Annotated in this window: 49 protein-coding genes (1 of these 49 only partly in view); 25 read left to right on the top strand and 24 right to left on the bottom strand. The window is 74.0% G+C overall.

The genetic code is table 11. From position 1 onward, the window contains the following. The 4 genes in view from AB0O19_RS22380 to AB0O19_RS22365 are tightly spaced (at most 18 nt apart) and all read left to right on the top strand, a layout consistent with a single transcriptional unit that may run on beyond the window. On the top strand, positions 1-1,891 hold the 3' portion of the coding sequence (locus AB0O19_RS22380) for an AMP-binding protein (protein ID WP_363621711.1). It extends 500 nt beyond the left edge of the window; the window shows 1,891 of its 2,391 coding nt (coding positions 501-2,391); its start codon lies off the left edge, out of view; its stop codon occupies positions 1,889-1,891. Beyond that, positions 1,888-3,222 carry an MFS transporter gene (locus AB0O19_RS22375; RefSeq protein WP_363621709.1) on the top strand — a complete coding sequence of 445 codons (1,335 nt, stop codon included), beginning with the start codon at positions 1,888-1,890 and terminating at the stop codon, positions 3,220-3,222. The genes AB0O19_RS22380 and AB0O19_RS22375 overlap by 4 nt, the downstream gene beginning before the upstream one ends. Continuing rightward, a complete protein-coding gene (locus AB0O19_RS22370) occupies positions 3,219-4,208 on the top strand; it encodes an SDR family NAD(P)-dependent oxidoreductase (protein ID WP_363621707.1) in 990 nt (329 codons plus the stop codon). Before AB0O19_RS22375 ends, AB0O19_RS22370 begins: the two co-directional genes overlap by 4 nt. An 18-nt stretch (positions 4,209-4,226) precedes the next feature. Further along, a complete protein-coding gene (locus AB0O19_RS22365; protein WP_363584719.1) occupies positions 4,227-5,486 on the top strand; it encodes a phenylacetate--CoA ligase family protein in 1,260 nt (419 codons plus the stop codon). A 64-nt stretch (positions 5,487-5,550) separates the two neighbouring features. On the opposite strand, the gene paaI is transcribed toward AB0O19_RS22365, so the two are convergent. Then, positions 5,551-5,961 carry a hydroxyphenylacetyl-CoA thioesterase PaaI gene (gene paaI / locus AB0O19_RS22360; protein WP_363621705.1) on the bottom strand — a complete coding sequence of 137 codons (411 nt, stop codon included), beginning with the start codon at positions 5,959-5,961 and terminating at the stop codon, positions 5,551-5,553. A gap of 159 nt (positions 5,962-6,120) precedes the next feature. On the opposite strand from paaI, the gene AB0O19_RS22355 reads away from it, so the two are divergent. Then, positions 6,121-7,392, top strand: a complete 1,272-nt coding sequence (locus AB0O19_RS22355) for a hypothetical protein (protein WP_363621703.1) — start codon at positions 6,121-6,123, stop codon at positions 7,390-7,392. Here AB0O19_RS22355 and AB0O19_RS22350 read toward each other — a convergent pair. The 4 genes from AB0O19_RS22350 to ctaD form a co-directional block, all read right to left on the bottom strand. Further along, positions 7,389-7,769 carry a pyridoxamine 5'-phosphate oxidase family protein gene (locus tag AB0O19_RS22350; RefSeq protein WP_363621701.1) on the bottom strand — a complete coding sequence of 127 codons (381 nt, stop codon included), beginning with the start codon at positions 7,767-7,769 and terminating at the stop codon, positions 7,389-7,391. The genes AB0O19_RS22355 and AB0O19_RS22350 overlap by 4 nt on opposite strands. A gap of 79 nt (positions 7,770-7,848) precedes the next feature. Then, positions 7,849-8,568 (bottom strand): response regulator transcription factor, encoded by a 720-nt coding sequence (locus tag AB0O19_RS22345; RefSeq protein WP_363584711.1) that lies wholly within the window; start codon positions 8,566-8,568, stop codon positions 7,849-7,851. Positions 8,569-8,729: 161 nt separating this feature from the next. Further along, entirely contained in the window at positions 8,730-9,257 is a 528-nt protein-coding gene (locus AB0O19_RS22340; RefSeq protein WP_363621700.1) for a hypothetical protein, read from the bottom strand. 117 nt (positions 9,258-9,374) lie between these two features. Then, the gene (gene ctaD / locus AB0O19_RS22335) at positions 9,375-11,066 is read right to left on the bottom strand and encodes a cytochrome c oxidase subunit I (RefSeq protein WP_363584707.1); all 1,692 of its coding nucleotides are present in this window, start codon (positions 11,064-11,066) and stop codon (positions 9,375-9,377) included. 649 nt (positions 11,067-11,715) lie between these two features. Here ctaD and AB0O19_RS22330 point away from each other — a divergent pair. Then, the gene (locus tag AB0O19_RS22330; protein ID WP_363621698.1) at positions 11,716-13,542 is read left to right on the top strand and encodes a BTAD domain-containing putative transcriptional regulator; all 1,827 of its coding nucleotides are present in this window, start codon (positions 11,716-11,718) and stop codon (positions 13,540-13,542) included. Here AB0O19_RS22330 and lanKC read toward each other — a convergent pair. The 3 genes from lanKC to AB0O19_RS22315 all read right to left on the bottom strand — a co-directional run bounded on the left by lanKC (position 13,535) and on the right by AB0O19_RS22315 (position 17,884). Further along, the gene (lanKC, locus tag AB0O19_RS22325; protein ID WP_363621697.1) at positions 13,535-16,150 is read right to left on the bottom strand and encodes a class III lanthionine synthetase LanKC; all 2,616 of its coding nucleotides are present in this window, start codon (positions 16,148-16,150) and stop codon (positions 13,535-13,537) included. The two genes, AB0O19_RS22330 and lanKC, sit on opposite strands and share 8 nt — an antisense overlap. A 105-nt stretch (positions 16,151-16,255) precedes the next feature. Beyond that, a complete protein-coding gene (locus tag AB0O19_RS22320; protein WP_363621695.1) occupies positions 16,256-17,569 on the bottom strand; it encodes an MFS transporter in 1,314 nt (437 codons plus the stop codon). Between the two features lie 141 nt (positions 17,570-17,710). Further along, on the bottom strand, positions 17,711-17,884 hold the full coding sequence (locus tag AB0O19_RS22315) for a hypothetical protein (protein ID WP_363584699.1): 174 nt from the start codon (positions 17,882-17,884) through the stop codon (positions 17,711-17,713). A gap of 429 nt (positions 17,885-18,313) precedes the next feature. Between AB0O19_RS22315 and AB0O19_RS22310 the strand changes: the two genes are divergently transcribed. The 3 genes from AB0O19_RS22310 to AB0O19_RS22300 are packed head-to-tail and all read left to right on the top strand — an operon-like array spanning position 18,314 to position 22,933. Continuing rightward, positions 18,314-21,424, top strand: a complete 3,111-nt coding sequence (locus AB0O19_RS22310) for an adenylate/guanylate cyclase domain-containing protein (RefSeq protein ID WP_363621693.1) — start codon at positions 18,314-18,316, stop codon at positions 21,422-21,424. Then, a complete protein-coding gene (locus AB0O19_RS22305; RefSeq protein WP_363621691.1) occupies positions 21,421-22,392 on the top strand; it encodes a S8 family serine peptidase in 972 nt (323 codons plus the stop codon). Before AB0O19_RS22310 ends, AB0O19_RS22305 begins: the two co-directional genes overlap by 4 nt. After that, complete coding sequence (locus AB0O19_RS22300) at positions 22,376-22,933, top strand: GAF domain-containing protein (protein WP_350879761.1); 558 nt, start codon at positions 22,376-22,378, stop codon at positions 22,931-22,933. Before AB0O19_RS22305 ends, AB0O19_RS22300 begins: the two co-directional genes overlap by 17 nt. On the opposite strand, the gene AB0O19_RS22295 is transcribed toward AB0O19_RS22300, so the two are convergent. The 6 genes from AB0O19_RS22295 to AB0O19_RS22270 all read right to left on the bottom strand — a co-directional run bounded on the left by AB0O19_RS22295 (position 22,924) and on the right by AB0O19_RS22270 (position 28,321). Beyond that, positions 22,924-23,817, bottom strand: coding sequence for a virginiamycin B lyase (locus AB0O19_RS22295; protein WP_363621689.1), 894 nt, complete (start codon positions 23,815-23,817; stop codon positions 22,924-22,926). The two genes, AB0O19_RS22300 and AB0O19_RS22295, sit on opposite strands and share 10 nt — an antisense overlap. 78 nt (positions 23,818-23,895) lie before the next feature. After that, the gene (locus AB0O19_RS22290) at positions 23,896-25,038 is read right to left on the bottom strand and encodes an AI-2E family transporter (RefSeq protein ID WP_363621687.1); all 1,143 of its coding nucleotides are present in this window, start codon (positions 25,036-25,038) and stop codon (positions 23,896-23,898) included. Positions 25,039-25,331: 293 nt separating this feature from the next. Further along, positions 25,332-26,057 carry a glycerophosphodiester phosphodiesterase gene (locus AB0O19_RS22285; RefSeq protein ID WP_363621685.1) on the bottom strand — a complete coding sequence of 242 codons (726 nt, stop codon included), beginning with the start codon at positions 26,055-26,057 and terminating at the stop codon, positions 25,332-25,334. Continuing rightward, a complete protein-coding gene (locus AB0O19_RS22280; protein ID WP_363621683.1) occupies positions 26,054-26,500 on the bottom strand; it encodes a hypothetical protein in 447 nt (148 codons plus the stop codon). Before AB0O19_RS22280 ends, AB0O19_RS22285 begins: the two co-directional genes overlap by 4 nt. Before the next feature lie 70 nt (positions 26,501-26,570). Beyond that, positions 26,571-26,987, bottom strand: coding sequence for a TOBE domain-containing protein (locus AB0O19_RS22275; RefSeq protein WP_208869038.1), 417 nt, complete (start codon positions 26,985-26,987; stop codon positions 26,571-26,573). 140 nt (positions 26,988-27,127) lie between these two features. After that, positions 27,128-28,321, bottom strand: a complete 1,194-nt coding sequence (locus AB0O19_RS22270; RefSeq protein WP_363621681.1) for an ROK family transcriptional regulator — start codon at positions 28,319-28,321, stop codon at positions 27,128-27,130. A gap of 230 nt (positions 28,322-28,551) precedes the next feature. Between AB0O19_RS22270 and AB0O19_RS22265 the strand changes: the two genes are divergently transcribed. From AB0O19_RS22265 to AB0O19_RS22215, 11 genes are all read left to right on the top strand, one after another. Then, positions 28,552-29,799 (top strand): MFS transporter, encoded by a 1,248-nt coding sequence (locus tag AB0O19_RS22265; protein ID WP_363621679.1) that lies wholly within the window; start codon positions 28,552-28,554, stop codon positions 29,797-29,799. Positions 29,800-29,890: 91 nt separating this feature from the next. Beyond that, on the top strand, positions 29,891-30,688 hold the full coding sequence (locus AB0O19_RS22260) for a dienelactone hydrolase family protein (RefSeq protein WP_363621677.1): 798 nt from the start codon (positions 29,891-29,893) through the stop codon (positions 30,686-30,688). Then, positions 30,688-31,320, top strand: coding sequence for an RICIN domain-containing protein (locus AB0O19_RS22255; RefSeq protein ID WP_363621675.1), 633 nt, complete (start codon positions 30,688-30,690; stop codon positions 31,318-31,320). The genes AB0O19_RS22260 and AB0O19_RS22255 overlap by 1 nt, the downstream gene beginning before the upstream one ends. A gap of 49 nt (positions 31,321-31,369) precedes the next feature. Beyond that, positions 31,370-32,104 (top strand): VTT domain-containing protein, encoded by a 735-nt coding sequence (locus AB0O19_RS22250; protein WP_363621673.1) that lies wholly within the window; start codon positions 31,370-31,372, stop codon positions 32,102-32,104. 120 nt (positions 32,105-32,224) lie between these two features. Continuing rightward, a complete protein-coding gene (locus tag AB0O19_RS22245; protein WP_363621671.1) occupies positions 32,225-32,740 on the top strand; it encodes a DinB family protein in 516 nt (171 codons plus the stop codon). 270 nt (positions 32,741-33,010) lie between these two features. Then, positions 33,011-33,403, top strand: coding sequence for a cell division protein SepF (locus tag AB0O19_RS22240; RefSeq protein ID WP_363584675.1), 393 nt, complete (start codon positions 33,011-33,013; stop codon positions 33,401-33,403). A 191-nt stretch (positions 33,404-33,594) separates the two neighbouring features. Next, complete coding sequence (locus AB0O19_RS22235; protein ID WP_363584673.1) at positions 33,595-34,200, top strand: helix-turn-helix domain-containing protein; 606 nt, start codon at positions 33,595-33,597, stop codon at positions 34,198-34,200. 73 nt (positions 34,201-34,273) lie between these two features. Next, positions 34,274-35,890, top strand: coding sequence for an MFS transporter (locus tag AB0O19_RS22230; RefSeq protein WP_363621669.1), 1,617 nt, complete (start codon positions 34,274-34,276; stop codon positions 35,888-35,890). A gap of 145 nt (positions 35,891-36,035) precedes the next feature. Continuing rightward, positions 36,036-36,746 (top strand): FCD domain-containing protein, encoded by a 711-nt coding sequence (locus AB0O19_RS22225; protein ID WP_363621667.1) that lies wholly within the window; start codon positions 36,036-36,038, stop codon positions 36,744-36,746. A gap of 183 nt (positions 36,747-36,929) precedes the next feature. Further along, positions 36,930-40,469 (top strand): carboxylic acid reductase, encoded by a 3,540-nt coding sequence (gene car / locus AB0O19_RS22220; protein ID WP_363621665.1) that lies wholly within the window; start codon positions 36,930-36,932, stop codon positions 40,467-40,469. Positions 40,470-40,539: 70 nt separating this feature from the next. Beyond that, on the top strand, positions 40,540-40,911 hold the full coding sequence (locus tag AB0O19_RS22215; RefSeq protein WP_363621663.1) for a hypothetical protein: 372 nt from the start codon (positions 40,540-40,542) through the stop codon (positions 40,909-40,911). Positions 40,912-40,987: 76 nt separating this feature from the next. On the opposite strand, the gene AB0O19_RS22210 is transcribed toward AB0O19_RS22215, so the two are convergent. Next, positions 40,988-41,548 (bottom strand): TetR/AcrR family transcriptional regulator, encoded by a 561-nt coding sequence (locus tag AB0O19_RS22210; protein ID WP_363621661.1) that lies wholly within the window; start codon positions 41,546-41,548, stop codon positions 40,988-40,990. Positions 41,549-41,632: 84 nt separating this feature from the next. Between AB0O19_RS22210 and AB0O19_RS22205 the strand changes: the two genes are divergently transcribed. After that, positions 41,633-42,481 (top strand): patatin-like phospholipase family protein, encoded by an 849-nt coding sequence (locus AB0O19_RS22205; RefSeq protein WP_363621659.1) that lies wholly within the window; start codon positions 41,633-41,635, stop codon positions 42,479-42,481. Between the two features lie 235 nt (positions 42,482-42,716). On the opposite strand, the gene AB0O19_RS22200 is transcribed toward AB0O19_RS22205, so the two are convergent. From AB0O19_RS22200 to AB0O19_RS22190, 3 genes are read right to left on the bottom strand one after another with little or no spacing between them, the layout of a single operon-like run. Then, positions 42,717-43,157 carry an NUDIX domain-containing protein gene (locus AB0O19_RS22200; protein ID WP_363584655.1) on the bottom strand — a complete coding sequence of 147 codons (441 nt, stop codon included), beginning with the start codon at positions 43,155-43,157 and terminating at the stop codon, positions 42,717-42,719. Next, positions 43,154-44,407, bottom strand: a complete 1,254-nt coding sequence (locus AB0O19_RS22195) for a DegT/DnrJ/EryC1/StrS family aminotransferase (RefSeq protein WP_363621657.1) — start codon at positions 44,405-44,407, stop codon at positions 43,154-43,156. The genes AB0O19_RS22200 and AB0O19_RS22195 overlap by 4 nt, the downstream gene beginning before the upstream one ends. Next, complete coding sequence (locus AB0O19_RS22190; protein ID WP_363621655.1) at positions 44,404-45,396, bottom strand: Gfo/Idh/MocA family oxidoreductase; 993 nt, start codon at positions 45,394-45,396, stop codon at positions 44,404-44,406. Before AB0O19_RS22190 ends, AB0O19_RS22195 begins: the two co-directional genes overlap by 4 nt. A gap of 156 nt (positions 45,397-45,552) precedes the next feature. Here AB0O19_RS22190 and AB0O19_RS22185 point away from each other — a divergent pair, with 156 nt between their 5' ends. Next, positions 45,553-46,878: a helix-turn-helix transcriptional regulator gene (locus AB0O19_RS22185; RefSeq protein ID WP_363621653.1), complete on the top strand. Its 1,326-nt coding sequence runs from the start codon at positions 45,553-45,555 to the stop codon at positions 46,876-46,878. 310 nt (positions 46,879-47,188) lie between these two features. Here AB0O19_RS22185 and AB0O19_RS22180 read toward each other — a convergent pair whose 3' ends face one another. Both AB0O19_RS22180 and AB0O19_RS22175 read right to left on the bottom strand, forming a co-directional pair. Continuing rightward, positions 47,189-47,374, bottom strand: a complete 186-nt coding sequence (locus tag AB0O19_RS22180; protein WP_363621652.1) for a hypothetical protein — start codon at positions 47,372-47,374, stop codon at positions 47,189-47,191. Further along, complete coding sequence (locus tag AB0O19_RS22175) at positions 47,371-47,634, bottom strand: hypothetical protein (RefSeq protein ID WP_363584647.1); 264 nt, start codon at positions 47,632-47,634, stop codon at positions 47,371-47,373. Before AB0O19_RS22175 ends, AB0O19_RS22180 begins: the two co-directional genes overlap by 4 nt. 122 nt (positions 47,635-47,756) lie before the next feature. Between AB0O19_RS22175 and AB0O19_RS22170 the strand changes: the two genes are divergently transcribed. The 3 genes from AB0O19_RS22170 (at position 47,757) to sph (ending at position 49,980) form a co-directional block, all read left to right on the top strand. Continuing rightward, positions 47,757-48,587 (top strand): helix-turn-helix transcriptional regulator, encoded by an 831-nt coding sequence (locus AB0O19_RS22170; protein WP_363621650.1) that lies wholly within the window; start codon positions 47,757-47,759, stop codon positions 48,585-48,587. Further along, entirely contained in the window at positions 48,584-48,796 is a 213-nt protein-coding gene (locus AB0O19_RS22165) for a DUF397 domain-containing protein (RefSeq protein ID WP_363621648.1), read from the top strand. Before AB0O19_RS22170 ends, AB0O19_RS22165 begins: the two co-directional genes overlap by 4 nt. Before the next feature lie 188 nt (positions 48,797-48,984). Beyond that, a complete protein-coding gene (sph, locus tag AB0O19_RS22160; RefSeq protein ID WP_363584641.1) occupies positions 48,985-49,980 on the top strand; it encodes a sphingomyelin phosphodiesterase in 996 nt (331 codons plus the stop codon). Between the two features lie 39 nt (positions 49,981-50,019). On the opposite strand, the gene AB0O19_RS22155 is transcribed toward sph, so the two are convergent. The 4 genes from AB0O19_RS22155 to AB0O19_RS22140 all read right to left on the bottom strand — a co-directional run bounded on the left by AB0O19_RS22155 (position 50,020) and on the right by AB0O19_RS22140 (position 56,460). Continuing rightward, a complete protein-coding gene (locus tag AB0O19_RS22155) occupies positions 50,020-52,488 on the bottom strand; it encodes a SpoIIE family protein phosphatase (protein ID WP_363621646.1) in 2,469 nt (822 codons plus the stop codon). A 146-nt stretch (positions 52,489-52,634) separates the two neighbouring features. Beyond that, a complete protein-coding gene (locus tag AB0O19_RS22150; RefSeq protein WP_363621644.1) occupies positions 52,635-53,255 on the bottom strand; it encodes a TetR/AcrR family transcriptional regulator in 621 nt (206 codons plus the stop codon). 143 nt (positions 53,256-53,398) lie between these two features. Next, positions 53,399-55,039 (bottom strand): AMP-binding protein, encoded by a 1,641-nt coding sequence (locus tag AB0O19_RS22145; RefSeq protein WP_363621643.1) that lies wholly within the window; start codon positions 55,037-55,039, stop codon positions 53,399-53,401. A 239-nt stretch (positions 55,040-55,278) separates the two neighbouring features. Further along, complete coding sequence (locus AB0O19_RS22140) at positions 55,279-56,460, bottom strand: acyl-CoA dehydrogenase family protein (RefSeq protein ID WP_363621641.1); 1,182 nt, start codon at positions 56,458-56,460, stop codon at positions 55,279-55,281. Between the last annotated feature and the right edge of the window lie 46 nt (positions 56,461-56,506).

Genomic DNA, 56,506 nt, shown 5'->3' with positions numbered 1-56,506 from the left:
CCGGGACATCAGCAAGCACGGCTACGAGGTGGGCCTGCGGAACATGACCTACCCCGCGATCGTCAAACCCGCCGGCTGGTGCGGCGGCGGCGGGATCAACCTGGCCCGCGGCCCCGAGGACGTCCGGGGCCTGGCCAGCCTCGCCCAGGGCGGCGACACCACGCTGGTGGTCCAGCCCTACCTGGGCGACGGCACGATCGACTACCGGGTGTACGTCGTCGACGGCGAGCCGTACGCGGTGATGAAGCGGACCCCGGAGCCCGGCTCCCCGGTCGCCAACGCCAGCCGGGGCGGAGCCATGGAGTTCCCGCCGGTGCCGCCCGAACTCGCCGCCGCCACCGCCTGGTTCGCCGAGCGGCTGCCGATCCCGTTCTTCTGCGTCGACTTCCTGTACGACGGCGAGCGGTACTGGTTCTCCGAACTGGAACCGGACGGCGTGATCGCCCCCGACCTCACCGACCCGGACCGCACCCTCCAACGGGACGTCACCCGCGCCCGCTTCGCCGCCTACCGCGACGGCCACGCCAGGTGGCTCGCGGACGGCGCCCGCCCGCTCACCCTCGACCCCGCCCGAAGCCCCGCCCTCACACCCACACCCACACCCACACCCACACCCACCTCCAACCGCGACCTCGACCTCGCCCCCCCGGACGGACTCCCGATGACCGCCTCCTTCTCCCTGCCCCCCGAGGCCGCCGAGCCCCGCCTGCACGTGGCCCGGCGCACCCTGGAGCGGCTGCGCAGCGTCCCCGACCTGGCCCCGCGCTACGCCAGCCACGTCAACGTCCACACCCTCGACCGGCTCGCCACGCTCCCGCCCCTGGCGAAGGACGACCTCAACACCGCCCTCGCCCACCTGGAACCCGCCGCCGACCAGGCCGCCACCTGGCTGTTCCAGAGCGGCGGCAGCACCGGCGCCCCCCAGGTCGGCTACGCCCCCACCGGCTTCTACATGGCCGGCGTGCACGCCCACTGGCAGCCGCTCGACCGGACGGACGTCTTCGTCAACGCCTGGGGCGCCGGCCGGATGTGGGGCGCGCACTTCCTCGCCGCCGCGCTCGCCGACCTCTCCGGCTGCCGGATCATCGCGCTCGGCTCGGTCGCCGCCGAGGAGTACGGCGACTGGCTGGCCTTCCTGGCCGCGCGCCGGGTGACGGCCATCGGCGGGACGCCCAGCGTGCTGCGGCTCTGGTTCGCGCACGCCCGCGCCGCCGGCATCCGACTCCCCTCCCTGCGCAAGGTGTTGTGGCTCGGCGAGGCCTGGCAGCCCCAACTCGACGAGGACCTCGCCGTGGTGGCGCCCGAGGCGCGGCGCTGGGGCATGTTCGGCAGCACCGAGACCTGGGTGGTGGCCACCAACACCCCCGACTGCCCGGCCGACACCTTCCACCCGCTGCCCGACCAGCTGGTCCACGCCGACGCCGGCGGCCTGCTCGACTTCACCACCCTCAACCCCGAGATGCTCAACCCCGTGCTGCGCTACCGCACCGGCGACGCGGGCGAGTTGACCGACTGCCCGTGCGGGCGCCCGGGCCCGGCGATGCGGGTGCTGGGCCGATGCGACAACGTCGTCCAGGTCCGCGGCCTCGGACTGGACGTGGCCGAACTGATCGCCCGGGCCGAGCGCGAACCGGGCGTGGCCCGGGCCCAGGTGGTGCTGACCGAACAGCGCGGCCGGGCCACCGGGGTGGAGGTCCTGCTGCTCACCGGCGGGACGGGCGCCACCCCCGACGCCGAGCGGCTACGCAAGGAGCTGTTCAGCGCCACCTTCACGCTCAGCACCGCCTTCCAGCACGACCCGGAGTCCTTCCGGGTACGGCCGGTCGAGGAGCTGATCAGCAACGGCCGCACCGGCAAGACCGCCGGGCTGGTCCTGCGGGAGGGTGCGTGAAGTCCGACCGGACGGGCGAGGGCGTGACGTCCGACCCGGTGGGAGGCGGGACGGCGCCCGCGCGGCCGGCGCCGCTGGGCCGGGGCTTCGACCTGTTCTGGGCCGGGCAGACCGTCAGCCTGGTCGGCGACAAGGTCACCGTGTTCGTCGTCCCGACTCTGATGATCTTCGTTCTGCACGCCTCCGCCCTCCAGGTCGGCGTGGTGGCGATGGCCCAGTACCTCGGCATCCCGCTGCTCGGGCCGGTCGCCGGGGTGCTGGTCGACCGCTGGGACAAGCGCCGCACCATGCTCGGCTGCGACCTGGTCCGGCTGGCGGCGGTGGCGGCGATCCCGCTCGCGTACTGGCTCGACGTGCTGTCCACCCCGCTGCTGTTCGGCTGCGTGGCGGTGATCAGCGGCGCGACGATCTTCTTCAATGTCGGCTACCTGGTCGCCGTCCCCGCCGTGGTGCCCGAGGACGGCATGGTCCGCGCGTACTCCCGGCTGGAGGGCAGCGGCTCGGTCGCCGAGGTCGCCGGCCCCTCCATCGCCGCCGCCCTGTACAGCGCGCTCGGGGTGGCCGCCCTGCTGGTGGACGCGGCCAGCTACCTGGTCTCGGCCGTCTGCTTCCGGTACATGAGCCCGTGGGGCGAGCGGACGGCCGAACCCGGCTCGATCCGGGAGCGGCTGACCCTCGGCTTCCGGCTCAACTGGGCGGACCCGGTGCTGCGCCGGGTGGTGCTGGCGGCCGTCACGCTCAACTGCGGCGGGCCGGTCTTCGTCACCGTCCTGCCCGTCCTCGCCTACCGGGGCCTGGGCGTGACGGTCGGCGCCTTCGGCGCGGCCATGTCGGTGGCCTCGCTCGGAGCGCTGATCGGCGCCCTGGTCGCCCCGCGGCTCAGCCGGCGGTTCGGCCTGGGGCGGACGATGGCCTGGTCGCTGCTGCTGCACTGCCTGGCCGGCCTCGGCCTGCTCGCCGCGCCCGCACTGCCGCCCGGGCCGGTGATCGCGGTGACCATGGGCTGCTACGGGTTCTTCATGTCCTGCATCAACGTGTGCAGCGCGCCCACCCGGCAGGCCCGGATGACCGCCCGCAACCAGGGCGTCATGCACGCCGCCTTCCGGACCGTCACCTGGGGCGTGATCCCGCTCGCCGCGCTGGTCGGCGGCCTGGCCGTCACCCTGCTCACCGGCCCGCTGGGCATCCTGGACGCGGCCCGGGCGGTGATGGCGGGCGGCACCCTGCTGGCCGCCTGCTCCTTCCTCCCCGCCCTCGGCCTCCAGCCGCTGCTGGACGCCGCCGGGCGCGAGGCCGCCGCCCCCGGGGAGCTCGCGGAGAGCGCGTCATGAACGGCGGGAGCGCCGGGAGCGCCGGGAGCGGCGGGAGCGGCGCGAAGGCCGGGAGCGCCGACGGGAAGGTCCTCCTGATCACCGGAACGTCCTCCGGCATCGGCCTGGCCACCGCCGTCGCGGCGGCCCGGGCCGGGTACCGCACGGTGGCCACCCTGCGCGAACCCGGCCGCGCCGGGGAGCTCCGGCTGGCCGCCGAGGCCGCCGGCGTCACCGTGGACGTCCGCCGCCTCGACGTCACCGACCCCGGCTCGATCGCCGCCTGCCTGGACGGCGTGGCCCGGACGTACGGGCGGCTGGACGCCGTGGTCAACAACGCGGGCGTCTCCAACTCCGACCCGACCCTGGAGATGTCCACCGACGCGGCGCTGCGGGCCAACCTGGAGGTCAACTTCTTCGGGGTGGCCGCGGTCAGCCGGGCCGCGCTGCCGCTGCTGCGGGCCGCCGCAGGCCGCCTGGTCGCCGTCGGCAGCGTGCACGGCGTGGTCGGTCAGCCGTTCAACGAGGCCTACTGCGCCGCCAAGTTCGCCGTCGAGGGGTTCCTGGAGGCGCTCGCCCCGGTCGCGGCGGCGCACGGCGTCCAGGTCTCGGTGGTCGTCCCCGGCTACGTCCCGGACACCCGGTTCGGGGTCTTCCCGGACATCGACCGCGGCACCGTCCAGGCCGCCTCCGGCCCGTACGCGCCCACCTTCGCCGGCTACCTGGACTGGATCGGCGGCCAGGGCTGGGAGTCGGCCGGCCAGCCCGCCCGGGAGGTCGCCGAGGTCGTCGTGCGGACCCTGCTCTCCGACCGGCCGCCCTTCCGGGTGCCCGCCAACCAGTGGGCCGCCGACTACCTGGCCGCCAAACTCGCCGACCCGGACGGCTCCACCGTCCAGTCCCTCGCCCGGACCTGGCTCGGGCAGCCCGAAGCACGCCTCCAAGCGCGAGTCGAAGCACCCCCCGCAGCACCCGCCGAAGCACCCCCCGCCGCACCCTCCTCCTGAGCAAGGGACCCGACCACCATGCCCGCCAAGCCCCTGGCCGAGCTGATCGCCTTCGCCCGCGCCAACTCGCCGTTCTACGCCGAGCTGTACCGCGACCTGCCCCCCGCCGCCGAGCGCCTCGACCAGCTCCCCGTCATCGACCAGGCCGCCTTCTGGGCCGCCAACACCTGGCCCGACAACCGCGTCCTGACCGGCCCGCTCAGCGACGCCGGCATCTACAAGACCGGCGGCACCACCGGCGTCCCCAAGTTCTCGCCCTGGACCCGCACCGAGCACGCCGACTCGGTCACCGCCTTCGGCGCCGGACTCGTCCGGGCCGGCCTGCGGCCCGGGCACCGGGTCGCCAATCTCTTCACGGCCGGCGAACTCTACGGCGGCTTCCTCTACATCGAGGGCGCCCTGCACCACGCCCCCGTGGACAACGTCCGCCTGGGCGTCGGCGGCGCCGCCCCCGACCCGTACATCGCCGACCTCATCACCGGCTTCGGCGTCCACGTGCTGGCCGGCGAGCCGATGAAGCTCAGCGCCGTCGCCGAGTGCCTGGTCCAGCGCGGGGAGACGGCCGACGGGGTCGAACTGCTGCTGTTCGGCGGCGACCTGCTCTTCGCCGACCTGCGGCCGATCCTCGCCCGGGCCTTCCCCCACGCCGCCGTCGCCTCCGTCGGCTACGCCTCCAACGACGCCGGGCTGGTCGGCTCGCCCGTCCCCGGCGACGACGTCCGGGTGCACGAGGCCTTCGCGCACCGCACGGTGGTGGAGCTCGTCGACGACGTCACCGGCAAGACGATCACCACGCCCAGGACTCCCGGCCGGGTCGTCGTCACCAACCTGTTCCGCACCCTGATGCCGATCCTGCGCTACCCGACCGGCGACCGCGCCGAGTGGACCGACGCCCGCTGCCGCCGCTTCCGCCTGCTCGGCCGCTCCACCGAGGGCGCCCGGGTCGGCACCGTCGCCATGCCCACCGAGGAGATCCGGGCCGTCCTGCTCGCCGCCGACCCGGAGCGCCACATCACCGGCATGCAGCTCGTGCAGCGCCGCTGGGCCGGGCGCGACGGCCTGATCCTGCGCCTCGGCTACACCGGGCAGCGGCCGGCCCCCGAGCTCGCCGACCGGCTCGTCGAGGCCGTGTACACGGCCCGGCCGCTCTACCCCGACGAGGTCGCGCTGGGCAGCATCCACGACCTCGCGGTCGAGTGGGTGCCGCGCTCCGAACTGGTCACCAACCCGCGCACCGGCAAGCTCCAGCAGGTGCTGGACGAGCGTCCGCGGTCCTGACCGGGAGGTGACGACGGGGGCCGGGCAGCGGTGAGGGGCCGGACAGAAGTGAGGGCCCGGGCGCTCAGTCGGTCTGCGGCCGGCCCCCGATCACCACGCTCTGCCCGCGGAACTCGGCGATGACCTTCCCGTCCGCCCGCCGGACCGTCACGTCGTAGACCCCGCCGCGCCCGGCCCGCGACCGCTCCACCGCCTCCGCCACCAGTTCGTCCCCGACCGCCGCCGGGGCCAGGAAGACGACCTGCGCCGCCTGCGCGACCGTCACCGGGCCGTGGCTGTTGCAGGCGAACGCGAACGCGGCGTCGGCGAGCAGGAACAGGAAGCCGCCGTGCGCCGTCCCGTGGCCGTTCACCATCGTCGCGGCCACCGTCATCCGCGTCACCGCTCGACCGGCGGACACCTCGTCCAGCGCGATGCCCAGCAGCCGGCAGGTCTCGTCCCGCGCGTAGAGGGCGGCGGTCCCGGGGTCGAGCATGGCGTCCTGTTTCCCTCCGTCGACGGCGTCCCGGGCCAGCCTAGGGCACGGCGCCCGCCCGCCGTCCGGGGGAACTCGGCCACGCCGCCCCGCCGTTCGGCCCACCCAGCCGCCCTCCGCCCCTAGCCTGCTCAGGTTCCCCGAGCGCAAGGACGGCTGATGGCCCAGAAGTCACCCGCGACCGCCACCCCACCGGGCCCCGCCGAGATCCCGTCGGCGCAGCCGCCCAGCGGATCCGTGACGGCCCTGCGGATCGGGGCCGCCGTGGCCGGCGCGCTGCCCTCCGTGGTGCTGCGGCTGGCCGGGGTGCACCTGGCGCCCGTGCCGGGCATGGTGGTCTTCGGCCTTGGCGTCCTGGCGGCGGCGCTCCTGCTGATGTGGGCCGCGGAGACCGCCCGGGCCGACATCTCCGGCCCGCTCGCCCTGGCCCTGCTGGCGTTCATCGCCGTCCTGCCCGAGTACGCCGTCGACCTCTACTTCGCGTACGCGGCCGGCACCCGGCCCGAGTACGCCGCCTACGCGGCCGCCAACATGACCGGCGCCAACCGACTGCTGGTCGGCGTCGGCTGGCCACTGGTCGCCCTCGCCTCCTACTTCGCCGCCCGGCGCCGCGGCGCCGCCCCCGGGATCACCCTGCGGGAGCACCGCCGGATCGACACCGCCTTCCTCGGCGCCGCCGCCCTGGTGGCCTTCGTGATGCCGCTGACCCGGCAGATCTCCTGGGTGCTCGCGGTCGTCCTGATCGCCTGGTACGGCTACTACCTCTTCCGGGTCAGCCGCTGTAGCGAGGACGACGAGGAGGAACTCATCGGCGTTCCGGCCCGGTTGGCCGCCCTCCCCCGGCAGCGCCGCCGGGCGACCACCGTCCTGGTGTTCGCGGTCGCGGCCGGGGTGATCTTCGCCTGCGCCGAGCCCTTCGCCACCTCGCTGGTCGACGCCGGCGCCTCGCTCGGCATCGACCGCTTCCTGCTGGTGCAGTGGCTGGCCCCGCTCGCCTCCGAGGCGCCCGAGCTGATCGTCGCGGTCGTCTTCGCCTGGCGGCTGCGCGGGGACGACGGCCTCGGCGCGCTGCTCTCCAGCAAGGTCAACCAGTGGACCCTGCTGATCGGCTGCCTCCCGCTCGCCTACCTGGCCGGCGGCGGCGCGGCCTCCCTCCCGCTGGTCGAACGCCAGGTGGACGAGGTGCTGCTGACCGCCGCGCAGACCGTCCTGGCCGTGGTGCTCCTGCTCGACCTTCGGTTCCTGCCCTGGAAGGCCGGGCTGCTGTTCGCCCTGTTCGCCGTCCAGTTCGCCCTCCCCGGCGAGTCCGCCCGGGTCGCCCTCAGCTGGGTCTACCTCGCGCTGGCCGTCCCGCTGCTCGCCGTGCGCCTCCGCCAACTCCCGCCGACCGTCCGCGCCTTGGCGGGCCGCATCGAGGGCGATCCGCACTAGTCGGTGCGCGGGGGAAGCCGCCGGCCGACGACGAGTTCCGGGCGGATGCGGATCCGGACGGCCCCGGGGGCGCGGCCGGCGGCGGGGCCGACCTGGGCGCGGCCGAGGACGGTCACGTACCAGCCGGAGCCGTCCACGCCGTCCACCTCGTCGGCCTCGAAGGCGATCACGGCGTCGTCCACGGCCCGGGCGAGTTCGGAGCCGGCCTGGGCCGAGAGCAGCACTCCGCCGCCGTCCGACAGGTCGAGCCGGAAGGACACCGGCAGCACCGCCGGGAGGGCGCGGATGGTGTAGACCACCCGGCCGACCGCGGCCCTGGCCAGCAGTTCCAGCGCCCGCTCCCGGTCCAGTTCGAGCAGGTCGTGATCACCGTTCATGCTCTCGATGCTCGCCCCGGCGGTGGCGGCGCCGCGAGGGCCGATGGTCCCGCCGGGGGTCCCGGGCCCGGACGTCGCGTCAGCCCCGGAGGGAGCGCAGGTGCGCCGGCTGCGCGGCGGCGGCCGCCTGGCGCAGCTCGGTGGAGATCAGCGCGGCCTGCACCCGCCGCTCCACACCCAGCTTGGCGAGCAGCCGCGACACGTGGTTCTTCACCGTCTTCTCGGCGAGGTAGAGCCGTTCGCCGATCTGCCGGTTGGTCAGGCCCTCCCCGATCAGCGCCAGCACCTCCTGCTCGCGCACGGTCAGCGCGGGCCCGGTGGTGACGGGCTGCGCGGGCTCGGCGTCGCTGCGCAGGCGGTTGAGCAGCCGGGTGGCGGCGCCCGGGTCCAGCATCGAGCGGCCGGAGGCGACGGTCCGCACGGCGGCCACCAGGTCGGTGCCGCTGATCTGCTTGAGCACGTACCCGGCGGCGCCCGCCATGACGGCGTCCAGCAGCGCCTCCTCGTCGTCGAAGGAGGTCAGCATCAGGCAGGCCAGGCCGGGCATCCGGGAGCGCAGTTCACGGCAGACCGACACCCCGTCGCCGTCGCCCAGCCGGACGTCCAGCACCGCCACGTCGGGCCGCAGCGCGGGCACCCGGACGAGCGCCTGCTCGGCGGTGGCGGCCTCGCCGACCACCTCCAGATCGGGCTCGCCGTCCAGCAGGTCGTGCACCCCGCGGCGCACCACCTCGTGGTCGTCCAGCAGGAACACCCGCACCGGCGCCGGTGCCCCGGCGCCCGCCGTCTTGGTCGCCATCACGCGGCTCCACCTTCGTCACCCCCGCACACTCCCGGCAGGGCCCAGGGCATCATCGCCCACCGGCCGCCGCAGGACCCAGGGCCCAACGACCCCATTCGGGCGAGCGCGCGGGCGGCGCGGCCCCCGGAGGAGCCGCGCCGCCCGTACCGGAGGGGCCGTCAGCGCCGCCGCGCGCTGCCGAGGCCCGCCAGCAGGAAGGCCAGCGCCACCCCGGCCCCGCTGACCGCCGCGAGCACCACCCGGGAGCCGACGGCGCCCTCGTCCGACAGCAGGATCGCCACCGCCCCCAGCGAGGCGACGGCGGCGCCGACGACCAGCCACCCCGCGAGGGTGACGGCGGCGGGGCGGCCGGAGCGCGGCGCCGGCCGGGCGCCCAGGGCCGCCCAGCGGGCGGCGGCCTCGTGCTGCTCCCCGCGCCGGTCCCACCGGGCGCGGACCCGCAGCGCCACGCCGCCGACCAGCCCGGCGAGGGCGATCTGCGCGGCGGGCCGCCAGTCGGGCACGGCGAGCAGCAGCCCGCCGGCCATGGCGAGGGCGGCCCACCACAGGACGCAGGCCGCCGCGGCCGTACGGGTGGAGCGGGGCCGGTCGGCGCCGGCCTGGAGGTCGGCGATGGCGGGCAGGTACCAGACGCAGCCGCTCGCGGTGAGCGCGGCGGTGCCGATGGCGAGGACGGTGTGGGTCATGGGGCCGGCCTTCCAGGTCGCGAGGGGAGGGAGCCGTCCCCGCCCGTGACGGGGGCGCGGGCGGAGACGGCGGTCGGAGGGTTCGGAGCGGGTGGCCGGGGCGCGCCCGGCCTCGGGTCAGCTGTCCACGGCGGACCGGGCCCGCTCCGCCCTGGTCTGTGGCAGGTCGTACTTGGCCGGGCTCACGTCGCCCAGGTGGGTGGCGGGCTTGCCGGTGTTCTCCAGGACGTCCAGGGCCGCGATGTCGGGGTGGTGCAGGTCGAAGGCCGGGGATTCGGAGCGGATCCTCGGCAGCCGGACGAAGTTGTGCCGGGGCGGCGGGCAGGAGGTGGCCCACTCCAGCGAGCGGCCGTAGCCCCACGGGTCGTCGGCTTCGACCTTCTCGCCGTACTTGGCCGTCTTCCAGATGTTGTAGAGGAACGGCAGGATCGACAGCCCGAGCAGGAAGGAGAAGATGGTGGACAGGGTGTTGAGCGTGGTGAAGCCGTCCGAGGCCAGGTAGTCGGCGTAGCGGCGGGGCATGCCCTCGGCGCCGAGCCAGTGCTGGACCAGGAAGGTGCCGTGGAAGCCGACGGTGAGCGTCCAGAAGGTGATCCGGCCGAGCCGTTCGTCGAGCTTCTTGCCGGTCATCTTGGGCCACCAGAAGTGGAAGCCGGCGAACATCGCGTAGACCACGGTGCCGAACAGCGTGTAGTGGAAGTGGGCGACGACGAAGTACGAGTCGGAGACGTGGAAGTCGATCGGCGGGGCGGCGAGCAGCACGCCGGTGAGGCCGCCGAAGAGGAAGGTGACCAGGAAGCCGACCGTCCAGAGCATCGGTGTCTCGAAACTGAGCGAGCCCTTCCACATGGTGCCGACCCAGTTGAAGAACTTGACCCCGGTCGGGACGGCGATGAGGAAGGTCATGAAGGAGAAGAACGGCAGCAGCACCTGCCCGGTGACGTACATGTGGTGCGCCCACACCGTCACCGACAGGCCGGCGATGGCGACGGTGGCGGCGATCAGCCCCGCGTAGCCGAACATCGGCTTGCGGCTGAAGACCGGGATGATCTCGGAGATGATCCCGAAGAACGGCAGCGCCAGGATGTACACCTCGGGGTGGCCGAAGAACCAGAACAGGTGTTGCCAGAGCATCGCCCCGCCGTTGGCCGGGTCGAAGACGTGCGAGCCGAACTTGCGGTCGCATTCGAGGGCGAGCAGGGCGGCGGCGAGGACGGGGAAGACCAGCAGCACCAGCACCGAGGTGAGCAGCACGTTCCAGCAGAAGATGGACATCCGGAACATGGTCAGCCCGGGTGCGCGCATGCAGATGATCGTGGTGATGAAGTTGACGGCGCCGAGGATGCTGCCGAAGCCGGAGAGCGTCACGCCCATGATCCACATGTCGGCGCCGACGCTGGGCGAGTGGACGGCGTCGGACAGCGGCGCGTAGAGGAACCAGCCGAAGTCGGCGGCGCCCTGCGGGGTCGCGAAGCCGGCGGCGGCGATCAGCGAGCCGAACATGAACAGCCAGAAGGACAGCATGTTCAGGCGCGGGAAGGCGACGTCCGGGGCGCCGATCTGCAGCGGCATGATCCAGTTGGCGAAGCCGGTGAACAGCGGCATCGCGAAGAGCAGCAGCATCACCGAGCCGTGCATGGTGAAGGCCTGGTTGAACTGCTCGTTGGAGAGGATCTGCGTTCCGGGCCGGGCGAGTTCGGCGCGCATGACCAGCGCCAGGACACCGCCGATCAGGAAGAACCCGAACGCCGACACCAGGTACATGGAGCCGATCGTCTTGTGGTCGGTGGTGGTCAGCAGTCTGACCACGGCCGAACCGGGCCGTTTCGGCCGAACCGACGGCTGCGGTACGGAGGTTGGCGGTGGCGTGGGGTCGCCCTGTGCCGGGGTGGCGCTCAAGGACGCACTCCTTAGGAACGTCGTGCGAATGGCTGGCGATCCATGATCCGAACGCACCGCCCCCGCCCCCTAGGGCCGTTCGGCCCGCGCCCCCGGGGCCGCACGGCCCGCGTTCCGGCACCCGGACCGGGACCTCCGGTGGCCGTCGGTCCCTCCCCGGCCCCTCGGGCGGCGCTCACCGCGCCGACGAGCACCGCTGGAGGAACGCCGGAACCGCCCCGGCGCCCCCGCCCCGGACCGCCCCCGCCCGTCCCCGTCCGCCCCGGGGCCCGCACCCCCGGCCCCGGCCCTCCGCCGCACCCCGCCCGCCTCTCCCACCCCACCCCACCGGCCACGACACCGCGCCCGCCGGCCGCCACCGCCCCCGGCCGCTCCCTCCCCCGGATGCCCCCTCCCCCAGGTGCCCGAAGTGTGAGGGTCGCGTGACCGAAACAGGCCGATTCCGTGCCCTACAGATCGGATCGGCCGTCAAGTAGCCTGCGCCCACGCCCGCACCGCACCGGTCACGCCCCCCGCTCGGACACGCCCTGGCCCCCACCCACGCCCCGGAGGTACGCCGATGCCCCTGGCCCAGCCCGCCGCCCCCACCCGGCCGCGCTTCTCCGTCCTCGGCCCGCTGACCGGCGAAGCGGACGGCCGCCCGCTCGCCCTCGGTCCGCTGAAGCAGCGGCTGGTGCTGGCCGTCCTGCTGAGCCGCGCCAACACGGCCGTCCCGGTCGACCTGCTCACCGACGCGGTCTGGCCCGAGGAGCCGCCGCGCACCGCCCGCAAGAACCTCCAGGTCTACATCTGCACCCTGCGCACCCTGCTCGGCCGCGACCCCGGGCCCGAACGGCTGGTCCACACCGCCGGCGGCTACCTGCTGCGGGTCGCCGAACCCGAGCTCGACGTCCTGCAGTTCCGCGCCCTCGCCCGGGCCGGCCGGGCCGCCGCCGACAGCGGCGCGCTCGCCCCCGCCGCCCGGCTGCTGCGCCAGGCCCTCGACCTGTGGCAGGGCCCGCCGCTCGCCGACCTGCGCTGCTCGCCCGCCGTCCAGGCCGAGGCCGACCGGCTGGAGGCCCGCTGCCTGGGCGTCCACGAGGACTGGGCGGAGACCGAGTTGGAGCTCGGCAACGCCACCGCCGTCGCCGAGGAACTCGCCGACCCGGCCGAGCGCCACCCGCTGCGCGAACGCCTCCAGGCCGCCCGGATGAACGCCCTGCACCTGTCCGGCCGGCAGGCCGAGGCGCTCGCCGTCTACGACACCCACCGCCAGCTGCTCGCCCGCGAGTTGGGCCTCGAACCCAGCCCCGCCCTGACCGCCCGCTACCGGCAGCTGCTCGCCCACGGCCCGGCCCGCCCCGCCACCGCCCGGCCGGCGCAGCACCCCGGCCCGAGCGGCGCACTGCTGCCCGCCGACACCACCGACTTCACCGGCCGAAGCCACGAACTGCGGGAGCTGATCGACGCGTTGGCGGAGGGCGGCGAGCGCGTCGCGGTCCTCTCCGGCCCGGCCGGCGTCGGCAAGACCGCCCTCGCCGTGCACGCCGGACACCTGCTCGCCGACCGCTTCCCCGACGGCCGGCTGCTGCTCCGGCTGCGCACCGAGGACGGCACCCCGCGCCCGCTCGCCGACATCCTCGCCGAACTCGCCGCCCTCACCGGCCGATCCGGCCCTAGACCGGCCGACCCGGCCCAGGCCGCCGCCCTCTGGCGCGCCTCCCTGGCCGGACGCCGGATGCTGCTGATCCTCGACGACGCCCCCGGCGAGGCCGTGGTCCGCGAACTGCTGCCGGGCTTCGGCCCGAGCGCCACCCTCGTCACCTCGCGCAGCCAGCTCGCCGGACTGGCCTCGGTGCACCGGGTCACCGTGCCGCCCTTCGCCCCCGCCGAGGCGCTCGACCTGCTCGGCCGGATCGTCGGCACCGGCCGGACCGGCACCGACCGCGCGGCCGCCGCCCGGATCGTCGAGGCCTGCGGGCTGCTGCCGCTCGCCGTCCGGGTCGCCGGCACCCGGCTCGCCGTCCTGCGCCACCTGCCGCTCGCCGAGTACGCGGCCCGCCTCGCCGATCCGGCCGGCGCCCTGGACGAACTCGTCGCCGGGGACGTCACCGTCCGCGCCCGCCTCGACTCCGGCTGGCGCGACCTCACCGACCAGGGCCGCCTCGCCCTCGGCCGGCTCGCCGCCCTCCCGCTCTCCCTGCTGTTCACCCTCCCCGAGGCCGCCGCCGCCCTCGGCCGCCCCGAACGCCTCGCCCTGCGCACCCTGGAGGCCCTCACCGACACCGGCGCCGTCACCTCCCCCACCGGCGAGGTCACCGCCCACGCCGCCCTCTACGCCCTCCCCCGCCTCACCCACCTGCACGCCCGCGAGCACGCCACTGCTTTGGCCGACAACCTCAGCTGAGCCCGCCGCGCCGGCCGGCACCCCTTGGGCCGAGCGTTAGCACGTCCAGCAACTCCCCGCCCTCCGAGCCCTGTTCGACGGCCCGAAGGGCCAGCAGGACGCCCGCCGCCCCGGTGTGCAGGTCCGCCGAGAACCGCCGCAGCCGCATCCCGGGGACGAGCAGGCCCTCCGGCCGCGCGACCAGGTGCCACTGGAGCTTGCGGACCTGCTCGCGGACGGCGTCCCGGGCCGCCGCCCCGCCCAGCCGGTCCAGCGCCAGCAGCAGCCCGGCGCGGCCCCGGAACAGCCCGGGCTCGCGCACGAATCCGGGTGCGCACACCCTCCGCACGTCGGCGAGGAACTCCCCGAACCCGCCGAACTCCTCGGACCCGCCGAATCCCTCGGACCCGCTGCCGCCGAGCGCCTGGTACTCCCGGGCGACGAGCGCGATCCCGCTGCTGCCGCGGTCGAGGTAGGCGAGCCGCCGCCCCCGGTCGAGGACCTGGACCGACCCGTCGGGCACCCGCACGCACTGCGCCACGGCCCGCCCCAGCGCCTCGCGCCCGGAGGCCAGCAGCCAGTCCTCACCGGTCCGCTGGTACAGCCGCAGCTGGACGAGGGCGATCCCGGCCAGGCCGTACAGCAGTCCGGCCGCCGTCGGCGCGCCGAGCCCCGGGACGGTCTGCCCGCGCAGCACCGCGTCGAGCGCCCGCGCGTCGGCGAGGGCGTCCGCGAGTTCGCGCCGACTGCCGAGGGCGTCGGCGAGCCGCAGCCGGGCGAGCGCGGTGCCGGCCCGGCCGCCGTGGAGGGCGACGGTGGGCGCGGGCCGGGCCTGCCGGGCCTGGGCGGCCAGTTCGGCGGCCTCGTCGCCGCGGCCGACCCGGGCGAGCACGGCCGCCACGCCGAGCGGCCCGTCGAAGAGCCCGCCGGCGCCCGGTCTCGGGCCGCGCCGCCGCATCGCCGCGATCAGCCAGTCCGCGTACTCGTCGGGGCAGGGCGCCCCGGCGCGGTGCAGCGCGTACAGCACGCCGGCGGCGCCGTGGGCGACGCCGGTGCCGCCGTCGGCGAATCCGGCCGGGTCGCCGGGGAAGAGCCGGTCCGGCCGGTCGGGGGTGGCCCCGGCGTGGATGCCGGCGACGAGTTCGTTCCTGGCGGCGTCGAGGGTGGGCCCGGCGAGGAGTTCACGGACCCGCCGTTCGCCGACCGGTTCCACCGGCGCCACCGGCGCCACGGCGCCCGGCCGTACCGGCCCCTCCTCCGGCCCGAGGCCGAACCAGTGCCGTGCCCGCCGTTCCAGCGCGGGCAGTTTGCCGGGATCGCGTTCGGCCAGCTCCATCACGGGCATCAGCAGCATCAGCCAGGTGGCCCAGAGCATGTGGCGGTCGGCGTCGGCCCCGTCGAGCCCGGGCGGGGGCTGCAGCGCGCCCGCGCCGGCGAGCGGGACACGGCGGCCGGTGAGTTCCTCCGCGTACTCGAAGTCGACGAGCACCACCGAACCGTCCGGACGGACGATCACATTGGCCGGGTGCAGGTCGCCGAACCGGACGCCCCGCTCGTGCAGGGCACCGAGCGCCTTCTCCAGTCCGGCCACGACCCCGGCCACCCAGTGCGCGTACTCGGCGCGCTGTCCGGCGGTGCAGTTCTGGTGCACCAGCGGGTAACGGCGGATCGCCTCGGCGAACAGCTGGACGCCCTCGATGTGCTCCTGGACCAGGAAGGTGTGCTCCCAGACCGTCCGGACCTCGTGCAGCCGGGGCACGCAGTCCAGGCCGGCGAGCCGTTCCAGCGCCCACTGCTCGCGCCGCAGCCGGGTGACGGCGTCGTCCCCGGCGGCGTCCAGCCCGGCGTGCGGGCGGGCCTCGCGCAGCACCACCCGCTCCCCGGTGGTCCGGTGCTCGGCGAGGTAGATCCCGCCGGCGTTGGAGAACTGCAGCACCTCGACGATCCGGTACGGCAGGTCGCCGCCGGCCGCCTCCCGGGCGGCCAGGTGCGGGCGCAGCTCCTCGGGCGGTTCGACCCAGGCCGGCAGCTGGAACACCGGGTCGCGCCGGTCGGGGACCAGCTCGCCGGACGGGTCGCGCAGCGCGGGCACGGGCCGCCCGTCCTCGTCCTGGCACCACAGCTCGACGAACGCGCCGTAGCGCACGTACACGGGGGCCGTCCCGATCCGCAGGTCGGTGAGCACGTACGGCCCCCGGCGGCCCGCCAGCACCTCGGCCAACTCCGCCGCCACGGCCAGGAACTCCTCCTCCGACCCCGGGTAGACGGTGACGAACTTGCCGCTGCTGCCGCGCCCCATGTACTTGCCGTTCGCGACCCGCACCGCCTCGTCGCTGCGCAGGAACTTGAACGTCGTGCGGCGCGCCATGCAGACCCGCGCGACGGCCCGCAGAGTCGCCTCGGCCTCCTCCGGCACGGTCGAGACGTGGATCTTCCAGCCCTGCTCCGGCAGCCGGGCGCCGTCCGGCCGCAGCGCCGTCCACAGCCCGCGCCGCTCGCGCCGCCACCCGGCGGGCGGTGCGCCGAGCCCCAGCTGGTACCGGCCGGCCCGGTCGCGGAGCCGGCCGGGGGTGTCGTAGTACGTCGGATCGGCGAGGCAGTACAGCTGGGTCTCCTGGGCGCCGGCCATGGCGCGCCTCCTCTTCCGGGTCGTCTTCCGGGCTCTTCCGGGCTCTTCCGGAGAACTCTTTTCCAAGCTCTTCCGGGTCGCTCGTCTCCCGGGCCGCCGAACGGTTCAGCCTGCGGGTGCGGGTAGCGGCGCGGGGGCCGGGGCCGGGGCAGGCGCCGGACCTCGTCGGACCGGCGGCGCCCAGGTGACGACGGCCGCGCAGAGCGAGATGGCGAGCGCCAGCAGGGCGAAGGTCCGGGTGCCGCCGAGAGCGCCGAGCAGCGCGCCGCCCACCAGCGGGCCGAACGGCTGGACCAGGGTGGACAGGAAACCGGCGGCGCTCTGCACCCGGCCGATCCGGTCGGGCGGCGCGGCGAGCAGCATGCCGGAGACGAAGCCGATGCTGGCGACCGTGGACAGGCACATGCACACCGCGCACAGCAGCCCGATCAGCAGCGGGATCCGGGTGAGCACCAGCACCCCGGCGGTGGCCGCGGCCGCCCAGCAGCTGAGCGCCACCAGCCTGCCGTCTCGCACCCCGGGGCGCGCTCCAGGGCGTGTCTGACAATTCCCGTCGGGCGCGTGAATTGTCAGACGCGCCCTGGCCTCCAGCCTCGGGGCGAGCAGCGCGCCGGCCAGGGCGCCGGCCGCGGTGCAGGAGACCACGGTGCCGCCGCCGATCCCGGAGCGGCCGCCGTCGGAGGCCACGGCCAGGGTGGTGAACATCAGCGCACTGAACGCGAAGTTCATCCCGAGCCCGAAGATCAGCAGCAGGGTGCGCAGGTAGGGCTGGCGCCAGATGAAACTGAGCCCGGCGGTCAGTTCGCCGCGGCTGAACGCCGCGCCGCTCCTGGCGGCGGGCACCGAGCGGGTCCGCATCAGCGCGACGCAGACGGTGGAGAGCAGCAGCCCGACGCCCTCCGCGAGGAACGGCAGCACCGGGTGCCAGGCGAACAGCGCGCCGCCGGCGATCGGCCCGACCAGCCGGGCGGCGGCGCCGCGCGCCTGCATCCGGGACGAGGCCGCGCGGACCTGCTCGCGCGGCACCACCGCGCGCAGCAGGCCGCCGGCGGCGGGCCCGTAGACGCTGGTGATGAGCGCCCCGGCGGCGGCCACCAGCAGCACCAGCGGCAGCGGGGTGTGGCCACGCAGGACGGCGATCACCAGCGCGGTGACGGCGAGCAGGCTGCCGACGTCGCACACCCGCATCAGCCGGCGCCGCTCGATCCGGTCGGCGATGACGCCGCCAGGCAGCATGGTGAGCAGCAGCGCGCCGATCGAGACGGTGCCGATGGCGCCCGCCTGGGCGGCCGATCCGGTCTCCCGCAGGACGAGCAACGGCAGGGCAATCGAGGCGAGTTGGGAGCCGAGCGAGGCCATCAGGCCGCCGACCCAGAGCAGCCGGAAGTCCCGGTTGCGGGAGAGCGAGGTGGGCTCCATGGCCGTCCTCCGGGGTGGGGGGTGGAATCGGGCCGGGGCGGTCCCGCACCGGCGGGACCGCCCCGGAAGCCAATCACTGCCCGGCGGCCGGGGGCGGTGGTGCGCCCGCCCCCGCGCCGGACACCGCTGACCTGCCGCCGGTCAGGCGGAGGTCTCGGCGGAGCTGACGTAGCTGATCAGGCTGAAGCAGCTGCCGTCGGAGGCCTCCTGAAGGACCTTCATCGCCTGGAGGTCCAGGACGTTGGCGGCGTGCGCCTCGACCTCGGGGGCCTCCTCGCTGTCCTCGCCGACGATCGGGTCGATGTTCTCGGCCATGGCTGAACTCCCTTCACTGGGTTGATCGGTGGGGGTTCGACGGGTGGTGGCCCGCCGTGGTGAAGACGGTAGGCAGGCGGGGCTTCGCACGGCCTGCGAACCGGTACGGCACCGGTATGGCCGCAGGTCGGGGCGCCGCCGGCGGCGCCTCCCGGCCCGCCGAGCCCGCCCGGCGGCCCTGCGCACCCGCTCCGGGCTGCGGCCATACCGCCGGCAAGGCGGCTGCGAACCGGGCCCGAAGCCGGGCCGGGGAGCCTGGCCCGGCACGCCCGCACGCCCGGCTCCGACCACGCCCACCCCGGCTCCATGCGCACCCCGGCCCCGCGCACTCTCCAGCCTCATGCACCCCCCGCCCCCACGCACTCCCCCGACTCCACGCACACCCCATGCACTCCCCGCACCGCGAAGGACTAGCGAAGGACTGCCACCATGCCCTGCCCGCTCTGCGCCCAACTCGCCAGCACGAACGACCAGTTCTGCCCCGCCTGCGGCACCCCCCGGGCCGCCGCCCTCGACCTGGCCGCCGAGGAGCGCAAGCTGGTCACGGTGGTCTTCTGCGACCTGGTCGACTCCACCGCCCTGTCCGGCGCGCTCGACCCGGAGACGCTGCGCGAGGTGATCCTGCGCTACTTCGAACGGATGCACCGTCAGATCGAGGCTCACGGCGGCACCTTGGAGAAGTTCATCGGGGACGCGGTGATGGCGGTGTTCGGCGTCCCGGTGATCCGCGAGGACGACGCCCACCGGGCGCTGGCCGCCGCGCTCGCCATGCTGGAGGACCTGGAGGACCTCAACACCGAGCTGGACGCCACCCTCGGGGTCCGCCTGGACGTCCGGATCGGTGTCAACACCGGCCAGGTGGTGGCGGGTTCGGACGCCTCCGCGCGCCAGGCCCTGATCTCCGGCGAGACCGTGAACATCGCCGCCCGGCTCCAGACCCAGGCCGCCCCCGGCCAGGTGCTGATCGGCCCGCAGACCCTGCGCGCGGCGGGGCCGGCCGCCCAGGTGCACGAGGTCGGCCCGCTGCGGCTCAAGGGCAAGGCCGAGCCCGTCACCGCGTACCGCCTGGTCGGGCTGGACGAGGACGACCCCGAGCTGCTGCGCCGCTTCGACGTCCCGCTGGTCGGGCGGGAGCGCGAACTCGCCCAGCTGGACGCCGCGCTGGCCCGGGTGGCCGGCGGTCAGGGCGCCGAACTACTGCTGGTCGTCGGCGAGGCCGGGATCGGCAAGACCCGGCTGGTGCGCGAGTGGCAGGAGCGGACGGGCCGGCACACCGCGCGCTGCGGCACCGGCCGCTGCCGCAGCTACGGCGAGCAGGGCGTCCTGACCCCGCTCGCGGAGGCCGTCGGGGCCCTGCTCGGCGGCCCGGGGACGCCCGCGCCCGCCGAGGCGCTGGACCGGCTGGCGCAGGCCACCGCGCCCGGGGTGAGCGCCGAACAGTCCCTGGACCGGCTGGCCGCGATCCTGCGCGGGCGGACCGTCGAGCGCCCGGCCGTGCTGGTCCTGGACGACTGCCAGTGGGCCGGCCCGGTGCTGCTGGACGCCGTCGAGCGACTGGTCGCCGCCCTCGGCCAGGCCCCGGTGCTGCTGCTGTGCCTGGCCCGGCCGGAGCTGCCGGCCTCCCGCCCGGAGCTGCCGGCGCTGCCGGTCGGCGGCCTGTCCTGGGACGAATCGGCGCTGCTGGCCGCTCAGTTGACGGAGCTGAGTGCCCACCAGGACGCGGTGCCGACCCGGCTGCTGGAGCGGGCCGAGGGCAACCCGCTGCACCTGGAGGAGCTGCTGGCCGCCCTCACCGAGGCGGACGGCCCCGCGCTCGCCGACGAACTCCCGCCCACCGGCCGGGCGCTGCTCAGCGCGCGGATCGACGACCTGGAGCGCGACGAGCGCACCACCCTGGACCTGGCCGCCGTGCTCGGCCGCGCCTTCACCGCCGCCGAACTCGCCCAGCTCGCCCACGGCGGCGCCGACCAGGACGCCTTCGCCGACCCGGAGGACGACGTCTTCACCGGCCCGTTCGACGGCCTCCCCGGCCTGCCCGCGGGCGACGACACCCCGCCTCGGCTGCACGCCGCGCTGGCCCGGTTGACCGAGCGCCGCCTGGTCGAACCGGCCGGCACCAGCTTCCGGTTCAGCAGCGGCCTGGTCCAGGAGTCGGTCTACCAGTCGATGTCCAAGCGGGCCCGCGCCGAGCGCCACGAACGCGCCGCCGACCTGCCGGCCGTCCGCGCCGCCGGGGACGCCGCCGTCGGCGGCCACCTGGAGCGCGCCCACCGCTACCGGCTCGAACTCGGCCTGCTGGACGCCCGGACGGACGCCCTGCGCACCCGCGCGGCCGCCGCCCTCGGCGTGGCCGGCGCCCAGGCGCTCGCCCACGCCGACCTGCCCTCCGCCACCGACCTGCTGGAGCGCGCCGTCCGGCTGCACTACCCGAACGAGCGCACCGCCGGCCCGGCCCTGCGCCGCCTCGGCGAGGCCCGGCTGGCGCTCGGCCGGGCCGACGAGGCCCTGCCCGTCCTGGCGCAGGTCCGCGACTCGGCCGCCGATCCGCTGGACGCCGCGCACGCCCGGCTCGCGCTGGCCGCACGCGGTCTGCCGCCCGGCCCGGAGCAGCCCGCCGCCACCGCCCGCGCCGTCCTCCCGCTCTTCATCGACCTGCGGGACGACCTCGGCCAGGCCCGGGCCGGGCTGCGCCTGGCCGAGGAGCACCTGCTGGCGGGCCGGCACACCGAGGCGGAACGGCTGCTGGACGACGCCCTCGACCACGCCGCCCGCACCGACGCCGAGCTGGACCGGGCCGCCGTGCTGGCCGCGCTGGCCGCCTCCCTGCTGGCGGGCCCCGAGCCCGTCCCGAACGCCGTCTTCCGGCTGCGGGCCCTGCTGGCCGGGCACGGCGCCGGCCACCGGACGGTGCGGGTCGCGCTCAACGGCCCGCTGGCCGTCCTGCTCGCCCTGCGCGACCGGCCCGACGAGGCCGAACTGCTGCTGGCCGAGGCCAACGGCCTGGCGGGCGAGCTGTCGCTGGCCGACGCGATGATCTCGCTGCCGGCCCTGACCGCCCAGGCCGCGGCGGCCACCGGCCAGACCGCGCAGGCGCTGGACCTGCTCGCCGACGCCGCCGAGGTCGCCCGCCGGCTGGGCAACTCCGCCCCGCTGCCCCGGCTCGCCCTCACCACCGCCCGCGCCCTGCTGGACACCGACCGCCCGGGCCCGGCCGCCCGCCACCTGGACGGCGTCGACGCCACGGCCGCGCTGCCGCCGGTGCTGGCGATCGAGCTGGACGCGCTGCGCGGCCGGCTCGCCGCCTCCCGGGGCGAGGCCGACCCGGCGCTGGAGCTGACCGCGGCCGCCGCACAGGCCGCCGAGGCCACCGAGTCGCTGCTGCTCCAGGCGCTCACCGCGCTGGACCGCGCCCACGCGCTGCTGCTGCTCGACCGGCGGGCCGAGGCCGCCGTGGCGGCCGCCACCGCCCGGGACCGGTTCGCCGCCAAGGGCCACCTGCCGGGCGTGCGCCGGGCCGAGCGGCTGGGGGGCGCCCGGTGAGCGGCCCGGCCGGCCTCACCTGGAGCCTGCGCGGCCGGACCGCCGCGGACCTGCCGGTGCTCGCCGACACCACCGCCCACGGCAGCGCCGCCCACGGCACCACCGCCCACGGCAGCGCCGGCCCCGACGGCGCCCTCGACACCGGGGGCACCGGCGGCGGGGGCACCGGCAAGGGCGTGCGGGTGTGCGTCGTGGACTCCGGCATCGAGCCGGACCACCCGCTGGTCGGCCCGCTGAACGGCTCCTGGGTGGTCGTCAAGGACCCGACGACCCGGGAGCTGGTGGTCCGCCCCGACCGCACCGGCGACACCTGCGGCCACGGCACCGCCTGCGCGGGCATCATCCGCCGCACCGCCCCGGACTGCGAGCTGTACAGCGTCCGGGTGCTCGGCGAACGCTTCACCGGCACCGGCGACATGCTGATCACCGGGCTGCGCTGGGCCGTCGAGCAGGGCTTCGACGTCGTCAACCTCAGCCTCTCCACCACCCGGACCCGCTTCCTGGAGGAGTTGCACGCGATCGCCGACGACGCCTTCTTCGCCCGCACCGCGATCGTCGCCTCCGCCCACAACACCCCGGTGGAGAGCTACCCCTGGCGGTTCTCCTCGGTCATCTCGGTCGGCAGCCACCAGGAGGACGACCCGGCCCTGCACCTGTACAACCCGGCGCCGCCGGTCGAGTTCTTCGCCCCCGGCCAGAACGTCCGGGTCCCCTGGCTCGGCGGCTCCACCATCCGCACCACCGGCAACAGCTTCGCCACCCCGTACGTCGCCGGGCTGTGCGCCCGCATCCTGTCCGGCCACCCGAGGCTGACGACCTTCCAGCTGAAGAGCGCGCTCTACCTCACCGCAGCCAACGTCCAGGTCGGCCCCGGTGCCGGTCCTCACCGGCCCCCAGGCGGGAGTTCGACGACCGAGCCCACCCCGTCCACCCCCATCACGGAGGCGCCCGATGACCCTCAGCACTGATCCCGCCGTCGACCCGCTGGCCCGCGAGCTGCTGCAGTCCGTGGTGGACGTGGCCCGAGCGATCTTCGGCGCCGAGGCCGGCTCGGTCTGCCTGCTCGACGAGGCGGCCGGGGAGCTGGTGTTCCAGGCCGTCTCGGGGCGCGGCGAGGAGTCCCTGGTGGGCCGCCGCTTCCCGGCGGGCAGCGGCATCGCGGGCTGGGTCGCCGCGTCGGGCGAGCCGATGGTGGTCGACGACCTGGGTGCGAACCGCACTTTCGACCGGGCCTTCGCCGAGTCCACCGCGTACGTCCCGAACGCGCTGATGGCGGCGCCGCTGACGCACGGCAGCCGGGTGCTGGGCGTCCTGGAGGTACTGGACCCGGCCCCGCAGGCCCGGTCCAGCCTGCCCGAGCTGGACCTGCTCGCCCTGTTCGCCCGCCAGGCCGCCGCCGCCCTGCGGGTCATCGCCGAGCGTTCCCCGGCCCCGGCGGCGGTGCCCGACCGCGCCGCCGCCCTCGACCTGCTGGCCGACCTGGAGGAGCTGCTGCGCCGTCAGCCCTGACGCGGCGCCAACCTCGCGATCGATCCGCGCTCCAGCGCCGCGTACACCGCGCCGTCCGGGCCGACGGCGATGCCGTGCGGCTCGGCGGCCGGGCCGGGCAGCTGGTGGCCGTCGAGCAGCCCGTCCGGGCCGAGCACCCCGATCCGGCCGGCGCCCCACTCGGTGAACCAGAGCCGGCCGTCCGGGCCGCAGGTGATCGCGTGCGGCCGGGCCGCCCGGTCGGCCAGCGGGTACTCGGTGACCTCGCCGTCCACGGTGATCCGGCCGACCAGCCCGCCGCCGATGCCGACGTACCAGAGCGCGCCGTCCGCCCCGGCGGTGATCCCGACCGGGGCGGTGCCGCCGGTCGGCAGCGGGTGGACGGCCACCTCGCCCCCGACGGTGATCCGGGCGACGGCGTCCGCCTGGTTGAGCGTGCACCAGAGCGCGCCGTCCGGGCCGGCCGTGATGAGCGACGGGAAGGCCCCGGCCCGCGGCAGCGGGTACTCCGTCACCTCGCCCTCGACGGTGATCCGCCCGATCCGGTCGGCGTTCAGCTCGGTGAACCAGAGCGCCCCGTCGGGCCCCGCCGCGATCCCGTACGGCCCGGCGCCCGCCGTCGGGACGGCGAAGGAGCACGCCTTCCCGTCGGTGTCGATCCGCCCGATCCGGTGGTCGCGCATCCGGGTGAACCAGAGCGCGCCGTCCGGGCCGACGGTGAGCACCGCGGGCCCGCACTCCGGCGCCCCGAGGCCGTACCGCTCGACCGTGCCGTCCGCCGCCAGCCGTCCGATCTCCCCGGCGTGCACCAGCGTGAACCACACGCCCCCGTCCGGCCCCACGGCGACCCCGTACGGTCCGGCCCCCTCCTCGGCGACCTCGATCAGCTCCGCGATCCGTGCCATGCGAACCCCCGTCCTCGCTATTGCGACTTCCGTCGCATTAGCGATCCTCGCACGCCCTCCCCTCCCCCGGCAACCGGGTTACACCCCGTTCCCCGCGCGGCGGGCGGCCCGCGGGGCGGGGACGCCGCGCAGGACGGAGACGATGCCCACGCCGGCGGCGCACACCGGGACGGCGAGCAGGGCCCCGAGGATGCCGGCGATCCCGGAGCCGGCCACCACCGCGACCATGATGGTGGCCGGGTGCAGCTCCACCGTCCGGCTCTGGATGAGGGGTTGGAGGACGTTGCCCTCGAACAGCTGGACCGCCATCACCACGCCGAGCGCCCACAGCGCCGTCCCGATCCCGCCGTCGGCGAGCGCGACCAGCACGGACACCGCCCCGGACAGGAAGGCCCCGACGAACGGGATGTAGGCGCCCATGAACACCAACGCGCCCAGCCCCGGCGCGCCGGGCACGCCGAGCGCCACCAGGCCGATGGTGATGAAGGTCGCGTCGATCAGCGCGATCAGCGAGGTGCCGCGCATGAAGCCGGCCATCGCGTCGAAGGCCCGCTCGGCACAGGCGATCACGGTCTCGGCGCTGCGCTCGGGCAGGTAGGAGCGGATCGTGTCGCCGGTGCGGTGGCCGTCGCGGAGGAAGAAGAACACCAGGGCGAGCGCCAGCACGCCGCCGGCGATCAGCTGGGTGGCCAGGCCCAGCCCGGACAGCACGCCGTTGGTGACGGTCGAGACCAGCGAGTTGGTCTCCCCCTTGGCGTTGTCCAGCGCGTGCCGGATCTTCTCCCCGGTCGGGCCGAGCCACGCGGCGAGCTGGTTGCCCGCCTGCTGGAGGGACTCGGCGATCTGCGGGGCGCTGTGCACCAGCGCGTTGACCAGCAGCGCGATCACCCCGCAGACGGCCGCGACCAGCAGCACGCAGGTCAGCCCGGCGGCCAGCCCCCGACTCACGCCCCGCCGGACCATCCACGGCACCGCCGGGTAGAGCAGCGAGGCCCCCAGCAGCGCCAGCACCACCGGCACGGTCGCGGCCCGCAGCTCGACCAGCGCGAAGACCAGCAGCGAGGCGAGGGCGAGCAGCAGGATCACCGCCGCCGACCAGGCGGCCGCCTGCCGGACCACCGGCGGCAGCATCAGGTACGGCCTGCGGGGGTCCGGCGCGGCCCCGCCCACGAACCGGGGTTCCACCGCCGGGCCCTCCCCGGCCGGGTGCTCCTCGGGCACGGCCACCTCCGCCTGGCTCGTCGACGAGTCCGAATCGCCCCGTCCCGGCGGACGGTCCGTCAGCGTGCCCGTGCCGCCGGGCTGCCCGGCGAACCCGCCACGCCGCCGTCCGGCCGATCAAGGGTGGAGCCGATTCAATCCGCCCCCGTCCGTCGCGTACAGAGCAGCCGGTGGAGCTCACCTCATCGGACGAAGCGCCCTCGCGGACACGTTCGAGCGCCGGACCTCGGTTCGCCCCGAAGCGGCCGCCCCGTCCGCCCGGAGCGGCCGCCCCCGTCCAGCGGTCGGCACGCTCAGCGGCGGCCGTCCAGGACGGCGCGCAGCACGCCGATCCGGTTGCTGGTGATGGAGGCGACCCCGGTGTCGCGCAGCCGGCGCATGGTGCGGCGCAGGTCGGCGGTCCAGGTGGAGACGGCGAGCCCGGCGTCCGCGGCGGCGGCGGTGAACTCGGGGGTGACCAGGCCGAACGGCGGGTTGAGGTAGCGCGGGCGCAGGTCGTCGAGCAGGGCGCGGACGGGCAGCCGGGGCTCCTTCCAGGTGAGGGCGATCTCGGCGCCGGGCGCCAGCGCGCGGACGGCGAGCATGGCGGTGGCGGGGCCGCAGAAGGAGACCAGCCCTTCGGCGCCGAGGTCGCTGACGACGGACCAGGTATCGGCGACGGGGCCGGGGTCGTCGAGGTCGATGAGCAGCCGGGGGCCTCCGGCGGCCGCGACGACCTTGATCGTCTCGGCGAGGGTCGGGACGGCGAGCGGTCCTTGGCGCAGTTCGTCGAGCTGCGCGGTGGTGACCCGGCCGATCGACCGCGGGTCGCCCCAGAGGCGCTCCAGGGTGCGGTCGTGCAGCAGGACGGGCACCCGGTCGCGGGTGAGCTGGACGTCCACCTCGACGGCGTCGGCGCTGGCCGCGAGCGCGGACTCGACGGAGGGCAGGGTGTTCTCGCGGTGGCGGTACGGGTCGCCGCGGTGCGCGACGGCGAGCACCCGGCGGCGGTCGGCGGGGGCGTTGCGGTCGGCGGTCATCGGATCAGCCCCGCGATCCACGGGGTGAGGTCGCGCATGCTGACGCTCTCCCGGTAGCTGGGCTCGCCCGGAACCGTGACGATCATGGTGGTGGACGGCGGGAAGGTCCGCGCCTTGACGTGCACGAGGCCGCCCCAGACCGCGTCGAGGAAGGCCGGCACGCTGTCGCGCTGGACGTCGAAGGCGATGCCGTCGAGGGTCACCACGGCCTCGTCGTGGGTGAACAGACGGACGGTGACCTCGGGTCGGCCGCCGATCTCCAGCAGCGCCTCGTGCGGCACCGGGGCGGGTTCGCCGCCCCCGCCGTAGTTGCCGGCCAGGCCGGCGAAGGTCCGGTCGCGGCCGATGTCGTGCTGGGCGCGGACCTCCCGACCGCGCCGGGCGGCCAGTTCCTCGACCGCGCGGACGGCGCTCTGGGTGGTCGGCAAATGCGGGTGGGACATCCCGGGCGGGGCCTCTCGTTCGGAACCGGTACGGACGGGGCTCGACACGCCGTCGGCGCGCGGCACGCGGCTAACGCCGCTCGATCATCACATTGGTGGACTTGATGACCGCGGTGGCGGGGGCGCCGGGGACGAGGTTCAGCTCCTCCGCCGACTCCCGGCTGATCAGCGACACCACCCGGAAGGGCCCTGCCTGGACCTCCACCTGGGCCGCGACGTCGCCGAGCACCACGTGGGTGACGATCCCGGGGAAGCGGTTGCGGGCCGAGGACGGACGGCCCTCGGCCTCGGCGTTCTCCGGGCGGGCCAGCTCACGGGCGAAGGCGGCGAGGTCGACGCCGGGGATGATCCGGTGGCCGTGCTCGTCCCGCTCGGCCGCGACCCGCCCCGCGTCCACCCAGCGCCGCATGGTGTCGGCACTGACCCCGAGCAGCGCCGCGGCTTCGCCGATGCGGTACGGGTTGACCGGCGCCTCGGACTGGCCCATGTGCGACTCCTGACACTGACTCGGGACTGCCCCGGGGGCTGACTCGGGGAACGTGGGACGGGAACGGGGACGCCGCACGTGCGGCGGGCCGTCGCCGTCATCCTGCCGTACCGGCGGCCGGGGCCGCCAAGCGAGGCGGGTCAGGACTCGCCGAAGAGGTCGCGGCGCACCGCGTCCCCGGCGGTGAGGACGGCCCCGGCCAGCACCGCGCCGCCGCCCGCCGTGCCGGGCCGGACCTCGGTGCGCAGCGGGGACAGCTCGGCCAGCCGCCGTTCGACCCGGCCGGCCAGTTCGGCGCCACCGGCCCGGCCGAGCTCGCCGCCGAGCACCACGCAGCCCGGGTCGAGGACGACGCAGATGCTGGCGGCGCCGACCGCGATCCGCGCGGCCAGCTCGTCCAGGAACGGCCCGCCGGGCCCGCCCGGGCCGAGGGCGTCCAGCGCGGCGCGGACGGCCGCCTCGGCGGCGGGGGCGTCCCCGGCGGCGCCGGCGGGCAGTCCGTGGGCGCGGGCGAGCTCGCAGACGGCGGCGCTGCCGGCCAGGCTGTGGAAGCCGCCGTCGCAGCCGGTGGCGCTGGGCAGGCCGCCGGTGCCGGGGACGGGTAGGAAGCCGATCTCGCCGGTGCCGCCGGAGAAGCCCCGGCGCAGCCGGCCGTCCAGGACGACGGCGGCGCCGACGCCGTGGCCGAGCCAGAGCAGCACGAAGGTGTCGCGGTCGCGGGCGGCGCCGATCCGGTACTCGGCCCGGCCGGCCAGGTTGACCTCGTTCTCCAGGATCACCTCGGTGCCGGGCAGCCCGCGCAGCTCGGCGAGCAGCTCGGCGTGCCAGGCGGGGAGCTTCCCGGTGCTGTTGAGGCGCCCGGTGGCGGGGTCGACCAGCCCGGGGGCGCCGACGGCGACGGTGTGCAGCCGTTCGACGCCGACGCCGCGCGCGGTGTCCAGCAGGGTGCGCACCAGGTGCCCGGCGGTGTCGGGCGTCCCGTCGCCGTGGACCGGGACCTCGGCGCTGGCGAGGGTGCGCCCGGTGAGGTCGGCGACGACCAGGCTGACGCCGCCGGAGCGCACGTCGAAGGCGGCGAGGTGGGCGCGGGAGGCGACCAGTGCGTAGAGCCGGGCGTTGGGGCCGCGCCGCTGTTCGCCCCGTTCGCCGACGACGGCGACCAGGCCGGTGCGCTGGAGGCGGTCGAGCAGGTCGGCGACGGTCGGCCGGGAGAGGCCGGTGAGGTCGCGCAGCTCGGTCGCGGTCAGGGGGCCCTGTTCGAGGAGCAGGTTGAGGGCCAGCCGGTCGTTGATCGCCCGGGCGGTGCTCGGCGTGGCCGTGCGCGCGGTGGTCATGGCGGCTCATCCTTCCAGAGTGTTTCTATCAGGGTCCCTTCCTGATAATTTTATCGAACCATCCGCCGGACGGCCGTCGCCGCCGCGCGGACCGAACGGCCTGCACGTAGACCACCCTCAGGCACGTCAGAACCACCGCCGGGCACGTCAGACCACCCACCAGCACGTCAACCACCCACACAGGGCACCGTCGCGCCGCCCCACCTGCGCGACCCGGGAGGGAACGCCGGATGAGCACGACCGCACACTCACTGGAGCCACTGGCCTCCCCACGCCGGGCCAGGGCCGGCATCGCCCTGGTCTTCGGCGTGCACGGCGCCGTCAGCGGCAGTTTCGTCACCCGCATCCCGTGGATCCAGGACCGCCTCGACCTCTCCCCCGGCCAGCTCGGCCTGGCCCTGGTGATGCCCGCCATCGGCTCCTCCCTCGCGATGCCGCTGGCCGGCCGGTTCGTCCACCGCTACGGCGGGCGGGCGGCGGTCCGCGGGCTGATCTCGCTCTGGTGCCTGGCCCTCGCCCTGCCCGCGCTCGCCCCCTCGCTGCCGGTGCTGTGCGTGGCGCTGCTCGCGTACGGCGCCTCGGCCGGGATGGCGGACGTCGCGATGAACGCGCAGGGCGTGGAGATCGAACAGCGACTCGGCCGCTCGATCATGTCCGGACTGCACGGGATGTGGAGCGCGGGCGGGCTGCTGGCCTCCGGCTTCGGCATCCTGGCCGCCCACCTCGACCTCGACGCCCGGCTCCAGCTGGCCGTCACCGCGCTCGTGCTGCTCGTCCTCGCGCAGCCCGTCTGCCGGAACCTGCCCGACCTGCGGGCGCCGGAGGGGGCGGAGGAGCCGCCGCGGTTCGCACTGCCGCCGCGCAGCTCGCTGGTGATCGGACTGGTCGGCTTCTGCGCCGTCTTCGCCGAAGGCGCCTCGATGGACTGGAGCGGCGTCTACCTGCGGGACGTCACCGGCGCCTCGGCCACCATCGCCGCCGCCTCCTACACCGCCTTCTCGCTCACCATGGCCGTCAGCCGCCTCTGCGGCGACGCGGTGGTCCGCCGGCTCGGCGCCGTGCGCACCACCCGCCTCGGCGGCGCCGTCGCCACCGTCGGCGGCCTGCTGGTGGTGGCCGCCGACAGTCCGGCACTCGCCATCCCGGGCTTCGCCCTGATCGGCATCGGCATCGCGGTCACCGTCCCGCTGGCCTTCGCGGCGGCCGGGCGGATCGGCAGCAACCCCAGCCAGGCCATCGCGGGCGTCGCCACCGTCACCTACACCTCCGGCCTGGTCGCGCCCGCGATCATCGGCGCCCTCGCCCAGGCGACCTCGCTGACCGTCTCCTTCGGCCTGGTCACCGCGCTCGCCTTCGCGCTGCTGCTGAGCGCCGGGGCGCTGCGCCGGGCCGAACGGAATTCCCCCGGATCCGGCGCCGAAAATGTGACCGCAACGTCACCGGAAAGCACTTCGAAAAAAGATATCTCTGCGATATGATCTAGAGAATTCCGGGGAATTCCTCGCTAATATCGCCGACCGCCGGGCGCATTCCGCGCCCGGCGGTTTCGCGATCCGTGAGGTGGACCCCGTGTGCTACGACCCCGACGCCGCCCCGCCCGCCGTCACCCCCGCGCTCTGGCCCCTGGCCGAGGCTACGGCGCTCACCCTGACCTCGGCGGACGGCACCGAGTTCGCCGCCTTCCTGGCCCGCCCCGAGGTGGCCACCGGCGTCGGCGTCCTCGTCCTGCCGGACAACAAGGGCCTTTCCGGCTTCTACCGGCAGACCGCCGCCCGGCTCGCCGAACAGGGCCACCCCGCGCTCGTCGTCGACTATTACGGCCGCACCGCCGGAGCCGATCCGGAAAGCCGCCCGAAGGAATTCGGCGACCTGCCCGGCCTGCTCCGCCACCTGCTCGCCCTCACCCCCGAAGGCCTGGACGCCGACCTCGCCGCCGGCCTCGCCCGGCTGCGCGCAAGCGGGCCGGCCGAGGTGGTCGCGCTCGGCTTCTGCTTCGGCGGCCGGCAGGCCTTCCGCGCCGCCGCGCCCCGGTTCGGGCTGGCCGGCGCGGTCGGCTTCTACGGATACCCCGACGCGATCAACGGCTCCCCGGGGCCCACTCAGCTCGCGGCCGACCTCAGCGCGCCGATCCTCGCCTTCTGGGGCGGCGCGGACGAGCACATCCCGCCCACCGCCGTCGACGCCTTCGACGCGGCCCTGACCGCCGCCGGCAACCCGCACGAGTTCGTCACCTACCCGGGCGCGCCGCACAACTTCTTCGAGCTCTCCGCCGTCGAATATTCGGACGCGGCCCGGGACTCCTGGCGACGTCTGCAGGGATTCCTCGCCGACCGCTCCGCATCCGCGACCCCCCGGAGGACGCTCTGATGTCCCGCCTGTCCCACCCGTCCCGCATTTCCCGGCTGGCCCGCCTGTCCCGTCGTGCGCGGCTCGCCGCCGCCACGGCCGCCCTCGCCGCCGCCACGGCCGCCCTCGCCGCCGCCGCGGTGGCGCTCACCGCCCCGCCGGCTCCCGCGGCCACCCCCACGACCACCCCAACGGCCACCCCCGCCGCCGACTTCGGGCCCGCCGAGATCCGCACCGGCATGTACGCGGGCCCGGACGACCTGTGCCTGGAGGTCGCCGACTGGCGCACCGACGACGGCGCCCCGGTCCGGATCTGGACCTGTACCGGCGGCGCCAACCAGCAGTGGACCCAGAGCGCCCGCGGCTGGGTGAACCTGAACAGCGGCAAGTGCCTGGACATCCCGGCCTTCAGCACCACCTGGGGCACCCAGGCCGACCAGTGGACCTGCGACGGCGGCGCCAACCAGAGCTGGAGCGACCCCCCGGCCAGCCACCCCGGAACGCCCCGCCGGATCGTGAACGGCTACAGCGGCCTCGTCCTGGACGTCTCGGGCGGCGCGCTGACCGACGGCACCCCGGTGATCCAGTGGGAGTTCCACAGCGGCGACAACCAGTTCTGGCACTACAACCCGGAAAAGCCCCCGTACAGCTGACCGCGACCGCCCTCGACGGGCGCGACCGGGCACCGGCTAGGCTCGGCCGGTGCCCGCACCCGCCTCGCCCCTGCCCGCACCCGCAACGCCCCCGCCCGCCGTCGAGCTGCCGCCGTCCGGCCCCGTGCCGCGTTCGCCGTGGTGGCGGTTCGCGCTGCTGGTGGTGCTGCTCGGCGCCGCGGCCGGATCGCTGCTGCTGTGGAGCCCAACGGCGCTGCTGAACGGCGGCCTCGCCGACCGGATGCCCGGGTACTGGTTCGCGCCGCTGTTCGCCACCGTGTACGCGGTCGGCACGCTCGCCTTCGTCCCCCGGCCGGCACTGAACGCCGCCGCCGGGCTGCTGCTGGGCATCCAGCAGGGCGTGCTGCTGTCGGTGCTCGGCACCACGCTGGGCGCGGCCATGGCCTTCGGGCTCGGCCGGGGCCTCGGGCGCGAGGCGCTGCGGCCGTACCTGCGCGGGCGGGTGCTCGGCACGCTGGACCGGCGCTTCACCGAACAGGGCTTCCGCAGCGTGCTGGTGTTGCGGCTGCTGCCGGGCATGCCGTTCCAGGCGGCCAACTACGGCGCGGCCTTCTCCGGGGTCCGCTTCGCGCCCTTCCTGTTCGCCACCGCGATCGGCGTGGTGCCGACCACCGCGGTGTACGTGACGGCGGCGGCCAGCGCGGGCGAGCCGGGCTCGGCGGCCTTCCTGGTGTCGGCCGGGGTGATCGCGCTGCTCGTGCTGGGCAGCGTGGTCGGGCTGTGGCGGGCCGCGACCGCCCGGCGCCGCGCACCGGCCGCCTGACCGCTGAGCGCCTGACTGTCTGACCCCCTGCCCCCCTGACCGGCCGAGATTCCGAGGCACTCGGGGGGCGCTCGACAATTCGCTCGCGCCCGCCCGCCGTCGGACGTCAGGATGGCCCGCATGACCGAACCCTCCCCGCGGGTCGACCCGCCGATGGCGGCCGACGAGACCGCCATGCTCACCGCCTGGCTCGACTACCACCGCAGCACCCTCGCGCTCAAGTGCGAGGGCCTGACCGACGACCAGCTGCGGCTGCGCTCCGCTCCGCCGTCCACCCTCTCGTTGCTCGGCCTCGTCCGGCACATGGCCGAGGTGGAGCAGTACTGGTTCCAGAGCATCCTGCGCGGCGACGAGTACACCGAGAACCACTACTGGACCGAGGCCGACGAGGACGGCGACTTCAACGGCGTGGACACCGCCGACGTCGCGGCGGACTTCGCCACCTGGCGCGCCGAGGTCGAGGCCGCCCGCCGCGCGAGCGCCGGCCTGTCGCTGGACACCGTCGGCAAGCGGCTGCGCCGCGGCGAGGAGGTGACGCTGCGCTGGATCCTGGTCCACATGGTCGAGGAGTACGCGCGGCACAACGGCCACGCCGATCTTCTGCGCGAACTGGTGGACGGCACTACCGGCGAGTGAAATCGTTTCCGCATTGTTGACAGAAGGTCAATTGCGCGGTGACCGCGACCGATATGGTCTACGCGCGCAACCGTACGGCTCACCGCCGCGTCGCTGATGTTGCCCGGGTTCGCCCGGGTTTCCGTCGCGGCGCGACTCGTACGGGGGCCGCGAGCGGGCACGGGACCGGTGAACAGTGCGATACTCGGACAGTTCCGACGAGTGGATGACGTGTCAAAAAGGACACGCGACCCCGGGGGACCAGGACGGGACGAGGCAGGGAGGCGCGGCATGGGAGCACTTCGCGACGAGCACCACAACGGGTGGCTGATGCCCTCGGGAAACTACCCGGCCGCGGTGTACGAGGACGAGTGGGTCGATCAGGAGACGATGCCGGCCGCCCCCGCGCCCGCGAAGATCGTCTCCTTGCGGCCGACCGGTTTCGAGGCGGCCCGCACGGTGGGCGAGCACATCCGGGCGAGCATCCCGGTGGTCATGGACCTCACCGAGATGAACGAAGCCGAGGCCAAGCGGATGGTGGACTTCGCCTCCGGGCTGATCTTCGGCACCCAGGGCGGCATCGAGCGGATCGCCCGCCGGGTGTTCCTGCTCACCCCGGCCGACGTCGAGGTCATGGTGATCGACCGCCCGCTCGACGAGACCGGGTTCTACAACCAGAGCTGATCCGGGCGGCGCACGGCCCGACCGGGCTGAATCGACCGAGTTGAACCGGCCGCACGACAGCGGCACCCCGACCGGGGACGGCACCCGCCGTCCCCGGTTTTTGCTGCCCCGGCGGTGACGATCAACGCCTCATTCGAGACCCCCACCATAATTTTGAGACATCCATGTCTCATGTGACCTACACTCGATTCATGGCCACCGATCGCGACACCGTCCTGGAAGCCGCCGTCGGCGTGCTCTCCCGCCGCCCGACCGCCCACCTGGACGAGATCGCGCGCGCCGCCGGGATCAGCCGCGCCACCCTGCACCGGCTCTTCCCCGGGCGCGAGGCCCTGATCCGCGAGGTCGGCCTGCTCGGCCTGCGCCGGTTCGCCGCCGCCCTGGACACCGCCGCCGTCGAGGACGGCGACGCCGAGGCCGCGCTGCGCCGCCTGGTCGACGCCGCCGTCCCGGACGCCACGCTCTGCGCCTTCCTGGCCGGCGAGAACCAGCTCTACGACGACGACAGCGTCAACGACCTCTGGGAGCTCCAGATCGTTCGACTGCACGCGCTCTTCCTGCGCGGCCAGCAGCAGGGCACGTTCCGCATCGAGCTGAGCGCCGCCTGGCTGAGCGAGGCCTTCTTCGACCTGGTGGCCGGCGTCGGCTGGGCGATCCAGGACGGCCGCCTCGCCCCGCGCGACGCCGCCTTCTCGCTCGCCGAGCTGTTCCTCGGCGGCGCGCTGCGCCGACCGGACGCCGCCACTCCCCCGCCCACAGCACCTTCGGCCCGCACACCGGAAACCGATATCCCATGAGCAAGCGAAGCGAACGAATCATCAGCGGGTGCGCGTTGCGCGAAGCGCCTGCCGAGCGAAGCGAGGCGGGCGCATGAGCAGTACCGTTTCTGCCAGCCCCCGTCAGCGCTGGACCGGCCTCGCCGTCCTCGTCCTGGCCGTCACCGTGGTCGCCCTCGACGCGACCGTCCTCTCCCTCGCCATCCCCTCCATCAGCGAGACGCTGGAGCCCAGCGGCACCCAACTGCTCTGGATCGGCGACTCCTACTCCTTCGTCCTGGCCGGCCTGCTGGTCAGCATGGGCTCGCTCAGCGACCGGATCGGCCGCAAGAAGCTGCTGCTGATCGGCGCGTCCGCCTTCGGCGCCGCCTCGCTGCTCGCCGCCTACGCGCCCAGCGCCGGCTGGCTGATCCTGGCCCGCGCGCTGCTCGGCGTCGCCGGTGCGACGATCATGCCCTCGACCCTGTCGCTGATCCGCGGCCTCTTCCCGGACGACCGGGAGCGGGCCACCGCGATCGGCATCTGGGGCGCGGCCGCCACCGCCGGCGCAGCGCTCGGGCCGGTGGTCGGCGGGGTGCTGCTGGAGCACTTCTGGTGGGGTTCGGTGTTCCTGCTGAACATCCCGATCCTGCTCCTGCTGCTGGTGCTCGGCGCCTGGCTGCTGCCGGAGTCCAAGGACCCGAATCCGGGCCGCTGGGACGTGCTGAGCGTCGCCCTGTCGATGGCCGGGGTGATCGGCACGGTCTACGCGATCAAGGAGGCCGCCGCGCACGGCGTGGCGCGCTGGGACGTCCCGGTCGCCTTCGTGCTGGGCGTCACCGCGCTGACCGTCTTCGTCCGCCGCCAGCTGCGGCTGGAGACCCCCCTGCTGGACGTGCGGCTGTTCCGCGACCGGCGGTTCACCGCCGCCGTGCTGGCCTCGCTGATCGCCCTGATCGGCCTGTCCGGGGTGGTCTTCGTGACCTCGCAGTACCTCCAGCTGGTCCGCGGCTACGAGCCGCTGCGGGCCGGCCTGGCCGAGCTGCCGGCCTTCGTCGGCGCCGTCGTCGGCGGTCTGCTGACGGCCCGGCTGGTGCGGCGCACCGGTGCCCGGGCGGCGCTGACCGGCTGCCTGCTCGCCATGGGCCTCGGCGTGGGCGTGCTCGGCTGGCTCCAGCAGGACACCACGTACCTGCTGCTGGCCGCCTCCTTCCTGCTGGTCGGGACGGCGGAGGGCGTGGTCTACACGCTCGGCGCCGACCTGGTGCTGAGCGCCTCACCCGCCGACAAGGCCGGCGCGGCCTCGGCGGTCTCGGAGACCGCGTACGAGCTGGGCACCGCGCTCGGCATCGCACTGGTCGGCTCGGTGGTCGGCTCGATCTACGCCGGCGGGCTCGTCGTCCCGGCCGGGACGGATCCGGCGGCCGCGGCGCGGGCCGGCGAGTCGCTGGGCGCGGCGGTCGAGACGGCGCACGGACTGCCGCAGGGCGTCGCGGAGCCGCTGCTGGCGAGCGCCCGGGAGTCCTTCACGCACGGCATGAACAGTGCCGGCCTGCTGGCCGCCGTCCTGCTGATCGGCGCGGCCGCGATGGCCTGGCGGCTGCTGCGGGGCCTGGACACCCCGACCAGCGCGGCCACCCCGGTCACTGCGGTCACTGCGGTCACTGCGGTCACTGCGGTCGAGGTGCCCGCTCCGGAGAAGCCGGAGAAGCCGCAGAAGGTCGACGCGTAAGCACGCCCGACTCCCCTGTCACCGGCGGGAACGGCCACGGCCGTTCCCGCCGGTGGCGTATCGCGGGCCGGGCGGCTGGAACCGGGGCGGCCAGACCCAGAAACATGCGATGTTCAAATGTCTGATGTTTGTATAGGCTGCCTCCATGAACCGCATCAGTACACCGCGCAGGACGGCAAGCCTGTCCGCGCAGCTCGTGGACAGCCTCCGCTCGCACATCGAGGCGGGCGGCTGGCCGGTGGGGACGCGGATCCCGCCGGAGCAGGTCCTCGTCGAGGAGCTCGGGGTCGGACGCAGCACGCTGCGCGAGGCGATCGGCGCGCTCGTGCACCTCGGCCTGCTGGAACCCCGGGCCGGGGACGGCACCTACGTCCGCGCGTCGAGCGAGCTCCAGTCGGTCATGGTGCGGCGGGCGAGTTCCGCCCGGCGGGACAACGTCCTCGAACTACGCACCGTCCTTGAGGAGTACGCCTCGGGGGCCGCCGCCCTGCGGCGCAGCGAGGACCAGCTGCACCAGCTCAGGGAGCTGCTGGCCGACGCCGACGCGGCCTGCGCCGGCGAGGACAGGTCCGCGGCCATGAGTGTCGACGCGCTGTTCCACCGGGCCGTCGTCCGGGCGAGCGGGAACGACCTCCTGATCGAGGTCTACGACTACCTCGGCACGGCCCTCACCTCCGCCCTGGGAGGCCTGCCCTGGGACGCCACCGCCGCCGAGGAGCACGCCGACCTGCACCGGCGACTCGTCGACGCGATCGAGGCCCAGGACGAGAGCGGCGCCCGCACCGCGGCGGCGGCGATCGTCCGGCTGACCCACGACCACGGGGTCCAGGCACCACCCGCGACGGAGAAGCGATGAGTCCGCAGCTGTCCTCGACACCGCCATGGCCGGCGCCGGATACGGTGCGGGGCAGGACCGCCGCGTACGGATCCCCCGCACCCTGACGAGCGATCAACTCACTTCCACCAAACGGGCCTTCAGCGAAAAATGAAGACCGCCCACCCCTTGCACAGGCCTTCGAGGCCGTAGAGGAGAACACCGATGTCCGTCTTACCGCCCCCGGCCGACGACCTCGACGCACGCACCGCCCAGCGCACCGCCCACCTGTACGCGACGGATCCGCAGTTCCGTGCCGCCGCGCCCCTGGACGCCGTGAGCGAGGCGATCCGGCGGCCGGGCCTACCGCTCGCCGACCTCGTGGCCACGGTGATGGAAGGGTACGCGGACCGCCCAGCCCTGGGCGAGCGCGCCGCCGAGCCGGTGACCGACCCGGACACCGGCCGCACCACCCTGCGCCTCCTGGACCGGTTCGACACCGTCACCTACGGCGAACTGTGGGAACGCGTCGGCGCGGTGGCCTCCGAGTGGCGTCACCACCCCGACCACGCCGTGGGCCCGGGCGACTTCGTCGCCGTCCTCGGCTCCACCAGCCCCGAGTACGCCGTGCTGGATCTGGCCTGCGTCCGCTCCGGCGCGGTGAGCGTCCCCCTCCAGGCCGGCGCCTCGGCGGAACACCTGGCCCCCGTCGTCGCGCAGACCGGACCACGCCTGCTGGCGGTGGACGTGGCGCACCTGGACGCCGCGCTCCAGATCGCGGCGGACGCCCCGTCACTGGGCAGGATCGTCGTGCTCGGCCACCGCCCGGAGGTCACCGACCACCAGGAGGCGCTGGACGCCGCGCGCGGACGGCTCGCGGCGCAGGGCCGGGGCGTCACCCTGGACACGCTGGCCTCGGTCATCGAGCGGGGCAGGAGCCTGCCACCGCTCCCCCGGGTCCCCGAGGGCTCGACGGCCGACACGCTCAGCGCGCTGATCTACACCTCGGGGAGCACCGGCACCCCCAAGGGCGCCGTGTACACCGAGCGTCTCGTCAAGCACTTCTGGATCGACTTCGTGCCCGGCCAGGGGACGCAGCCGTCCATCGTGCTCAACTACCTGCCCCTGAGCCACATGATGGGACGGGGCGTGCTGTTCGGCACGCTCGCCAAGGGGGGCACCGCCCACTTCGTGGCGTCGAGCGACCTGTCGACCCTCTTCGTGGACCTCTCCCTGGTCCGGCCCACCGAGTTCATCCTGGTGCCCCGCATCTGCGACATGCTCTTCCAGCGCTACCGGAGCGAGTCGGCCCGCCGGAACGAGCCGGACGAGGTCGGGGGCGACACCGCCGGGCAGGCGGACCGCGCGAAGGAGGAACTGCGGGAGAAGACCCTGGGCGGCCGCCTCCTGTGGGCCACCTACGGCTCGGCCCCGATGAGCGCGGAGCTGGCGGCGTTCCTGGAGAGCTGCCTGCAGATCAGGGTGTTCAACGGCTACGGGTCGACGGAAGCCGGGCTGGTCTCGCTCGACGGCCGGGTGCTGCGCCCGCCGGTGACCGACCACCGGCTGGCGGACGTGCCCGAGCTGGGGTACTTCCGCACCGATTCCCCGCACCCCAGGGGCGAACTGCTGGTCAAGTCGGAACGCCTCGTTCCCGGCTACTTCCAGCAGCCGGACGCCACCGCCCAGGTCTTCGACGAGGACGGCTTCTACCGCACGGGCGACATCGTGGCCCTCACCGGCCCCGACGAGTTCGTGTACGTCGACCGCCGTTCCAACGTCCTCAAACTGTCGCAGGGCGAGTTCGTGGCCACCTCCCGGCTGGAAGCCCTCTTCACCGACAGTCCGCTCGTCCGGCAGGTCTTCGTGTACGGCAACAGCGCCCGCGCCTACCTGCTCGCGGTCATCGTGCCCACCCAGGAGGCGCTCGACCTCGCCGCCGAGGACGGTCCGCGTCTCAGGTCGCTCCTGCGCGAGTCCCTGCACCGCCTCGCCACCGAGGCGGGCCTCAACTCGTACGAGATCCCACGGGACTTCCTCATCGAGACCGAGCCGTTCAGCCAGCAGAACGGGTTGCTCTCCGGCGTGCGCAAGCTGCTGCGCCCCGCGCTGGCGAAGCGCTACGGCGAGCGCCTCGAAGCCCTGTACGCCGAGCTGACCGAGCGCGAGAGCGACGAACTCCGGGCACTGCGCCAGGTCGGCCCGTCCCGGCCCGTACCGGAGACCGTGTGCCAGGCCGCCCGCGCGCTGCTCGGACACCGGCAGGACGACGTCCACCCCGGGACGCGCTTCCTCGAACTCGGCGGCGACAGCCTCTCCGCGCTGTCGTTCTCCCAACTGCTCAAGGAGGTCTACCGCGTCGACGTCCCCGTCGACGTCGTCATCAACCCGGTCAACACGCTCCAGCGGGTGGCCGACCACATCGAGAACGCCCTCGCGTCGGGCGACCGGCGCCCGACCGCCGACCAGGTCCACGGACCGGGCGCGACGCGGCTCGTGGCGGGCGACCTGACGCTCGACGCGTTCCTCGACACGGGAACCCCGACGCGGACCGGCAGGCCGAGGGGCCCGCTGCCCGAGGCGCGGACCGTCCTGCTGACCGGCGCCAACGGCTACCTGGGCCGCTTCCTGTGCCTCGAATGGCTGGAGCGCGTCGCGCAGCGCGGCGGCACACTGGTCTGCGTGGTCCGCGGCGCCACCGACGAGTCGGCCCGGGCGCGGCTCGACGCGGCCTTCGACAGCGGCGACCCGGAGTTCCTCCGGCGCTACCACTGCCTGGCCGCCCAGCACCTGGAGGTGGTCGCCGGCGACGTCGGGGAGAGCGACCTCGGACTCGACCGGGAGACCTGGCAGCGGCTGGCCGACACCGTGGACCTGATCGTCCACCCGGCGGCACTCGTCAACCACGTCCTGCCGTACGACCAGTTGTTCGGCCCCAACGTGCTGGGCACGGCCGAACTGATCAGGCTCGCGGTCACCTCCAAGGTCAAGCAGTTCACCTACCTGTCGACCGTCGCCGTCGTCTTCGATTCCGAGGACGCGGCCGACGAGGACGCGGACATCCGCACGGCCTGCGGGACGCGCGACCTCGGCAGCGGCTACGCGAACGGCTACGCGGCCAGCAAGTGGGCGGGCGAGGTGCTGCTGCGCGAGGCGCACGACACGTTCGGCCTCCCGGTCGCCGTGTTCCGCTCGAACCTGATCCTCGCCCACCCGCGCTACCGGGGGCAGCTGAACGTCCCGGACGTGTTCACCCGCCTCCTGCTGAGCCTGCTGGCGACCGGCATCGCCCCCGGCAGCTTCTACGTCCGGGGCACCGGTGACGTCGACGGGCACTACGACGCGCTGCCCGTGGACTTCACCGCGCAGGCCGTCGCCGCGCTGGGCGACGACACCCGGGAGGGGTACCGGACCTTCAACATCGTGAACCCGCACGAGGACGGAATCTCCCTCGACACCTTCGTCGACTGGCTGGTGGCGGCCGGACACCCCCTGACGCGCATCGACGACTACGACGAGTGGCTCGACCGCTTCGAGAGCGCCATGCGCGCTCTGCCCGACCGCCAGCGGCAGCACTCGCTGCTCCCCCTGCTGCACGCCTTCTCCACGCCGTCGGAGCCGCTGCCCGGATCCGCCCTGCCGGCGGACCGGTTCCGCGCGGCGGTCCGGGCCGCCGCCCTCAACGAGGAGAACGACATCCCGCACCTGTCGCAGGACCTGATCACCAAGTACGTGGCGGACCTCCGGGCGCAGCACCTGCTGTAGCCGGTCCGCCCTCCTCCTCCGCACCCACCTCCGCACCCGCTGGCGGGAACGGCCACGGCCGTTCCCGCCGGTGGCGTACCGCGCGCCGGGCGGCCGGAACATCGTGGCCGGTGGCTTCACCGTGCTGGTGTCCGCCCCCGCGCTGTCCGTCGTGGCGTGCACCCTGCTCGGGCTGGGCGGCGGCGCGTGCCTCGTCCTCGCGCTGACCTTCCGGAGCGAACGTGCCGGCAGCTCCGGCGAAGCCGCCGCGCAGGCCGGCAAGACGCAGTCCATCGGCTACCTCGTGGCGGCGGCCGGGCCCCTCCTCCTCGGGATCCTGCACGACACCACGGGCAGCTGGACGCTTCCGCTCACGGTCCCGGCCGTCCTCGGCATCGCCATGGCGGCTGCCGGATACGGCGCGGGGCAGGACCGTCACGTGCGCCTTCCTCGGCCTCGCTGACGTCACCATCACCGTCACCGTCACCGCACGCAGCCCCGTCCGTCACGCCTCTCGCGCGTTCACCGCTCTCGCGCGTTCACCGCCCGAGGAGTTCAGCGAAGCGGTCCAGCGCGCGATCGGTGCGCCGGCGGTCGCCGGTGGTCGTGAGGTCGAACAGCAGACCCCGGATGACGGCCATGACCAACGTGGGCGTGACGGTGTCGTCAGGGCCGGTGGAGACATCCCGGAAGGTGGCGCCGAGAGTGTCGAACCAGTCCGTGATCGCCTCGGCCTGGTCGGGGTAGTTCTCGGGGTGGACCAGGCCGTCGGCGTGCACCTCGAAGAACAGCCGGACGAACGGCGCACGTTCGTCCGCGCTCATCCACCCCCAGATGCCACGCAGCCGCTCCTGCACGGAGCCCTTCATCGGCGCGGGGTGCCCGGCCAGACGCACCGCGCCCCGGCGGCGGGCCTCGGCGAGGACCGCCGCGACCAACTCCTGTTTGCTGCCGAAGTCGTAGAGCAGCATCCGTGGACTGGTGTCGAGGGCTGCGGCCAGTGGTCGCAGGCTCAGTCCGGCCAGGCCGTGCGCCAGCACGTAGTCGGTCGCGCGCGCCAGCGTGCGCTCACGACGGGCGGGGTCGGCGGGTCGCCCCACGGCGGATCTCCCTTCGGCGCATCGGAGTTGAAACGGCATTGGCAAGTATATGGTACGACTGTTTCAATAACGAGGGGAGACCACATGCACACCTTCGACCGAGCACTCGTCCTGGGCCCCGGAAGTCACGTCGGCACGGCCTGGACAGCCGGACTGGCCTACGGGTTGCGCCGCAACGGCGTGGATCTGGGCGAGGCCGACCTGATCGTCGGCACGTCAGCCGGCGCGATCGTCGGAACGCTGCTCGCCACCGGGCAGGACCCAGGTCGGCTCGCTTCCTCGGCTCGCCAGGCCGCTCACCGGGTCAAGCCTGACCCTGAGCGGATGGGCGCGGTGTTCGCCGTACTCGGCGACCGCAGCTTGGAACCCGGAGAGGCGAGGCGTCGCGTCGGCCGCCTCGCGCTCGACGGCACCGACCCCCGAGCCGAGGAGGCGCTGATCGCGGGGCGCGCCGCCCTGATCGGTGCGGACGCGTGGCCGGAGCGACGACTGCTGATCACCGCCGTCTGCGCCACCACCGGTGAGCCCGTGGTGTGGGACCGCGACAGCGGCGTGCCGCTGGTGCACGCGGTGGCGGCGAGCAGCGCCTTCCCCGGAGCCGCACCGCCCGTCGCCATCGACGGCCGGCGGTACATGGACGGTGCGCTGCGCGCAGGCCCCAACGCCGATCTCGCCGCTGGAGCCCGCACGCTGGTCGTAGTCGAGCCGATGGCCCACCTGTTCCCCCGGGAACCGCTCAACCAGCAGCTGGCGGCAGTGGGGGCGGACGCCGTGGTGACCATCGGCCCCGACCCTGCCTCGGTGCGCGCTTTCGGCTCGGACACGGGCGACCTGGCGGCCTGGGAACCGGCCTACCAGGCGGGCCTCCGCCAGGCCGGCGACGTCGAGGCGCAACTCCGCACCATGTGGAGGGCGGAAGTCGACGCGGGCTGAGCGCCGATCAGGTCGGCGCGATCACCAGCATCTGCCTGCCTGACCTCCGGGGTAGCCCTATGACTGAGGTGACCCCGGCGATGTGGACACACCTGACAATGGATCTTGTAGATCCAGGAAGGTGAAGATCCGCGTGGCAAGGCCATCGAAGTACAACCCGGAGTTCGGAGCCGACGCGGTCGCGCTGTGGCGGGGCCCTCGGGGAATCCGAGGGCCCCGCCGCACTCGCACCACCTCAGCGGGCGATCAGCTCGCGAACCGCGTCGCTCACTTCGGGGAGCTCACTGGGGAGTGCCCACTGGTGGGCGTCGTGCTCGGTGAGGACGACCGGTTCGGTCTTCTCCACGGTGACGGCGAAGTTGAACTGGCGGGTCGTGCCGCCGCGGCTGTTCTGGTAGTCGAAGTGCCCGATGTAGCCGGTGACCTCCTTGATGGTCAGCCCGGTCTCCTCGGCGGTCTCGCGGTACAGGGCGTCGAGGATGGACTCTTCCTCCTCCAACTCGACCGTCCCGGAGGGGATCTCCCACAGGCCGCCCATGTAGTCGTCGGGGTTGCGCCGCACGAGCAGGACCCGGCCGTCGTGGTTGATCACGGCGGCGGCGACGAAGCCGCTGATTCCGGCGGCTTCGGCATCGGTCGCCAGGCCGGCCACGAACTCGGGGGAGGTGACAGTCACTGCAGCTCCTTGTGATGGTCGCTGATCTTGACGGCCGCGCGGACGTACTGCTCGGCCACTTCCAGATCCTGCTCACGATGCCAGACCGGGAGCTTGATCATGTGGGCGTGGGCGTGCTCCGCGACCGGGAAGTCCCCTGCCTTGTACCGGCGGTGGGAGTGCGGGTGCCCGGGGAACAGTGGTCCGGGCTGCTGGTACAGCGGGAGCTGGTTCATGGGACAGGTGGAGCCGGGGCGGTCGAACTCGGTGGCGCCCTCGGCGATCAGCGCCTGGTGGAAGCGCTCGATCGGCAGGCCGTCGAGTTCATCCGGCTTGTAGGTGAGCGTCAACCCGTACCAGGACGGGATCACCCCGTCGGGCATCTCGGTGACTTCCAGGCCGGGTGTCCGGGCGAGCTGGCCGGTGAGGTAGCGGGCGATCTCCGCCCGGCCGACGACGTAGCCGTCGAGGCGGGCGAGCTGGTCATGGGCGATGGCGGCGGCAAGGGGGTGGATGCGGAGCTTGAGGCCGGCCCCGGTGACCGCGTACCGCGCGAGCGGATGGCCTTCCGGGATCTCGGTCTTGGCCCGCTTGTTGTAGTGCGCGAGCGTGATGACCCGGTGGTAGGTGTCGTCGTCGTCCGTGAGGACGAACCCGCCCTCGCCGCCGGACAGCGGCTTGGGGCCGTTGAGGGAGAAGGCCGAGGCGAGGCCGAACGTGCCGACCTTCTGCCCGGCGATGCTCGCGCCGTGGGCGTGGGAGCCGTCCTCCAGTACCGCCAGGTCGTGGGCGTTCGCCACGGCCACCAGGTCGGTCATGTCGGCGGGCTTGCCCCACAGGTGGGTGACCATGATCGCGCGGGTTCGGGGGGTGATCAGCTCCTCGATCCGGTTCGGGTCAATGTTGCCGTCCGGCCGGGTTTCGCACAGCACGGGCACCGCGCGGAGGTGGAAGAGCGGGGAGGCGGTGGCGTGGAAGGTCCAGGCCGGAACGATGACCTCGTCGCCGGGCTTGATCCGGGCGGCCCAGTAGGTGGCGTGCAGGGCGGCGGTGCCAGAGCTGGTGGTGACCGCGTGCCGGACGCCGAAGTACTCCTGCAGGCCGTCCTCCAGCTCGGCGACGATGCCGGACCGGCCGGGGATGGAGATCGACTCCTCAAGCTGGGCGGCGACCTTGGCGCGGGTGATGTCGTCGATCGGCGGCCAACTGAAGTGCGGTCCCGTGGCGGTGACTTCGGGCTTGCCGCCGAGCAGGGCGAGGGTGCTGGTCACAGCATCTCCTTCGGGTCGATGTAGCGCCCTGCTGCCTTGGACTGGTAGCAGGAGGCGATGAACGCGGCGTGCGCGAGGTGCTGGTCGGGGCCGGAGGTGTTCGGCCGTTCGCCGTCCAGGACCCGGCAGAAGTAGTCGATCTGCGCGGCCGATGCCGAGGCGGGAGCGTGGGGGCGGGTCAGCTCCTCCACCACGGCGCCGTGCAGGTCGAGCCGCTGGACCTGGCCCTTGGTCAGCAGCACCGAGCCGCGGGTGCCGACCACGTGCAGGCGCTCGGTCTTCGGAGCCACCCACCGGGACAGCAGCACCGAGCCGTACAGGTCGGTGTCGTAGCCGAGCTGGATGACGGCGGTGTCCTCCGCGTCGTATCCGCCGCCGGGGACGGCGGTGGTGGAGAACTCGGCGATGACCCGGCTGGGCAAACCGAAGTACCACAGCAGCAGGTCGATGAGGTGGTAGCCCATGTCGATGATGCAGCCGCCCCCGGCCTGCCGGATGTCCCCGCGCCACCCGGCGCCGGGGTCGTCGGTGTGGAAGGTGTACTGGCCGTCGATCAGGAAGGGGATGCCGATCTGGTCCAGCATCCCGGCGACGCTCGCGTGGATCGGGTTAAAGCGCCGCTGGAGGGTGACCATCAGCTCGACCCGGCCGGCCTGGCAGACCTGGGCGAGATCCCGGGCCTCCCACACGCTGGTGGCGAACGGCTTCTCCTTGAGGACGTGGACGCCCCGGGCGGCGCACTCGTGGACGACCTCGCGTCCGGCGTGGTGCGGGACGGCGACAACCACGAAGTCCGGGGCCACCGCGTCCAGCAGCTCACCGGTGCGGGTGAATCCCGGGACCTGGAGCTGTTCCTGCCGCTGCCGCAGGGTGTCGGGGTTGCTGTCGCAGATGGCGACGAGCTCGGCCCTGCTGGAGGCGAGCAGGCCGGGCAGGTGGTCTTCGAGCGCCTGGTGGCCGAGGCCGATGACCGCAGCGCGTCGTTTCATGCGCGGACTCCTCCCGCTTCGTGAAGGAACTTCTTCGGTGCACGACGAGTAGAGCCCAACTCACGGTCACCAACCAGGCGTTGTCTGTTGTCCCGGGGTAGTCCAGCCCGTACGCGCAGTAGGCTCACGGTCACCGTCGATGATGGGATTGGCCCCGTGGACGACCAGATCCGGCACCCCCTCGCGTACGCCCGCGCGCTTCGCGGCTGGTCCCAGACCGACCTCGCGGCCCGCATCCACCACGCCGCCAGGAACAGGCCCGAGGGTCTTCGCTCCGGCACCGACAAGGCCGCCGTCAGCAAGTGGGAGAACTGGCGCAAGACGCCCAGCATCGAATCCCAGCTCCTGATCGCCGAGGCCTTCGACGTCCCGATCAGCGACCTGGGAGCCTTCGAGTGGCCTCACTGGCTGCCAGGCCAGGAACAGCCGGTGCCACTCGGATCGGCGTTCACCGTCCACGCACTTCGAGACGCACAGAGAGCCACAATGGACCATCGCCGCCGCACCTTCATGACCTTCAGCGCGCTCGCGCTGGCCGGACTCTCAGCCCAATGGGCCACCCTCGAACCCGACCGGCTCACCACCGCTCTGAACGGCAAGCACGTCGACGGCGAACTGGTCGACTGGCTGGAGGACACCAGCGCCAAGCTGACCGCCCTGCCCACCGAACAGCGCCAGCACACCGCCAAGCTGATGGACGCCCAACTGGAGACGGTCACCGACCTGCTGGAACAGGGCCGGTACACCGAACCCATCGGCCAGCGCCTCCACCTGCTGGCCGCCTCCCTGGCCAGCACCTGCGGCTGGCACCGCTTCGACCAGGGCCAGCACTTCGCGGCGGGCAAGCTCTGGAACGCGGCCCTCACCAACGCGCACGCCGCCCGCGACCGCGACCTCGGGGCCGGCGTCCTCTCCGACTTCGCCTACCAGTCGATCTGGCTCACCCAGCCGGGCGCCGCCGTCGAACCGCTCAGCCAGGCCCTCATCCACACCCGGCACCCCACCGCACAGTCCCTGCTCTACCTCCGCCGGGCCCGCGCGCATGCCGCCCTCGGAGCCGCCGCCGACTGCCACCGCGACCTGGCCGCCGCCGAGAACGCCCTGCTGACCGACAGCCCCGACCAGGCCCCCGCATGGTGCCGGTGGATGAGCACGGCGGACCTGGCGGTCGACTCCGGCCAGTGCATGCTCGACCTCGGCCGTACCGACCAAGCGCACGCCCGCATCGACGAGGGCATGAGCCTGCTGCCGCGCTCCCGCGACAAGACGCGCGGGATCTTCCTGACCTACGAGGCCCGCAGCCTACTGCAGGCCCGCGAGGTCGAACATGCCCTTGCCGTTACGAATCAGTCCCTCGACCTCGCGACCAGGATCGGCGCCGACCGGTGCGTCACCCTGGTGCGCGAGCTCGCGCCGGCGTTCAAGCCCTACCGCCAGGTCGATGGCGTTGCCGACCTCATGGACCGCCTCAAACCGAGCTAGCGTTGCGGGTTCAATGCCGACACCTTCGAACCCGACACGCGACTTGCCTAATGAATGCACGGTTCGTTGCAGAACCCGGTCACCTCCAGCCACGCGAAGTCGAGCGGTGCGGGTGCGACTGTGCTGTTCAACGTGCGCCTCCAGAGAACAGGGAAGGTAAGGAATCGACGGTGATCGAGGGACGGCCGCTCCCCGCCGGCGGGGTGGCCGGCGGGGAGCGGTGTGGCTCGGCGAGGGTCTGGCGCCAACGTGCCCTCGGAGCCGGCCGGCAGGGGAGGTAGGCCTACCGGCACCCGTCCGTGATTGCCTGTCACGAACGGGCGTTGAACCCCGCCACCGCGCGGGATGAGCACTCGCGGCGCGTTGGCGGGAGCTTGTCGGTCCGGTTCGCGGTTCGGCCGACAGCGGCGCGGCAGCCGTTGACCACAGCGGTGAAGCCGCCGGCCGCCAACGAGCTGAGGTGCAGCCCGGCGAGCAGCATCTCCCCCGAGGTCACGCCGGCTCCGGGAACATCGGCCGACGCTGCGGGCTGCTCCCCGTACCCGGCGCGATCTCCCTGGGGTCGCACCGTCGCAGCTGATCGGGCCTGGTCGTCCACTCGCACCCCCCGCCGAGCGGCCTCAGGAAGGCCGCCCCGCAGAGGATCTCCATGAAGACCCCCTCCTTCGGCTTGCCGTCGTCGTCTCGGTGCTTCAGGTCCCGCACCACCTCGTTGCGGACGAAGTCGGGCAGCGCGGATTTCGGGTTTTCGGGCATGGGGTCTCCGTAGCGCTTCGCTCTTGGCGTGTCACTTGCTGTAGCCATGGTGGCGTGGTCTCCACTACGATCGCCAGAGTCTTACCTTTGACAGCAATGTCGTGTGAAGGAGCCGAAGGATCATGGCTGAAGCCGAGGTTGACGCCCAAGCATCACCGCAGGTGCGCTTTGGCCAGGAGCTTCGCAGGTCACGACGGGCAAGGCGCTGGTCGCAGGCCGAAACTGCCAAGCGCCTGGGGTACTCGGGCGCGCACATCTCATATGTCGAGAACGGGAAGCGTTCCCCAACACGGGCACTGGCTGTTAAGGCCGATGAGGTGTTCGAGTCAGGCCAACGGTTCTACGAGTTGTGGCGGCGATTCAGCCGCGCAGCGCTTCTTGAGGGCTTCGCCGAGTTCGCCGACGCTGAGGCACGATGCCGCCGGCTGAGAACGGTCGGCCTGATCATCGTTCCTGGGCTGTTCCAAACCCCTGCCTATGCAAGGGCACTGGCACAATCGGCCGTCAGGCGCGGCACGATCACCCCCGCTGAGGCCGATGAACGCACCGACTATCTGTCCTTGCGTCAGGAGATCCTCACCCAGAAGACTCCCCCGATGATTCACGCAGTGATCGAAGAAGGCGTTCTCCTCCGCCCCATCGGCGGGCCGCAGGTCATGGCTGAACAGCTCCGCCACCTTGAGGAACTGGCTCAGCGCCCGTACATCACGATGCAGGTGGCGCCGTTTGCCATCGGCGAGAACCTGTCCTTCACACTGCCGGTGGTCCTGCTGAACCTCCCCGACCAAACAGTCGTGGGGTATGCGGAATCGACCGCGAGAGGCCACCTTGAGCGGTCTCGCACAACGGTTGCAGGATGGGAGAGGGACTACGATCAGATGCTGGTGGAAGCGCCGCCGCAGGCCGCATCCCAGGCGATGATCCGCAGGGCCCGAAAGGAACTCCAATCATGACCGACCTCGTAGACCTGTCCGGCGCTTCCTGGATCAAATCCTCCCACTCCAATAACGGCGGTGACTGCGTAGAGGTAGCTCCTGGCTTCCCTGGCCTGACGCCCGTCCGTGACTCCAAGGACCCCGAGGGTCCTGCCCTCGTCTTCCCCGCCGACGCCTGGTCGTCGTTCGTCGCCGCCGTCCAAGCCGGCGAGTTCGGCGAGGTCTGACGCGCACAACTCTCGCGAGCCCCACCACCCTCAGCGGGTGGTGGGGTTCGCGCGTTCTGGGCGGTGACAGTGTTTCAACTGCGTTCACCGAATGCTCTTGCGCGGTCTTGTGCACCGTGCGGGCGGCGACGTTGGATGTACACCATCCGCTGACCGTCGCGTTCACGTCATACCCTCACGGAGCCCCAATGCCGCTGTCGTCCCTCCGCAAGGCCGCCGCCGCCTGCGCTGCCGCCGCCGTGCTCGGCGCGCTCGCCACCGCCCCCGCCACGGCCGCCACCGGCGCCACGACCGAGAGCGCCCCGGTCACCGCGCCCGCGCTGGACGTCCTCACGTACAACACGTTCCTGATGAGCACGACCCTCTACCCCAACTGGGGCCAGGAGCACCGGGCGCAGGCGATCGCCTCGGCGGACTTCTTCCAGGGCCACGACGTGGTCGTCCTGGAGGAGGCCTTCGACAACGCGGCCTCCGACGCCCTGACCGCCAAGGCCTCGGCCGCCTACCCGTACCACACCCCGGTCGTCGGCCGCTCCACCAGCGGCTGGGACGCGACCTCCGGCAGCTACAGCTCCACCACCCCCGAGGACGGCGGCGTGACGCTGCTCAGCAAGTGGCCGATCCTGCGCAAGGAGCAGTACGTCTACAAGGACGCCTGCGGCTCGGACTACTTCTCGAACAAGGGCTTCGTCTACGCCGTCCTGAACGTGAACGGCCAGCGCACCCACGTGGTCGGCACCCACCTGCAGTCCACCGACTCGGGCTGCTCCAACGGCCAGCCGGCCGCCATCCGGGCCAAGCAGCTCACGGCCATGCGCGGCTTCCTGGACGCCAAGCAGATCCCGGCGAACGAGCCGATCCTGCTCGCCGGTGACCTCAACATCGACTCGCACGGCTCCGAGTACCAGGCCCTGCTGGACAACGCCAACCTGGCGCCGGCCTCCGCCCGCACGGGCTGGCCGTACTCCTTCGACACCGCCGACAACTCCATCGCCGCCTACCGCTACCCGGGCGAGCCCAAGGAGGACCTGGACTACGTGCTCTACCGGGCCGACCACGCCCGCCCGCAGCAGTACACCAACCAGGTCCTGCGCACGCACAGCGCGCCGTGGACGGTGAGCAGTTGGGGCAAGAGCTACACCTACACCGACCTCTCCGACCACTACCCGCTCGCCGCGCACTGACCGGGGAAGCGCACTGACCAGGGACTGACCCGCGGGGAACTAAGCAGCCCCGAAGGGCAGTTCCAGCTCGGCCCAGACCACCTTGCCGTCCCTGGTCAGCCGGCTGCCCCAGCGCTGGGCCAGCTCGCTGACCAGGAACATGCCGCGCCCGCCCTCGTCCTGCTCGGCGAAGGGGCGCAGCTGCGGGGCCGCCCCGCCGGCGTCGGAGACCTCCAGGGTGAGCACCCGGTCGCGGAACAGCCGCAGCCGCCGCGGGGCGTCGGCGTGCAGCAGGGCGTTCGTGACCAGCTCGCTGACCAGCAGTTCGGCGTAGTCGGAGAGGGCGGTCAGGCCCCAGGCGTCCAGGGTGGCGCGGGTGAAGCGGCGGGCCTTGCCGGGCAGCCGGCCGCCGCCGGTGAGCGGGAGGGTGGCGATCCGGTCGGCGGGCAGTGGCAGCACCCGCGCCATGATCATCGCGATGTCGTCCTCGGTGCCGTCGGTGACCAGTGCGCCGAGGACGGCGTCGCAGTTCTCCTCCAGGGTCCGGCCGGGCCCGGCGAGGGTGTCGGCCAGCAGGTCGATGCCGTCGTCGAGGTCCTGGCCGCGCCGCTCGACCAGGCCGTCGGTGTAGAGGGTGACCATGCCGCCCTCGGGCAGGGCGAACTCGATCGACTCGAAGGCCACCCCGCCGACGCCCAACGGCACGCCGGGCGGCACCTCGACCCTGCTGGCGGTGCCGTCGGGGGTGACCCAGATCGGCGGCAGGTGGCCGGCCGAGGCGACCTGGACGGTGCGCTCCAGCGGGTCGTATACCGCGCAGATGCAGGTGGCGAACTGGCCCTCGCCGATGCCCGAGGCGGTCTCGTCCAGGCGTGTGAGGACCTGCTCGGGCGGCATGTCGAGGGTGGCGAGCGTGCGGGCGACGGTGCGCAGCTGGCCCATGGTGGCGGCGGCCCGGATGCCGTGGCCCATCACGTCGCCGACCACCAGGGCGACCCGGCCGCAGGACAGCGGCACGACGTCGAACCAGTCGCCGCCGACCTCGCTGACCACGCTGCTGGGCAGGTAGCGGTAGGCGATCTCCAGGCCCAGGGTGCGGTGGATCTCCTGCGGCAGCAGGCTGCGCTGGAGGGTGAGCGCCGTCTCCCGCTCGCGCCGGTAGAGCCGGGCGTTGTCGATGGCCAGCGCGGTGCGGGCGACCAGTTCCTCGGCGAGCGCCACGTCGGCGTCGCTGAACGGCTCGGAGTTGCGCATCCGGATGAACTCGGAGCCGCCGAGCACCATGCCCCGGGCGGTGAGCGGCACCATCAGGTACGAGTGGATGCCCGCCGCGATGCCGGGCTCGACCCGGTCCTCGCTGGCGACCAGGCCGCGCAGCACCTCGGCGTCCACGTGGGCGCGCAGCAGGGGGCGTCCGCTGCGCAGGCACTGGGTGTAGCTGCGGTCGGGGGCGTACTCGGAGGTCTCGCCGACGGTGTCGACGGCGTGCGCGAGGCCCGACTCGTAGGACTCGCCGACGGCGACGGCACGCAGGGTGACCGTCCGGTCGGAGGGGATGGGGGTGGGTTCGGCGCCGCGCAGCACCGGTTCCAGCAGGTCGACGGTGGCGAAGTCGGCGAACCGGGGGACGACGGCCTCGATCAGCTCCTCCGCGGTGCGCTGGAGGTCGAGGGTGGTGCCGATCCGGGCCGTCGCCTCCGCGATGGTGGCGAGCCGTTCCTGGGCGCGGGCGGCGCGGGCCTCGGCCTGGAAGCGCTCGGTGACGTCGATGATCGAGGAACAGACGCCGAAGACCCGGCCGGTGGAGTCCTCCAGCCGGAAGTAGGAGGCGGACCAGGCGCGGTCGCGCTTGGGGTCCCCGGGCACCCGGCCGTGGGAGCGGGCGTCCACCACGGGCTTGCCGCTCCTGAGCACCTGCCTCATGGTCTGCTCGATCTCGACGCTGTTGATGCCGGGCAGCACCGCGGGTATCCGGCGGCCGAGGTGGGCGGCGACGGGGACGCCGTTCATCCGGGCGAGCGCCTCGTTGAGCCGGACGTAGCGCAGCTCGGTGTCGTAGACGGCCATGCCGATCGGTGAGCGGTCGAAGACGCCGTCGAGGACGGCGAGGTCGGCCTCGACCGCCTGGAGGGCGCGGATGTCGGAGGCGGTGGCGAGCAGCAGCAGGGTGCCGGCCGGGCCGGCGATCGGGTAGGTGCGGAACTCCAGGTCGACCTTGTGGCCGTCGCGGTGGCGGACGGGGAAGACGCCGGACCAGCCGGTGGAGCCGCCCATGATGTGGGCGAACAGGGACAGCACCTCGGGGCGGTCGGTGCCGTCGGTGAGCAGCTGGGCGGCGTAGCTGCCGACGGCCTCCTCGGCGGAGTAGCCGAGCAGCGCCTCGGCGTCCTCGCTCCAGTGCAGGATCAGGCCGTCGCCCTGGAGCAGGGCCGTCGCGAGCGGGACGAGTCGGTGGCCTTCGGGGCGTACGGGGGTGCCGCCCGGTGCGGGGCCGGCGGCGGAGGTCACGTCCCACTCGTTTCCGTGCATGATCAGGCAGCACCCCGGTTCGGCTCGTGCCCGGCCGGGGGCCTCACGGTCCGTGTCGGCCGGGATTCTTCTCCAGACTGCACGGACATCGGCCGCCCGGCGACCCCTTGGTCAGGGGTCGTCCGGCCGTTCCGGTAGTACGGGAGTCATGGGCGTACCGGCCGCAGCGTACTCTCCAGAACGCCGGTCCACTGCCGGATCACCCCGGATCGTCGGACGCTGTCGTCGGTGAGCAGGTTGGCCAGGCCCAGCCCGCGGGCGAGGTCGAGGGTGGCCTGCACGGACTCGCGCACGCCGGGGCGGGTCTCGTCGGCGTCCAGGAACTCGACGGCGGCCCGGTGGGCCTCCCGGCCGACGTGCCCCTCCAGGGCGATGATCCGCTCGCGCAGCGGCTCCTCGGTGGCGGCGGCCGTCCACAGGTGCAGGGCGGCGCGGAACAGGGGACCGGTGTAGAGGCGCACGATCATGTCGACGACGGCCCGGGTGCGGTCGGGGCCGGCGGCCGGCAGCTCGTCCGTGTGGGCGCGGACGGCGGCCAGCCGCTCGGCGGTGACGTGTTCGACGGCCGCGGTGAACAGGTCCTCGCGGGTCGGGAAGTGGTGCTGGGCGGCACCCCGGGACACTCCGGCGCGCTCGGCGACCACCGTGACGGTGGAGCCGTGCCAGCCGAGCTCGGCCAGGCAGTCCACGGCCGCCGCGAGCAGCCGGGCCCGGGTGGCGCGGCTGCGGTCCTGCTGGGGGGTGCGGACGGCGGGGTGGCTGGTCATGGCTGGCGGCGGTTCCTGTTCCGGTGGGGGCTCGGCGGGCCGGTCGTGCCCGGCGGGCCCGTCACGGTCGGCGGGCCCGCCGTGCTCGGCGGGTCGATCCTCACAGACGGGCGCCGGTCTTCGGCCGCCGGGGGCCCGGCCGCTCAGCGGGAGGCCTCGGGGGCGGTGGGCGCGGCGGCCGCGGTCGCGGACGCCGCACGGCGCTCGGCCTCGTGGGCCCGCAGCTCGCGGCGGAGGATCTTGCCGGCCGCGGACTTGGGGACGGCCTCGACGAACTCCACCGCGCGGACCTTCTTGTACGGGGCCACCAGCCCGGCCACGAAGCCGGTGACGTCCTCCGCGCTCAGGCCGCTGCCCGGAGCACGGACCACGAAGGCCTTGGGGCACTCGGTGCCGTCGGCGTCCGGAACGCCGATCACGGCGGCGTCGACGATCTGCGGGTGGCCGAGCAGCACGGCCTCCAGTTCGGCCGGGGCCACCTGGTGGCCCTTGTACTTGATCAGTTCCTTCACCCGGTCGACGATGTACAGGTACCCCCGGTCGTCGACGAAGCCGACGTCGCCGGTGTGCAGCCAGCCCTCGGAGTCGACCACCGCGGCGGTGTCGGAGGGCCGGCCGAAGTACCCCTTCATCACCTGCGGGCCCCGGATCAGCAGCTCGCCCGGCTCGCCGGGCCCGAGGTCCTCGCCGGCCCCGTCCAGGGCGGCGACCCGCAGCTCGGTGGAGGGAATCAGCCGCCCCACCGAGCCGGGCGAGGGGTCGCGCTCCAGCGGGGAGACCACATGGGTGACCGGGGACAGCTCGGTCATGCCGTAGCCCTGGAGCAGGTGCGGCAGGCCCAGGCGGCGGGCGCAGGCGGCGGCGAGCTCCGGATCCAGCGGAGCGGCCGCGCACAGCAGGTACTCGACGGAGGAGAGGTCGAAGCGGTCCACGACCGGGTGCCTGGCCAGGGCGAGCGCGATCGGCGGGGCGACCACCAGCGCCTGCACCCGCTGCTCCTCGATGGTGCGGCAGAACTGCTCCAGGTCGAAGCGGGGCAGCACCACCACGGTGGCGCCGCAGCGCAGCGGCTGGTTGAGCAGCGCGGTCAGGCCGTAGATGTGGAAGAAGGGCAGCACGGCGAGCACCCGCTCGCCCACGGCGGGCCGGTAGAGGGCGTCGCACTGGGCGAGGTTGGTGGCGATCGAGCGGTGGGTGAGCATCACCCCCTTGGGCAGTCCGGTGGTGCCGCTGGAGTAGGGCAGTACGGCGACGTCCCGGCCCGGGTCGATGGCGATCCCGGGGGCGGGGCCGGTGGTGGCCAGCAGGTCGGCGAGCGAGCGGTGGCCCTCCGCGCCGTCCAGGACGAGGATCTCGGCCAGTGGGCCGCCCTGCTCGGCAAGCAGGGCGGCGGCCTTGCGGGCGGTCGGCAGGAGCGGGGAGACGGTCACCAGCCAGCGGGCGCCGCTGTCGCCGAGTTGCCCGGCCAGGTCGGCGGGCGTGGCCATCGAGGACACCGTGGTCACGGTGGCGCCGGCCCGGGTGGCGCCGTAGAAGGCCGTCGGGTAGCCGAGCGTGTTGGGGCTGAACAGGGCCACCACGTCGCCCTGGCGCACCCCGGCCGCGGCCAGTCCGGCGGCCACCCGCTCGACGCCGGCGGCGAGCCGCGCGTAGCTCACGCGCTCCCCGGTGACGCCGTCGATCAGGGCCGGCCGGTCACCGTACGCCGCCGCGCCGCCGAGCACCGCCTCATGGATCGGCAGGTCCACCGTCGGCACGTCCGGGAATTCGCTGCGGAACACCAAAGTAAGCCTCCAGAAAGGTAGTTGACGCATCGACTGGCGCGGCGAAAGGTCGACCGAGGGTACGCACAGGAGCATACGGACCATGACGTCCGCCACTGCAAAGTTCGCCGAGATGTCCCTCTGGTGACCCACCGGAAGCACGCCGGGCGGGTGCGCCCGGTGGACGCGGTGCGTCCGGTGGGTCCGGTGCGTCCGGTGGGTCCGGTAGGTGCTTCCGGTGCGCCCTGGAAGGAGGCGGACTAATAGGACTTCGGGAGGCCGAGGGTGTGCTGGGCGACGTAGTTGAGCACCATCTCGCGGCTGACCGGGGCGACCCGGCCGACCCGGGTGGCGGCCAGCAGCGCGCCCAGCCCGTACTCCTGGGTGAGGCCGTTGCCGCCCAGCGTCTGCACCGCCTGGTCGACGGTACGGGCGGCGGCCTCGCCGGCCGCGTACTTGGCCATGTTGGCGGCCTCCCCGGCGGCCAGGTCCTCCCCCGCGTCATAGAGCAGCCCGGCCTTCTGGGTCATCAGCCGGGCCAGCTCGATCTCCACCGCGCACTGGGCCAGCGGGTGGGCCAGGCCCTGGTGGGCGCCGATCGGGGTGGACCAGACGGTGCGGGTCTTCGCGTACTCGACGGCCTTGCCGAGGGCCTGGCGGGCCAGGCCGAGGGAGAACGCGGCGGTCAGCACACGCTCGGGGTTGAGGCCCGCGAACAGTTGCAGCAGGCCGGCGTCCTCGTCGCCGACCAGGGCGTCGGCGGGCAGCCGGACGTCGTCCAGGAAGACCTGGAACTGCTTCTCGGGGGCGACGAGTTCCATCGGTATCGCCCGGTACTCGAAGCCGGCGGCGTCGCGCGGGACGATGAACAGACAGGGCTTGAGCCTGCGGCCCCCGCCGGTGTCCGCGGTCTCGGTGCGGGCGACGAACAGCACGGCGTCGCAGTGGTCGATGCCGGAGACGAAAACCTTGCGGCCGGTCAGCAGCCAGTCCCCGCCGTCCCGGCGGGCGACGGTGGAGATCCGGTGCGCGTTGGAGCCGGCGTCCGGCTCGGTGATGCCGAAGGCCATCTTGCGGCTGCCGTCGGCGAGTCCGGGCAGCCAGCGCTGCTTCTGCTCCTCGGTGCCGAAGCGGGCGATCACGGTGCCGCAGATCGCCGGGGAGACGATGAGCAGCAGCAGCGGGCAGCCGGCCGAGCCCAACTCCTCCAGCACGATGGCCAGATCGGTGATGCCGCCGCCCCCGCCGCCGTACTCGGCGGGCAGGTTCACGCCGAGGTAGCCGGCCTTGCCCGCGTCCGCCCACAGCTCGTCGGCGGGCTCGCCGGCCCTGGCCTTGGCCATGTAGTAGGCGGAGCCGTAGCGGCGGCCGAGGTCGCCGACGGCCTGGCGCAGGGCCCGGCGTTCTGTGGTCTCGATGAGCTGACTGCCGATGGTGGACATGCGGGGTCCTTCCTCAGGCTTCTGCGGCGGGCTGGACGGCGGCTGG

It is taken from the genome of Kitasatospora sp. NPDC091276 (assembly GCF_040684355.1).
GTDB lineage: Bacteria > Actinomycetota > Actinomycetes > Streptomycetales > Streptomycetaceae > Kitasatospora.
The sequence above is the reverse complement of the archived record's forward strand: the minus strand, read 5'-3'. Positions and strand labels throughout refer to the sequence as shown.

Excerpts from the sequence above, each read along its gene's own strand:
- AB0O19_RS22370 (WP_363621707.1), top strand. The coding sequence starts at position 3,219 with ATGAACGGCGGGAGCGCCGGGAGCGCCGGGAGCGGCGGGAGCGGCGCG.
- AB0O19_RS22365 (WP_363584719.1), top strand. The coding sequence starts at position 4,227 with ATGCCCGCCAAGCCCCTGGCCGAGCTGATCGCCTTCGCCCGCGCCAAC.
- paaI (WP_363621705.1), bottom strand. The coding sequence starts at position 5,961 with ATGCTCGACCCCGGGACCGCCGCCCTCTACGCGCGGGACGAGACCTGC.
- AB0O19_RS22355 (WP_363621703.1), top strand. The coding sequence starts at position 6,121 with ATGGCCCAGAAGTCACCCGCGACCGCCACCCCACCGGGCCCCGCCGAG.
- AB0O19_RS22350 (WP_363621701.1), bottom strand. The coding sequence starts at position 7,769 with ATGAACGGTGATCACGACCTGCTCGAACTGGACCGGGAGCGGGCGCTG.
- AB0O19_RS22345 (WP_363584711.1), bottom strand. The coding sequence starts at position 8,568 with ATGGCGACCAAGACGGCGGGCGCCGGGGCACCGGCGCCGGTGCGGGTG.
- AB0O19_RS22340 (WP_363621700.1), bottom strand. The coding sequence starts at position 9,257 with ATGACCCACACCGTCCTCGCCATCGGCACCGCCGCGCTCACCGCGAGC.
- AB0O19_RS22330 (WP_363621698.1), top strand. The coding sequence starts at position 11,716 with ATGCCCCTGGCCCAGCCCGCCGCCCCCACCCGGCCGCGCTTCTCCGTC.
- lanKC (WP_363621697.1), bottom strand. The coding sequence starts at position 16,150 with ATGGCCGGCGCCCAGGAGACCCAGCTGTACTGCCTCGCCGATCCGACG.
- AB0O19_RS22320 (WP_363621695.1), bottom strand. The coding sequence starts at position 17,569 with ATGGAGCCCACCTCGCTCTCCCGCAACCGGGACTTCCGGCTGCTCTGG.
- AB0O19_RS22315 (WP_363584699.1), bottom strand. The coding sequence starts at position 17,884 with ATGGCCGAGAACATCGACCCGATCGTCGGCGAGGACAGCGAGGAGGCC.
- AB0O19_RS22310 (WP_363621693.1), top strand. The coding sequence starts at position 18,314 with ATGCCCTGCCCGCTCTGCGCCCAACTCGCCAGCACGAACGACCAGTTC.
- AB0O19_RS22300 (WP_350879761.1), top strand. The coding sequence starts at position 22,376 with ATGACCCTCAGCACTGATCCCGCCGTCGACCCGCTGGCCCGCGAGCTG.
- AB0O19_RS22295 (WP_363621689.1), bottom strand. The coding sequence starts at position 23,817 with ATGGCACGGATCGCGGAGCTGATCGAGGTCGCCGAGGAGGGGGCCGGA.
- AB0O19_RS22285 (WP_363621685.1), bottom strand. The coding sequence starts at position 26,057 with ATGACCGCCGACCGCAACGCCCCCGCCGACCGCCGCCGGGTGCTCGCC.
- AB0O19_RS22280 (WP_363621683.1), bottom strand. The coding sequence starts at position 26,500 with ATGTCCCACCCGCATTTGCCGACCACCCAGAGCGCCGTCCGCGCGGTC.
- AB0O19_RS22275 (WP_208869038.1), bottom strand. The coding sequence starts at position 26,987 with ATGGGCCAGTCCGAGGCGCCGGTCAACCCGTACCGCATCGGCGAAGCC.
- AB0O19_RS22270 (WP_363621681.1), bottom strand. The coding sequence starts at position 28,321 with ATGACCACCGCGCGCACGGCCACGCCGAGCACCGCCCGGGCGATCAAC.
- AB0O19_RS22265 (WP_363621679.1), top strand. The coding sequence starts at position 28,552 with ATGAGCACGACCGCACACTCACTGGAGCCACTGGCCTCCCCACGCCGG.
- AB0O19_RS22255 (WP_363621675.1), top strand. The coding sequence starts at position 30,688 with ATGTCCCGCCTGTCCCACCCGTCCCGCATTTCCCGGCTGGCCCGCCTG.
- AB0O19_RS22245 (WP_363621671.1), top strand. The coding sequence starts at position 32,225 with ATGACCGAACCCTCCCCGCGGGTCGACCCGCCGATGGCGGCCGACGAG.
- AB0O19_RS22240 (WP_363584675.1), top strand. The coding sequence starts at position 33,011 with ATGGGAGCACTTCGCGACGAGCACCACAACGGGTGGCTGATGCCCTCG.
- AB0O19_RS22235 (WP_363584673.1), top strand. The coding sequence starts at position 33,595 with ATGGCCACCGATCGCGACACCGTCCTGGAAGCCGCCGTCGGCGTGCTC.
- AB0O19_RS22230 (WP_363621669.1), top strand. The coding sequence starts at position 34,274 with ATGAGCAGTACCGTTTCTGCCAGCCCCCGTCAGCGCTGGACCGGCCTC.
- AB0O19_RS22225 (WP_363621667.1), top strand. The coding sequence starts at position 36,036 with ATGAACCGCATCAGTACACCGCGCAGGACGGCAAGCCTGTCCGCGCAG.
- car (WP_363621665.1), top strand. The coding sequence starts at position 36,930 with ATGTCCGTCTTACCGCCCCCGGCCGACGACCTCGACGCACGCACCGCC.
- AB0O19_RS22205 (WP_363621659.1), top strand. The coding sequence starts at position 41,633 with ATGCACACCTTCGACCGAGCACTCGTCCTGGGCCCCGGAAGTCACGTC.
- AB0O19_RS22190 (WP_363621655.1), bottom strand. The coding sequence starts at position 45,396 with ATGAAACGACGCGCTGCGGTCATCGGCCTCGGCCACCAGGCGCTCGAA.
- AB0O19_RS22175 (WP_363584647.1), bottom strand. The coding sequence starts at position 47,634 with ATGCCCGAAAACCCGAAATCCGCGCTGCCCGACTTCGTCCGCAACGAG.
- AB0O19_RS22170 (WP_363621650.1), top strand. The coding sequence starts at position 47,757 with ATGGCTGAAGCCGAGGTTGACGCCCAAGCATCACCGCAGGTGCGCTTT.
- AB0O19_RS22165 (WP_363621648.1), top strand. The coding sequence starts at position 48,584 with ATGACCGACCTCGTAGACCTGTCCGGCGCTTCCTGGATCAAATCCTCC.
- sph (WP_363584641.1), top strand. The coding sequence starts at position 48,985 with ATGCCGCTGTCGTCCCTCCGCAAGGCCGCCGCCGCCTGCGCTGCCGCC.
- AB0O19_RS22155 (WP_363621646.1), bottom strand. The coding sequence starts at position 52,488 with ATGCACGGAAACGAGTGGGACGTGACCTCCGCCGCCGGCCCCGCACCG.
- AB0O19_RS22150 (WP_363621644.1), bottom strand. The coding sequence starts at position 53,255 with ATGACCAGCCACCCCGCCGTCCGCACCCCCCAGCAGGACCGCAGCCGC.
- AB0O19_RS22140 (WP_363621641.1), bottom strand. The coding sequence starts at position 56,460 with ATGTCCACCATCGGCAGTCAGCTCATCGAGACCACAGAACGCCGGGCC.